The 56900-nt window shown below is 60.7% G+C and carries 49 protein-coding genes and 1 tRNA gene (2 of these 50 only partly in view); 23 read left to right on the forward strand and 27 right to left on the reverse strand.

Annotated features, from left to right (window positions below):
* The 3 genes from queE to guaD form a co-directional block, all read left to right on the forward strand.
* Window positions 1-391 carry the 3' portion of a 7-carboxy-7-deazaguanine synthase gene (gene queE / locus ACXJKE_RS06940; protein ID WP_457279860.1) on the forward strand. The gene continues 245 nt to the left of window position 1, outside the view, so the window shows 391 of its 636 coding nt (coding positions 246-636); its start codon lies off the left edge, out of view; its stop codon occupies window positions 389-391.
* Window positions 392-414: 23 nt separating this feature from the next.
* Entirely contained in the window at window positions 415-777 is a 363-nt protein-coding gene (locus tag ACXJKE_RS06945; RefSeq protein WP_457280955.1) for a 6-pyruvoyl trahydropterin synthase family protein, read from the forward strand.
* 88 nt (window positions 778-865) lie between these two features.
* A complete protein-coding gene (gene guaD / locus ACXJKE_RS06950) occupies window positions 866-2158 on the forward strand; it encodes a guanine deaminase (RefSeq protein WP_457279861.1) in 1293 nt (430 codons plus the stop codon).
* Here guaD and ACXJKE_RS06955 read toward each other — a convergent pair.
* The 8 genes from ACXJKE_RS06955 to urtA form a co-directional block, all read right to left on the reverse strand.
* Window positions 2155-2841, reverse strand: coding sequence for a hypothetical protein (locus ACXJKE_RS06955; RefSeq protein ID WP_457279862.1), 687 nt, complete (start codon window positions 2839-2841; stop codon window positions 2155-2157). The two genes, guaD and ACXJKE_RS06955, sit on opposite strands and share 4 nt — an antisense overlap.
* 254 nt (window positions 2842-3095) lie before the next feature.
* The gene (locus ACXJKE_RS06960) at window positions 3096-3437 is read right to left on the reverse strand and encodes a zinc ribbon domain-containing protein (RefSeq protein ID WP_457279863.1); all 342 of its coding nucleotides are present in this window, start codon (window positions 3435-3437) and stop codon (window positions 3096-3098) included.
* A gap of 18 nt (window positions 3438-3455) precedes the next feature.
* On the reverse strand, window positions 3456-4685 hold the full coding sequence (fmdA, locus tag ACXJKE_RS06965) for a formamidase (protein ID WP_457279864.1): 1230 nt from the start codon (window positions 4683-4685) through the stop codon (window positions 3456-3458).
* Window positions 4686-4728: 43 nt separating this feature from the next.
* A complete protein-coding gene (gene urtE, locus ACXJKE_RS06970; RefSeq protein ID WP_457279865.1) occupies window positions 4729-5418 on the reverse strand; it encodes an urea ABC transporter ATP-binding subunit UrtE in 690 nt (229 codons plus the stop codon).
* Window positions 5419-5443: 25 nt separating this feature from the next.
* A complete protein-coding gene (gene urtD, locus ACXJKE_RS06975) occupies window positions 5444-6187 on the reverse strand; it encodes an urea ABC transporter ATP-binding protein UrtD (RefSeq protein WP_457280956.1) in 744 nt (247 codons plus the stop codon).
* A gap of 33 nt (window positions 6188-6220) precedes the next feature.
* Entirely contained in the window at window positions 6221-7408 is a 1188-nt protein-coding gene (gene urtC / locus ACXJKE_RS06980; protein ID WP_457279866.1) for an urea ABC transporter permease subunit UrtC, read from the reverse strand.
* A gap of 45 nt (window positions 7409-7453) precedes the next feature.
* Window positions 7454-8368, reverse strand: coding sequence for an urea ABC transporter permease subunit UrtB (gene urtB, locus ACXJKE_RS06985; RefSeq protein ID WP_457279867.1), 915 nt, complete (start codon window positions 8366-8368; stop codon window positions 7454-7456).
* A gap of 130 nt (window positions 8369-8498) precedes the next feature.
* Complete coding sequence (gene urtA, locus ACXJKE_RS06990; protein WP_457279868.1) at window positions 8499-9761, reverse strand: urea ABC transporter substrate-binding protein; 1263 nt, start codon at window positions 9759-9761, stop codon at window positions 8499-8501.
* A gap of 232 nt (window positions 9762-9993) precedes the next feature.
* On the opposite strand from urtA, the gene ACXJKE_RS06995 reads away from it, so the two are divergent.
* Both ACXJKE_RS06995 and ACXJKE_RS07000 read left to right on the forward strand, forming a co-directional pair.
* The gene (locus ACXJKE_RS06995; RefSeq protein WP_457279869.1) at window positions 9994-13368 is read left to right on the forward strand and encodes a hybrid sensor histidine kinase/response regulator; all 3375 of its coding nucleotides are present in this window, start codon (window positions 9994-9996) and stop codon (window positions 13366-13368) included.
* The gene (locus tag ACXJKE_RS07000; protein ID WP_457279870.1) at window positions 13361-14254 is read left to right on the forward strand and encodes a response regulator; all 894 of its coding nucleotides are present in this window, start codon (window positions 13361-13363) and stop codon (window positions 14252-14254) included. Before ACXJKE_RS06995 ends, ACXJKE_RS07000 begins: the two co-directional genes overlap by 8 nt.
* A 47-nt stretch (window positions 14255-14301) precedes the next feature.
* On the opposite strand, the gene ACXJKE_RS07005 is transcribed toward ACXJKE_RS07000, so the two are convergent.
* Window positions 14302-16518 (reverse strand): PAS domain-containing protein, encoded by a 2217-nt coding sequence (locus tag ACXJKE_RS07005; protein ID WP_457279871.1) that lies wholly within the window; start codon window positions 16516-16518, stop codon window positions 14302-14304.
* A 297-nt stretch (window positions 16519-16815) separates the two neighbouring features.
* Here ACXJKE_RS07005 and dcd point away from each other — a divergent pair, with 297 nt between their 5' ends.
* Window positions 16816-17388, forward strand: a complete 573-nt coding sequence (gene dcd, locus ACXJKE_RS07010; protein ID WP_457279872.1) for a dCTP deaminase — start codon at window positions 16816-16818, stop codon at window positions 17386-17388.
* 72 nt (window positions 17389-17460) lie between these two features.
* On the opposite strand, the gene ACXJKE_RS07015 is transcribed toward dcd, so the two are convergent.
* The 3 genes from ACXJKE_RS07015 to ACXJKE_RS07025 form a co-directional block, all read right to left on the reverse strand.
* Window positions 17461-18345, reverse strand: coding sequence for an alpha/beta hydrolase (locus ACXJKE_RS07015; RefSeq protein ID WP_457279873.1), 885 nt, complete (start codon window positions 18343-18345; stop codon window positions 17461-17463).
* A gap of 129 nt (window positions 18346-18474) precedes the next feature.
* Window positions 18475-18897 carry a universal stress protein gene (locus ACXJKE_RS07020; protein WP_457279874.1) on the reverse strand — a complete coding sequence of 141 codons (423 nt, stop codon included), beginning with the start codon at window positions 18895-18897 and terminating at the stop codon, window positions 18475-18477.
* 125 nt (window positions 18898-19022) lie between these two features.
* Window positions 19023-19928 carry a delta(1)-pyrroline-2-carboxylate reductase family protein gene (locus ACXJKE_RS07025; protein ID WP_457279875.1) on the reverse strand — a complete coding sequence of 302 codons (906 nt, stop codon included), beginning with the start codon at window positions 19926-19928 and terminating at the stop codon, window positions 19023-19025.
* A 177-nt stretch (window positions 19929-20105) separates the two neighbouring features.
* Here ACXJKE_RS07025 and ACXJKE_RS07030 point away from each other — a divergent pair, with 177 nt between their 5' ends.
* Both ACXJKE_RS07030 and ACXJKE_RS07035 read left to right on the forward strand, forming a co-directional pair.
* Entirely contained in the window at window positions 20106-20522 is a 417-nt protein-coding gene (locus ACXJKE_RS07030; RefSeq protein WP_457279876.1) for a hypothetical protein, read from the forward strand.
* 52 nt (window positions 20523-20574) lie between these two features.
* The gene (locus ACXJKE_RS07035) at window positions 20575-20838 is read left to right on the forward strand and encodes a hypothetical protein (protein ID WP_457279877.1); all 264 of its coding nucleotides are present in this window, start codon (window positions 20575-20577) and stop codon (window positions 20836-20838) included.
* Here ACXJKE_RS07035 and pcp read toward each other — a convergent pair.
* Window positions 20831-21511 (reverse strand): pyroglutamyl-peptidase I, encoded by a 681-nt coding sequence (gene pcp, locus ACXJKE_RS07040; RefSeq protein ID WP_457279878.1) that lies wholly within the window; start codon window positions 21509-21511, stop codon window positions 20831-20833. The genes ACXJKE_RS07035 and pcp overlap by 8 nt on opposite strands.
* A 151-nt stretch (window positions 21512-21662) precedes the next feature.
* On the reverse strand, window positions 21663-22385 hold the full coding sequence (locus ACXJKE_RS07045) for a DUF4136 domain-containing protein (RefSeq protein WP_457279879.1): 723 nt from the start codon (window positions 22383-22385) through the stop codon (window positions 21663-21665).
* A gap of 154 nt (window positions 22386-22539) precedes the next feature.
* Between ACXJKE_RS07045 and ypfJ the strand changes: the two genes are divergently transcribed.
* The 3 genes from ypfJ to ACXJKE_RS07060 all read left to right on the forward strand — a co-directional run bounded on the left by ypfJ (window position 22540) and on the right by ACXJKE_RS07060 (window position 26308).
* Window positions 22540-23415, forward strand: coding sequence for a KPN_02809 family neutral zinc metallopeptidase (gene ypfJ, locus ACXJKE_RS07050; RefSeq protein ID WP_457279880.1), 876 nt, complete (start codon window positions 22540-22542; stop codon window positions 23413-23415).
* 345 nt (window positions 23416-23760) lie between these two features.
* Entirely contained in the window at window positions 23761-25206 is a 1446-nt protein-coding gene (locus ACXJKE_RS07055) for a DEAD/DEAH box helicase (RefSeq protein WP_457279881.1), read from the forward strand.
* 181 nt (window positions 25207-25387) lie between these two features.
* On the forward strand, window positions 25388-26308 hold the full coding sequence (locus tag ACXJKE_RS07060; RefSeq protein WP_457279882.1) for a YihY/virulence factor BrkB family protein: 921 nt from the start codon (window positions 25388-25390) through the stop codon (window positions 26306-26308).
* Here ACXJKE_RS07060 and ACXJKE_RS07065 read toward each other — a convergent pair.
* A complete protein-coding gene (locus tag ACXJKE_RS07065; protein ID WP_457279883.1) occupies window positions 26305-27171 on the reverse strand; it encodes a symmetrical bis(5'-nucleosyl)-tetraphosphatase in 867 nt (288 codons plus the stop codon). The two genes, ACXJKE_RS07060 and ACXJKE_RS07065, sit on opposite strands and share 4 nt — an antisense overlap.
* Before the next feature lie 23 nt (window positions 27172-27194).
* Here ACXJKE_RS07065 and ACXJKE_RS07070 point away from each other — a divergent pair, with 23 nt between their 5' ends.
* Complete coding sequence (locus ACXJKE_RS07070) at window positions 27195-28532, forward strand: hemolysin family protein (protein ID WP_457279884.1); 1338 nt, start codon at window positions 27195-27197, stop codon at window positions 28530-28532.
* A 173-nt stretch (window positions 28533-28705) separates the two neighbouring features.
* Window positions 28706-29548: a DUF2726 domain-containing protein gene (locus ACXJKE_RS07075; RefSeq protein ID WP_457279885.1), complete on the forward strand. Its 843-nt coding sequence runs from the start codon at window positions 28706-28708 to the stop codon at window positions 29546-29548.
* A 42-nt stretch (window positions 29549-29590) separates the two neighbouring features.
* On the opposite strand, the gene ACXJKE_RS07080 is transcribed toward ACXJKE_RS07075, so the two are convergent.
* From ACXJKE_RS07080 to ACXJKE_RS07110, 7 genes are all read right to left on the reverse strand, one after another.
* Window positions 29591-30496: an amino acid ABC transporter substrate-binding protein gene (locus tag ACXJKE_RS07080; protein ID WP_457279886.1), complete on the reverse strand. Its 906-nt coding sequence runs from the start codon at window positions 30494-30496 to the stop codon at window positions 29591-29593.
* 164 nt (window positions 30497-30660) lie between these two features.
* Window positions 30661-30736, reverse strand: a tRNA-Thr gene (locus tag ACXJKE_RS07085).
* Between the two features lie 23 nt (window positions 30737-30759).
* Complete coding sequence (locus ACXJKE_RS07090) at window positions 30760-31767, reverse strand: class 1 fructose-bisphosphatase (protein ID WP_457279887.1); 1008 nt, start codon at window positions 31765-31767, stop codon at window positions 30760-30762.
* Between the two features lie 55 nt (window positions 31768-31822).
* Window positions 31823-32680 carry a tetratricopeptide repeat protein gene (locus tag ACXJKE_RS07095; protein WP_457279888.1) on the reverse strand — a complete coding sequence of 286 codons (858 nt, stop codon included), beginning with the start codon at window positions 32678-32680 and terminating at the stop codon, window positions 31823-31825.
* 18 nt (window positions 32681-32698) lie between these two features.
* Window positions 32699-35422 carry an aminopeptidase N gene (gene pepN / locus ACXJKE_RS07100; protein WP_457279889.1) on the reverse strand — a complete coding sequence of 908 codons (2724 nt, stop codon included), beginning with the start codon at window positions 35420-35422 and terminating at the stop codon, window positions 32699-32701.
* Between the two features lie 68 nt (window positions 35423-35490).
* Window positions 35491-36595, reverse strand: a protein-coding gene (prfB, locus tag ACXJKE_RS07105; RefSeq protein ID WP_457279890.1) for a peptide chain release factor 2 whose coding sequence is annotated in 2 segments (ribosomal slippage) — window positions 35491-36513 and window positions 36515-36595 — 1104 coding nt in all. Because the reading frame shifts where the segments join, the coding sequence is not laid out codon by codon here.
* 73 nt (window positions 36596-36668) lie between these two features.
* Window positions 36669-37604: an alpha/beta fold hydrolase gene (locus ACXJKE_RS07110; RefSeq protein ID WP_457279891.1), complete on the reverse strand. Its 936-nt coding sequence runs from the start codon at window positions 37602-37604 to the stop codon at window positions 36669-36671.
* 8 nt (window positions 37605-37612) lie between these two features.
* On the opposite strand from ACXJKE_RS07110, the gene ACXJKE_RS07115 reads away from it, so the two are divergent.
* Window positions 37613-39418 carry an acyl-CoA synthetase gene (locus ACXJKE_RS07115; protein WP_457279892.1) on the forward strand — a complete coding sequence of 602 codons (1806 nt, stop codon included), beginning with the start codon at window positions 37613-37615 and terminating at the stop codon, window positions 39416-39418.
* A 147-nt stretch (window positions 39419-39565) separates the two neighbouring features.
* Here the strand turns inward: ACXJKE_RS07115 and ACXJKE_RS07120 are convergent, their stop codons facing one another.
* Window positions 39566-40231, reverse strand: a complete 666-nt coding sequence (locus tag ACXJKE_RS07120) for an OmpA family protein (protein ID WP_457279893.1) — start codon at window positions 40229-40231, stop codon at window positions 39566-39568.
* Window positions 40232-40503: 272 nt separating this feature from the next.
* Between ACXJKE_RS07120 and ACXJKE_RS07125 the strand changes: the two genes are divergently transcribed.
* The 3 genes from ACXJKE_RS07125 to plsY all read left to right on the forward strand — a co-directional run bounded on the left by ACXJKE_RS07125 (window position 40504) and on the right by plsY (window position 43050).
* Window positions 40504-41565 carry an aldo/keto reductase gene (locus ACXJKE_RS07125; RefSeq protein WP_457279894.1) on the forward strand — a complete coding sequence of 354 codons (1062 nt, stop codon included), beginning with the start codon at window positions 40504-40506 and terminating at the stop codon, window positions 41563-41565.
* Between the two features lie 27 nt (window positions 41566-41592).
* Complete coding sequence (locus ACXJKE_RS07130) at window positions 41593-42087, forward strand: aminoacyl-tRNA deacylase (protein ID WP_457279895.1); 495 nt, start codon at window positions 41593-41595, stop codon at window positions 42085-42087.
* Window positions 42088-42411: 324 nt separating this feature from the next.
* Window positions 42412-43050 carry a glycerol-3-phosphate 1-O-acyltransferase PlsY gene (plsY, locus tag ACXJKE_RS07135; protein ID WP_457280957.1) on the forward strand — a complete coding sequence of 213 codons (639 nt, stop codon included), beginning with the start codon at window positions 42412-42414 and terminating at the stop codon, window positions 43048-43050.
* 26 nt (window positions 43051-43076) lie between these two features.
* On the opposite strand, the gene ACXJKE_RS07140 is transcribed toward plsY, so the two are convergent.
* Together ACXJKE_RS07140 and ACXJKE_RS07145 are read right to left on the reverse strand one after the other, a co-directional pair.
* Window positions 43077-43754: a retropepsin-like aspartic protease family protein gene (locus ACXJKE_RS07140; RefSeq protein WP_457279896.1), complete on the reverse strand. Its 678-nt coding sequence runs from the start codon at window positions 43752-43754 to the stop codon at window positions 43077-43079.
* Between the two features lie 7 nt (window positions 43755-43761).
* The gene (locus tag ACXJKE_RS07145) at window positions 43762-44247 is read right to left on the reverse strand and encodes a YajQ family cyclic di-GMP-binding protein (RefSeq protein ID WP_348050062.1); all 486 of its coding nucleotides are present in this window, start codon (window positions 44245-44247) and stop codon (window positions 43762-43764) included.
* Between the two features lie 45 nt (window positions 44248-44292).
* On the opposite strand from ACXJKE_RS07145, the gene murB reads away from it, so the two are divergent.
* The 6 genes from murB to ACXJKE_RS07175 all read left to right on the forward strand — a co-directional run bounded on the left by murB (window position 44293) and on the right by ACXJKE_RS07175 (window position 55211).
* The gene (murB, locus tag ACXJKE_RS07150) at window positions 44293-45357 is read left to right on the forward strand and encodes a UDP-N-acetylmuramate dehydrogenase (RefSeq protein WP_457279897.1); all 1065 of its coding nucleotides are present in this window, start codon (window positions 44293-44295) and stop codon (window positions 45355-45357) included.
* Entirely contained in the window at window positions 45357-46214 is an 858-nt protein-coding gene (locus ACXJKE_RS07155; protein WP_457279898.1) for a glycine-rich domain-containing protein, read from the forward strand. Before murB ends, ACXJKE_RS07155 begins: the two co-directional genes overlap by 1 nt.
* A gap of 525 nt (window positions 46215-46739) precedes the next feature.
* The gene (locus ACXJKE_RS07160; protein ID WP_457279899.1) at window positions 46740-49115 is read left to right on the forward strand and encodes a type I restriction-modification system subunit M; all 2376 of its coding nucleotides are present in this window, start codon (window positions 46740-46742) and stop codon (window positions 49113-49115) included.
* Entirely contained in the window at window positions 49115-50977 is a 1863-nt protein-coding gene (locus ACXJKE_RS07165; RefSeq protein WP_457279900.1) for a DUF262 domain-containing protein, read from the forward strand. Before ACXJKE_RS07160 ends, ACXJKE_RS07165 begins: the two co-directional genes overlap by 1 nt.
* Window positions 50964-52229: a restriction endonuclease subunit S gene (locus tag ACXJKE_RS07170; RefSeq protein WP_457279901.1), complete on the forward strand. Its 1266-nt coding sequence runs from the start codon at window positions 50964-50966 to the stop codon at window positions 52227-52229. Before ACXJKE_RS07165 ends, ACXJKE_RS07170 begins: the two co-directional genes overlap by 14 nt.
* Window positions 52230-52238: 9 nt before the next feature.
* On the forward strand, window positions 52239-55211 hold the full coding sequence (locus ACXJKE_RS07175) for a type I restriction endonuclease subunit R (protein WP_457279902.1): 2973 nt from the start codon (window positions 52239-52241) through the stop codon (window positions 55209-55211).
* A 75-nt stretch (window positions 55212-55286) separates the two neighbouring features.
* On the opposite strand, the gene argG is transcribed toward ACXJKE_RS07175, so the two are convergent.
* Both argG and ppnP read right to left on the reverse strand, forming a co-directional pair.
* Window positions 55287-56618 carry an argininosuccinate synthase gene (gene argG, locus ACXJKE_RS07180; protein ID WP_457279903.1) on the reverse strand — a complete coding sequence of 444 codons (1332 nt, stop codon included), beginning with the start codon at window positions 56616-56618 and terminating at the stop codon, window positions 55287-55289.
* 99 nt (window positions 56619-56717) lie between these two features.
* On the reverse strand, window positions 56718-56900 hold the 3' portion of the coding sequence (gene ppnP, locus ACXJKE_RS07185) for a pyrimidine/purine nucleoside phosphorylase (RefSeq protein WP_457279904.1). 144 nt of this gene lie beyond the right edge of the window; 183 of the gene's 327 nt are visible here — the last part of the coding sequence; its start codon lies off the right edge, out of view; the stop codon is at window positions 56718-56720.

A 56900-nucleotide genomic window follows, 5' to 3' on the forward strand; every position in this document is an offset into this window, starting at 1 on the left:
CAGTGCCCACCGCTTTGTGGTGATGACGGGCGGCGAGCCCTTGCTGCAGGTCGATGCCGAACTGATCGCCGCGTTGCATGCGCGCGGCTTCCAGATTGCGGTGGAAACCAACGGCACCATTGCCGCGCCCCAGGGCATTGACTGGATCTGCGTGAGTCCCAAGGCCGGCGCACCCTGGGTGCAACGCGCGGGTCAGGAGCTCAAGGTCGTCTGGCCACAGCCAAGTTTCGACCTGGCCGAACTTGAGGCTGCCGACTTCACCCACCGCTACCTGCAGCCCATGGACAACCCCCAGCGCCAGCAGAACACCGAAACCTGCATCCAGCTGTGCATGGCACGCCCGGCCTGGCGCCTGAGCCTGCAGACCCACAAAATCACGGGCATCCGATGAAAAAGCTCCCCACGCCAGAACCCATGCGCTGCGAGATCAGCCAGACTTTCTACTTTGACGCGGCGCACACCCTGAAGCGTGTCATCGAGGCCGACAGCAGCAAGCGCGTGCATGGCCATACCTACAACGCCGAGGTTTTTGTCGCTGGCGAGCCCGATGCGGCCACCGGCATGGTGATGGACCTGGGCCTGGTGCGGCGCGAGATCGAGGTGCTGCGCGAGGAACTGGACCACCACCTGCTCGACGACGTGAAAGATCTGGGCCCGCCCACGCTGGAAAACCTGTGCCAGTTCATCTTCCGCAAGCTGGACGCACGCCTGCCGGGCTTGACTTCGGTACGGGTCTGGCGCGCCTCGCTGGGCGACGGCTGCCGTGTGAGCCGCTGAACCAGACTGTCCGGCTGGCAACAAGCCCAATAGGCCTTATCGGGTTTTGAATATTCAGCCCGCCGGTGACTGGGTTAATCTTGCAGCCATGAAAGCCTATCGCGCCGCCCTCCTGTACTTTGCCGCGCCTGCGCAGGCCGTTTATGAGGCTGATGGCCTGCTGGTGACCGGACCCGATGCCGAAGGCCGCCAGGTGGTGCAAGCCGTCGGCAGCTACCACGCGCTGGTTTCCGGGTTTGCCGAGGTGCCCACCGAACACCTGCCGGGCCGCCTCATCGCGCCGGGTTTTGTCGACATGCACGTTCACTATCCGCAGCTGGACGTGATCGGCTCGCCTGCCGAAGGGCTGCTGCCCTGGCTTGAAAACTATACTTTTCCAGAAGAAAAACGCTTCGCAAGCAAGGACCACTGTGCGCAAGCAGCTACGTTTTTCATAGCAGAACTGCTTCGCAACGGGGTCACCACGGCACTGGCCTTCGCGACCTCGCATGTGGAATCCGTCAACGCGCTGTTCGCCGAGGCACAGAAAAACCAGTTGCGCCTCATGACCGGAAAATGCCTGATGGACCAGAATGCCCCGGACGGCGTGCGCGACGAAGCGGTGCAAAGCTTGCAGGACACCGAAGCGCTGATCCAGCGCTGGCATGGCGTAGACCGGCTGGGCTACGCCATCACGCCGCGTTTTGTGCCCAGCTGCAGCGAAGCACAGCTGCGCGGTGCCGGCGAGCTGGCCGCGAAATACCCGGACGTGTGGATCCAGTCGCACGTGGCCGAGAACAAGGACGAGATCGCCTGGGTGCGGCAACTCTATCCGGAGGCGCGCAGCTACCTCAGCGTCTATGAACAGTTCGGACTGCTGCGCCCGCGCGCCGTATATGCGCATTGCATCCACATCGACGACGAAGACCGCGCCCTGATGCGCGGCACCGGCACGGCGGCAGCCGTGAGCCCGACCAGCAACCTGTTTCTGGGCAGCGGTTTTTTTGACTACGAGGGTGCAGACCGCATCGGTTTCCCCTATGGCCTGGCCAGCGACGTGGGTGGCGGCACCTCGTTCAGCCCTTTCCACACCATGCTGGCGGCCTACTACGTGGGAAGAGAGGGGCAGACCAAAACCGGCCTGTCGCTCAAGCCGCAGCACCTGTGGTGGCAGCACACGGCGGGTGCGGCGCGTGCACTGGGCCTGGAAGGCGTTGTCGGTAACCTGCAGCCCGGTTGCGAAGCAGATTTTGTCGTGCTCAACCTCCAGGCCACGCCGCTGCTGGCGCGCAAGACGGCGCAAGCCGCCAGCCTGGACGAGCTGCTGTTCGCACTGATTGTGCTGGGTGACGACCGGGTGATTGAAAAGGCCGTGATTTCCCAGGCGGGCGGCGCAGCCTAGCAGCCGGCCCGGTCGCGTTCGGCTTCCGCGTCGCGCCGGCGCTGGTTCAGGCTTTCCATGGCAGCCACACTGCCGCCGCTGCGCTGGCTCTTCTGGATGCCCTCAATTTTGGTGTTGATGCTGCTGCAACGCCTCTTTTGCGATTCGGCGGATCGCAGCGCGGAGGCATCGCCGCCCTGCGCAGCCTCGACGGCCCTGGATTCCATGGCCTGAGGCCGCGCAGGCGCGACGCCTGGCGCCGGACTGCCGGGCAGTTTTCCCACGGCGGCCAGCGCCGCCGCAACCTCCTGGGCATGTTTCTTGGCCGCGATGCAGTCGGCTTCGATGCTGGCACGAACTTCCGGTGCGGTGCCGCGTTTGCCGTAGACCTCGGTGATCAGGGTTTTCTCTTCTTCCGAATAGGCGGCGGCCCTGAGTTTTTCCGCCTGCGCTCCCGCTTCGCGAGACCAGACAATTTTCTGGGAGTCGATGCCGCGTTGCCGGCACTGTGTGTCCGTGCCCGCGCTGGCGACGGGTCGGGGGGCATTGTCGAAATTGCGCACTTCAGTGCCCGGTTGCACCGTGTCGCAGGGGCGGTCCTGGTAGACGTTGCCGCAGCGATGCATCTTCTGCGCCTGTGCCCCGGCGCCAAGCAGCATCAGCACGGTCCCTGCGGCGATCCCCATCCAAGTTTTGCAGTTCATTGCCGCTCCCCCTGTTGTGTAGTGATGTGCCATTTAAGCACACCGCCAGAGGGTGTCCACGGCCCGCTTTGGCCAGGATTTCGGGTTTTCGGGACTGTGGGCAGGCAGACTTCTATAAGAGGAGCATCACACAGGGTTATGGGAAAAGAACGCAATCAGCATCAAAAGCGACAAATGGATACGCCGCGCCGACGGTGACCTTGCCGCTTGAAATATCGCCGTGAATCATGTCGTGCTCCTTGTGAAGGGTGTCCTCAGTGGCTGATCATCCAGGGGCGTTTGCTCGGAAAAGCTTTATTGCCATTGGGTGCGGTCATCGTGGCTCCGCGCTTGCCGCTGGAGCAGCAGCCGCATCCGGCCGGATGCTTGAGCCGCGCGTAGTCGCCCGAGCGCTTGGGCTCATGGCGGGCCCGCTCGTTGGTGTCCATCGCGCGCCGCGCGTCGTCTTCCATCAGCGCCAGCGAGGGCGCGACGGACAAAATGCGCGCGGCTGGGCCGCCGCACACCGGGCAGGCCGCCGCCTGGTTGCGCATGGAAACCGAGCGCAGCGCGTCGAAGCTGCCGCACTGCGGGCAGTCGTAGTCGTAGGTGGGCATGGTGCTTCCCCTGGGGTTTTAACGCAGGTCGGGCGACAGCGGCATGCTGATCTTGCCGTCGATGTGCTTGACCGGTCCCGATGCGTTCGGGTTGATGTCGAAGTCGAAGATGCCGGTCGGCAGCCACAGCGTGGCGCAGGAATTCGGCACGTCGACCACGCCGCTGATGTGGCCTTGTACCGGCGCCGTGCCCAGGATGGAATACGCCTGCGCGCCCGAGTAGCCGAATTTCTTCAGGTATTCGATGGCGTTAAGGCAGGCCTGGCGGTAGGCGACGTTGACGTCCAGGTAGTACTGCTTGCCGGCCTCGTCGACCGAGATGCCTTCAAAGATCAAATAGTCGTCGTAGCGCGGCGTGATCACGCTGGGCTTGAAGATAGGGTTCTTGATGCCGTACTTGGCCATTCCGCCCTTGATCAGAGTGACCTTCATGTGCACCCAGCCGGCCATCTCGATGGCGCCGCAGAAGGTGATCTCGCCGTCGCCCTGGCTGAAGTGCAGGTCGCCCACAGACAGGCCCGCGCCGTCGACGTAGACCGGGAAGTAGACCTTGGAACCGCGCGACAAATCCTTGATGTCGCAGTTGCCGCCGTGCTCGCGCGGCGGCACGGTGCGCGCGCCCTCGGCCGCGGCCTTGTCGCGCGCCGCGCCCGTCATCTTGCCCATGTGGGCGGTGCCAGCCGAAGGCGGGTTGGCGAGACCCGTGCGCGTCGGCTCGCTGTCGATCAGCGCCTGTTCGCGCGTGTTCCACATCTCCAGCATGGCTTTGTCGGGCAGGCAGCCTATCAGGCCGGGGTGGATCAGCCCGGCAAAGTTCACGCCCGGCACGTGGCGCGAACTCGTGAACATGCCCTTGAAGTCCCAGATCGATTTCTGCGCTTCGGGGAAATGGTCGGTCAGGAAGCCGCCGCCGTTCTTCTTGCTGAAGAAACCATTAAAACCCCAGAGGCTGTCCTGCTTGGCGCCTATGTCCAGCAGGTCGACCACCAGCAGGTCACCGGGTTCCGCGCCCTTGACCCCGACCGGGCCTGACAGGTAATGCACCGTGGAAAGGTCGATGTCGCGCACATCGTCGGCGCTGTCGTTGTTCTTGATGAAGCCGCCGGTCCAGTCGAAGGTCTCCAGGATGAAATCATCGCCCGGGTTGACCCAGCAGGCCATGGGGATGTCCGGGTGCCAGCGGTTGTGGATGTTCTCGTTGAGGGTGGGCGACTTCGTCAGGTCAACCTTGATCAGCGTGTCGGTCATGCCATATCTCCTGGTGGTGATGAATAAAGGAAGGAAAGGAAAATCAGACGGAAAGAAACTGCTTGATGCGCGCCGTGTCGGTGCCGGCGCGTGTGCTCTCGTGCACCAGCTGTCCGCCCTCGATGACGAAGAGCCGGTCGGCCACGTCCATCGCGAAGCTCAGCACCTGCTCCGACACCACAATCGTGATTTCGCGCATCTTGCGGATCTCGTTGAGCGCACGCGCGATGTCCTTGATGATGGAAGGCTGTATGCCCTCGGTCGGCTCATCGAGTAGCAGCACCTTGGGGTTGGTCACCAGCGCGCGGGCAATCGCCAGCTGCTGCTGCTGGCCGCCCGAGAGGTTGCCGCCCTTGCGGCCGCGCATGTCGAAGAGCACCGGGAACAGCGCGTAGATCTCGTCCGGGATCTGCTTGTGTTTGGCGTTCTCCAGGCCCGTCAGAATGTTTTCCTGCACCGTCAGCGTCGGGAAGATCATGCGGCCTTGCGGCACGTAGGCCACGCCCTTTGCGACGCGCTGATAGCTTTCGTCTTTCGAGATGTCCAGGCCGTCGACTTCAATCGTTCCGGACTTGAGCGGCAGGATGCCGATCAGCGACTTGAACAGCGTGGTCTTGCCCATGCCGTTGCGGCCCATGATGGCCACGGTTTCGTTTTTCTTAGCGGAGAAGGTGATGCCGTGCAGCGCCTCGCTCTGGCCGTAGCTGACGTGAAGGTTGTTGACGTTGAGCATGGTGGTTCCCTTGATGCTTTGGTGCTTAGTGGCCCAGGTACACGTCGATCACGCGGGGATCAGCCTGTACTTTTTCCATCGACCCTTCGGCCAGAATCTTTCCCTGGTGCATGACGGTCACCTTGTCGGCGATGCGCTTGACGAACTCCATGTCGTGCTCGATGACGATCATGGCGCGGCCCTTGCAGATGCGCTTGAGCAGCTCGGCCGTGAGCTCGCGCTCACGCACGCTCATGCCGGCGATCGGCTCGTCCAGCATCAACAGCTCAGGGTCCTGCATCAGCAGCATGCCGATCTCCAGCCACTGCTTTTGCCCGTGCGAGAGCAGGCCGGCTTCGGTATCCACCTGTCCGTCCAGTCCGATCTCGGCCGCCACGGCCTGCACGCGGGCCTTGACTTCCTCGCTGCGTTTGAAGAACAGCGCACCGAACACACCGCGCCCGCGCGGGAAAGACACTTCCAGGTTCTGGAACACGCTCAGGTTTTCGTAGATGGACGGTGTCTGGAACTTGCGGCCTATGCCGGAGCGCACGATCTGGTATTCGGGCAGTTTCGTCATCTCGGCGTTCTTGAACTTGATGCGACCGTGGCTGGCGCGGGTCTTGCCGCAGATCAGGTCCAGCAGCGTGGTCTTGCCTGCGCCGTTGGGGCCGATGATCACGCGCAGCTCGTTCTGGTCGACGTAGAGGTTCAGGCTGTCGATGGCCTTGAAGCCGTCGAAAGACACGGTCAGGTCTTCGACCGACAGCACGAAGTCGTTGGGGGTCATGGCAGGAGCGATCATGGTGGCTTCCTTGGGTGTTCAGGTCTGCTGGCCGGTCAAGCCAGCGGGCAGCGGGGGCGTTGCTTGGGCCGCAACCGGCGGGGGCGCCATGGGCGGGGCGGCAGGCGGGGCGACTTTCTCGCGGCGCGTGAAGCGCTTGGTCAGCCAGGGTTTGACGCGCTGCGTGTAGACGCCGGCCAGGCCGTCGGGGAAGGCCAGCACCACGCCCAGGAACATGGCGGCCATCAGGAACAGCCAGAGGTCGGGAAAACTCTCGGAGAAATAGGTTTTGCCGAAGTTCACCAGCAGCGCGCCGTAAACCGCGCCCACCAGCGACATGCGCCCGCCCACGGCGGCGAAGATCACCATCTCGATCGACGGCACGATGCCGACCAGAGAGGGCGACATAAAGCCCACCTGCAGGGTGAACATGGCACCGCCCACCGCCGACAGCATGGCCGCAAAGCAGAAGGCGAAAACCCGGAACATGGCCACGTCGTAGCCCGAAAAGCGCACGCGGTCTTCCTTGTCACGCATGGCCAGCAGCAGTGTGCCCAGTTTGCTCTTCTGGATCCAGGTACACAGCACGATGGCGCCCAGCAGCAGGCCGGCGGTGAGGAAGTAGAGGATGTACTTGGCGCTGTCGGTACGTGTGTCCCAGCCCAGGATGGTCTTGAGGTCGGTCATGCCGTTGACGCCGCCGGTGTAGCCCTGCTGGCCGATGATGAGCACCGTGAGGATCAGCGCCACGGCTTGCGTAATGATGGCGAAGTAGACGCCGCCGACACGCCGCTTGAACATGGCGTAGCCGATGATGAAGGCCAGCAGCGTGGGCACGACCAGGATCAGCAGCAGCGTCAGTGGGAATGACTGGAAAGGCTTCCACCAGATCGGCAGCGCGGTGATCTGGTTCCAGTCCATGAAGTCGGGAATGCCGGGTGTGGACTGGATCTTGGTGGTGATGGGGTCGCTGGCTTCAAGCTTCAAAAACATCGCCATGCCGTAGCCGCCCAGGCCGAAGAACACACCCTGGCCCAGGCTCAGCACGCCGCCGTAGCCCCACAGCATCACCAGGCCCAGCGCGACGAAGGAATAACTGAGGTATTTACCCACGAGGTTGAGGCGGAACAGATCCAGCGCCAGCGGAAAGGCCACCAGCAGCACCAGGGCCAGCAGGGCGACGTTGCCCAGGCCGTTGCGCACTATCCATTGCTTGAGGCTGTTCATGAAAAACTCCGGTTGTCTAGGTTGCCGTGGGAATGGAATGAAAACTCAGCGCCGCACCTTGGAGGCGAACAAGCCCTGCGGGCGCAGCATCAAAATCGTCACGATGGTCATCAGCGTCAGCACCTTGGCCATGGAGCCGGTCATGAAGAACTCGGCGATGGACTGGGTCTGCGCGATGCCGAAGGCCGAGACCACGGTGCCCAGCAGGCTGGCCGCGCCGCCGAAGGTGACGACCAGGAAGGCGTCGACGATGTAAAGCGAGCCGCTGGTCGGGCCGGTGGAGCCAATCGTGGTGAAGGCCGCGCCGGCCACGCCGGCGATGCCGCAGCCGATGGCAAAGGTCAGGCGGTCGGTCTTCTTGGTGTTGATGCCGGTGGCGTTGGCCATCACGCGGTTGGCGACGGTGGCGCGCACACGCAGGCCCCAGCGCGACTTGTGCAGCGCGATCAGCACCCCGCAGGTCACCACCAGCGTGAGCGCCATCACGAACAGGCCGTTGATTGGGATGTCCAGGCCGGGCGCCGGCGCCCAGGAGCCCATGAGCCAGTCGGGCAGGGTGGGGCTGACTTCCTTGGCACCGAAGGTAGTGCGGAAGATCTGCTGCATGCCCAGCGACAGGCCCCAGGTGGCTAGCAGGGTATCGAGCGGGCGTTTGTAGAGGTGGCGTATGAAAGCCCATTCGGCCAGCCAGCCGACGGCGAAGGCGAAGATGAAGGCCGCCGCGATGGCGAAGGGAAAGTAGGCCTGCACGAAACCCGGTGCGTAGGTTTCGGACAGGTGTGAAAACAGGTAGATGGTGTAAGCGCCTATGGTCATGAACTCGCCATGCGCCATGTTGATGACGCCCATCTGGCCGAAGATGATGGCCAGTCCCAGGCCCATGAGCAGCAGCACGGAAAACAGGCTGAGCCCGGCAAAGCCTTGCATCAGGCCGATGTTGAGCATTTCGGAAAGATTCATGGCGGGGCTCCGGTGCGGCGGGTGGGTCGAATGCCAAAAAGGCAGGTGTCTGTGAGGAAGAAAAGAAGAAGCCCCTGCCGGCTCACCCAGCCATAGGGCGGAGTGAACCGGTAGGAGCCAGCGTCAACGCTTACTGGTAGCCCTTGGGGAAGGGATTGGGTTCGATCAGTGCCGTTGATTCGGCCACCACCTTGAACTGGCCGTCCGGTTGCGCCTGGCCGATGCGGGCCTTGCTCCACAGGTGATGGTTTTCGTGCAACTTCACGTAACCTTCGGGTGCGGTCTTGAGCTCGATGCCGGTGGAGGCCGCGGCGATCTTGTCCACGTCGAAGCTGCCGGCTTTTTCAACCGTCGCTTTCCACAGCCAGGGGCCGAGGTAGCCGGCCTGTGTCACGTCGCCGATCACCGCATCCTTGCCGTACTTGGCTTTGAAGGCCGTCACAAAAGCCTTGTTGTTGGGGTTGTCCAGCGACTGGAAGTACTTCATCGAAGCGTAGAAGCCCTTCATGTTCTCGCCGCCTATGCCCAGCACCTCGTCTTCGGTGACCGAGATGGTGAGCAGGAACTGCTTGTCTGCCGTCACGCCCGCGGCCTTGAGCTGCTTGTAGAAAGCCACGTTGGAGCCTCCCACCACCGCGATGAAGATGCAGTCGGGCTTGGCGACCTTGATCTTGTTGATCAGCGAGTTGAAGTTGGTGTGGCCCAGCGGGTAGTATTCTTCGCCGACGACCTTGCTGCCGGTGAGGTGGCTTTCAATGTGCTTGCGGCCTATCTTCATCGAGGTGCGCGGCCAGATGTAATCGGATCCGACCAGGAAGAAGGTCTTGGCCTTCTTTTCTTTGGAAGCCCAGTCCAGGCCGTAGAGAATTTGCTGCGTGGCTTCCTGTCCGGTGTAGATCACGTTCTTGCTCTGCTCCAGGCCTTCGTAAAAGGTCGGGTAGTAGAGCATGCCGTTTTCTTTTTCGAAGATGGGCAGCACGGCCTTGCGTGAGGCCGAGGTCCAGCAGCCGAACACGGCGGCGACCTTGTCGTTGACCAGCAGTTTCTTGGATTTTTCGGCGAAGGTCGGCCAGTCGGAGGCGCCGTCTTCCTTGATGACCTTGATCTTGCGGCCCAGCACGCCGCCCATGGCGTTGATCTGGTCGATGGCGAGCTGCTCGGCCTGGATGGAGCCCGTTTCGGAAATCGCCATGGTGCCGGTGGCCGAGTGCAACTGGCCCACGGTCACTTCGGTGTCGGTGACGGCCAGCTTTGTGGTGTTGACCTTGGCTGTGGGAAATTGCTGGGCTTGCGCCCAGCCTGGCAAGCCGGCCAGCGGCAGGGCCGCGGCGACGCCCTGCATGAGGCGGCGGCGGTTGATGAAGGAAGATGGATCGCGATCGTCGTTGGACATGCTGGGCTCCTGCGGTTGGTGAAAAGTGAAAACGTGAAAAGTTGAAGGGGAGAAAACTGACGCAATAAAAAGAGGAAGGCTTACGTTCTGGTCAGGTGAATCATGTTCACAAGGGCTGCGCATCCCTATACGTCAATCAACGTAGCCACCTGTCTTGGTGCGTTGCACCAGATGCGGGCACACTTCTTGCGGAACCTGTTGCAGCCAACCGGCCGTTCGACGGAGATCTCTCTTGACTATCGCCACCCAGAAAATTTTTCGTATTCGACGCGAGTACAACGCGTGGGTGGCCGACGAATCCATCGAGGACTACGCGCTGCGCTACACGCCGCGCGGCTTTCGCAAGTGGTCGGAATGGCGCGTGGGCAACACGGCTTTTGGTGCGGTGTCGTTTCTGGCACTGGAGGCCATAGGCGCGGCCATTGCGCTGAACTACGGCTTTACCAATGCGTTGTGGGCCATCCTGGTGGTGGGGCTGATCACCTTTTTCACCGGCCTGCCCATCAGCTACTACGCGGCGCGTTACGGCGTGGACATGGACCTGCTCACGCGCGGCGCGGGCTTCGGTTACCTGGGCTCCACCATCACATCGCTGATCTACGCGAGCTTCACTTTCATCTTCTTCGCGCTGGAGGCGGCCATCATGGCGCTGGCGCTGCAGATGTACCTCGATATTCCCATTGCCTGGTGTTACGTCATCAGCGCGGTGGTCATCGTGCCCCTGGTGGTGCGCGGCATCACGCTCATCTCGCGCCTACAGATGTGGACACAGCCGCTGTGGGGCGTGCTGCTGCTGTTGCCTTACCTGGCCGTGCTGTGGAAGAACCCGCAGGCTTTTTTCGACTTCACCGGCTTGGCCGGGCGCACGTCGGGCAGCAGCGAGTTCGATCCGCTCATGTTTGGTGCTGCCGCCACGGTGGCGTTCTCGCTTGTGGTGCAGATCGGCGAGCAGGTGGACTTTTTGCGTTTCCTGCCCGAAAAGACCCACGTCAACCGCGTGCGCTGGTGGGGCGCGGTGCTGATGGCGGGGCCGGGCTGGATCGTGCTGGGCATGCTGAAAATGCTGGGCGGCGCCTTTTTGGCTTTTCTGGTGCTGCAGCATGAGTTGCCGGCGGCCAGGGCCATGGAGCCGACGCAGATGTACCTGGCAGGTTTTGCGTATGTCTTCAGCAACCCGGCCTGGGTGCTGGCGGCCACCGTGTTGTTTGTGGTGGTGTCGCAGCTCAAGATCAACCTGACCAACGCCTATGCGGGCTCGCTCGCATGGTCCAACTTTTTTGCGCGCCTCACGCACAGCCATCCGGGCCGCGTCGTGTGGCTGGTCTTTAACGTGACTATCGCCTTGCTGCTGATGACGCTGGATGTGTTCTCGGCGCTGGAAAAGGTGCTGGGGCTTTACGGCAACGTGGCCATCGCCTGGGTCGGCGCGCTGGTGGCCGACCTGATGATCAACAAACCGCTGGGCCTGAGTCCCAAGGGCATCGAGTTCAAGCGCGCGCACCTCTACGACATCAACCCGGTAGGCCTGGGCTCCATGCTGCTGGCCGCCACGGCCGGTGTGTTTGCCTACACCGGCGCCATGGGCCCGCAGGCCGAGGCCTTCTCGCCCTTTATCGCGCTGGGCCTGGCGCTGGTGCTGTCGCCGCTGCTGGCCTGGCTCACCGGCGGGCGTTATTACATCGCGCGCAAGCCGCAGGCCATGGGCGCGCCGGGCCAGATGGTGCATTGCCATGTGTGCGAGAACGCCTTTGAGGCCGAGGACATGGCCAGCTGCCCCGCCTACGGTGCGCCCATCTGCTCGCTGTGCTGCACGCTGGAGTCGCGCTGCCACGATCGCTGCAAGACGCGCTCACGCGCGGCCGAGCAGGCCGAACAGTTTTTAAGCACGCTGCTGCCCGGCGCGCTGTCGGGCCGGGTCAACTTTCGCGTCGGCCACTACATGGTGGTGATGCTGTCGCTGTGCGCGCTGCTGGCCACCGTAATGGGCATGGTGTACACGCAGGAAACGGCTTTCCCGCTGTCGGGCGATCTCTCCGGCCTGCTGCGCTCGGCCTTCGTGAAGGTGTTCGCCATGTTGCTGTTGATCGTCGCTGTCTGCAGCTGGTGGGTGGTGCTCGGCAGCGAAAGCCGGCGCATGGCGCAGGACGAGTCGAACCGGCAGAACCAGCTGCTGTCGCGCGAGATCGAGGCGCACCAGCGCACCGACGCGGCGCTGCAGACCGCCAAGGAAGTGGCCGAGTCGGCCAACCAGGCCAAGACGCGCTATGTGGCCGGCATGACGCACGAGCTGCGCACACCGCTCAACAGCATCCTGGGTTATTCGCAGATTTTGCTCAAAAGCGAGGCGCTGGCCAGCACGCCGCGCGAAGCCGTGCAGACCATACAGCGCAGTGGCGAGCACCTGCTGCAACTGGTCGACGGTTTGCTCGACCTGGCGCGCATCGAGGCCGGCCGGTTGCGGCTGGAGCCGATCCCCGTGCCACTGCCCGACTTCCTCGAAGGCCTGGTCAGCATGGTGCGGCCGCAGGCCGAAGCCAAGGGCGTGGATTTTTTCTATACCCACAGCGGCCGTATGCCGGCCTGGGTGCAAGCCGACGCCAAGCGGCTGCGCCAGATCATCATCAACCTGCTGAGCAATGCGGTGATGTTCACCGACACGGGGAGCGTGAAGCTGCATGTGGACTGTCGGCGCGAGGTGATCCGATTCGACGTGGTGGACACCGGTATAGGCATCGCGCCGCAGGACCAGCAGCGCATCTTCCTGCCTTTTGAACGCGGCGCCGCGGGCCGCCGCCGCGGCGAGCCGGGCACAGGCCTGGGCTTGACCATCACCGGGCTGCTGACCGCGCTGATGGGTGGCGACCTGAGCCTGAAGAGCGAGCCTGACAAGGGCAGCACCTTCAGCGTGCGCCTGTACCTGCGCGAGATCGACGATCCCGGCCCACTGGCCGACCCGCCGCACCAGATCGCCGGCTTCTTCGGCAAGCGCAGGACGCTACTGGTGGTGGACGACCAGCCAGTGCAGCGTCAGATGCTGGCCGGCATGCTCACGCCGCTGGGCTTTGATGTGAAAGAGGCGGCCAGCGGGCTGGAATGCATAGACAGCCTCAAGGACGGCGTGCCCGACGCCATCCTGCTGGACATCAGTATGGACGACCTGGATGGCTGGGAAACCGCGCTGCAGATACGCGGCCGGGGTTATGCCGGGGTGCCCATCATCGTGGTGTCGGCCAATGTGTTCGAGAACCAGGCCTCGCGCCTGAAGGCATCGGGTTGCCAGGCCTTTGTCGGCAAGCCGGTGCTCGAATCCGAGTTGATGGACGCGCTGCAGCGCCACCTGGGGCTGGAGTGGGTGACCTCCGTGGTCTCCCCGGCGCCGCTGGCGAGCCCGGCTGGGGAGAGTTCGCTGGGCCTGCCCGAGGAGGCCCGCGCGGGGTTAATACGGCTGGTGAAGCTGGGCCACGTGCACGGCCTGCACCGCCTGCTGGACCGCGTCGCGACCGAAGACCCCACGCTGGCCGCCAGTTGCGCGCGGCTGCGCGGCTTTGTGAGCCGCTGCGAGCTTGAGTTGCTGCTCGATCATTTGACGGAGGGCGTCGATGCTTGAAGCCGCTGAAGAACAACGCCCTGTCGTGCTGGTGGTGGACGACGCTCCCAGCAGCCTGGGCATGCTCTGCGACACGCTGGAAGGCGAGGGCTACACCGTGCTGGTGGCGCGCGACGGCGATTCGGCGCTGCAGCGCCTGGAGCTGGTCGCGCCTGACGCCATCCTGCTGGACGCCGTCATGCCCGGCCTCTCGGGCTTTGACACCTGCCGGCAGATCAAGGCCAACCCCGCCATGGCGCACATCCCGGTGATCTTCATGACAGGCTTGTCGGAGACGCCGCACGTGCTGGAAGGTTTTGCCTGCGGCGGTGTCGACTACGTCGTCAAGCCGCTGCGCGCGCAGGAAGTGGTGGCGCGCCTGCACACCCATACGCGCAATGCGCGCATTACGCGGCTGGCGCGTGAGGCCGTGGACGTGGCCGGCTTCGGCGTGGTGCTGGTCGATGCGCGCGGGCGCATCGCTTGGCGATCGCCCCAGGCGGCCCTGTGGCTGCAAGGCGCCGGAGGCGGTGTGCAGCCGGGGCGGTTGCCCGATGCGGTCCATGCGGCGCTGGAAGGCGACACCGATGAGGTGCTGCTGGCCCTGGCCGGCGTGCAGCTGTCGGTGCGCAACATGGGCCGGGTCGGCATAGGCGAAACCATGCTGTTGCTGGAGCAGCGCGGTGCGAATGTCGCCTCGCCCTCGCGCCTGGCCAATGCCGCGTTGACGCCGCGGGAAACCGAGGTCCTCTCATGGCTGGCCAAGGGCAAGACCAACCGCGACATCGGCGACATCCTGGGCATGAGCCATCGCACGGTGAACAAGCACCTGGAGCACATTTTTGAAAAGCTGGGCGTGGAAACACGGGCAGCAGCCGCGGCACTGGCGACCGGGCATGTCTTTTAAGCCGGCCCAAGCCCTGCCTGGGCGAAAAAAACTTTTTTTTGGCGCGTTCAATGAACCTGCGCGGTTGCGACGGGAATCTCCAGGATGAACGATGCGCCCTGCCCGGGGCCGTCGCTGTGGACTTGCAAGCTACCGCCCATTTCCTGCGCGGCCAGAACGCAGCTGTGCAGACCAAAGCCATGCCCGTTTTTGCGAGTGGTAAAGCCGTGGGAGAAAACGCGCGTCAGGTTCTCCGGTGCAATGCCTTCCCCGTTGTCCGTCACCGTGATGCGCAGAACGGGCCCTTCCAGCAAAACAGCATTGAGCGTAATGAACGGGCGCCTGTCTGTAATCGTGCCAAAAGCCTGCTTGGCGTTGCTGATCAGGTTCACCAGAACCTGCAAAACGCGTTGCCGATCCAGCAAAAGGGTGGGCAACGTTGCGTATTTTTTTTCAACATCCACTTTGTGGCGCGTCAGTGCATCCGCATTCATGCGCAGCGCGTCGTCCAGCAACTCATCCACCTTGGCGGATTCGACGACACGCGGGGTGCCTGCGTATGATTGCTGGGTCGCGATGACCTGTTTGATGTGGTCCACACTGCTGCAAAGTGCGTCGAGTTCTTTCGCGATGGATTCATGCTCTGCCTCCAGTGTCCGCGCCAACTCGCGCAGATAGGCGGGTAACAGCTTGCCCTTGCTGTCCCGCGTCAAAAACTCCCCCAAATCCCCGATGTGGGCGTCCATCAAACCCACAGAGCGGGCGAGCCCCTTGAGCTTGGACGTCCGCAACTGGCTGCCAATCAATTCGGCCGACACGTTGACGCTGTTGAGAACGTTCCCCACGTTGTGCAACACGTTGGTTGCGATCTCTGCCATGCCCGCCAGGCGCGCCGTGGTGAGCAGCTGGGCTTGAACCTCTTCAATTTTTCGTTCCGCTTCCTTCAATTCGGATATGTTTTTCGAAGTCCCGAAGGTCCCGATCAGTGTGCCGTTCCTGTCTCTCCAGGGGCCTTTGGTGGTGAGGTACCAGACGACACGCCCATCAGGATGAACGGTTTTTTCGCTCTTTTCGAGGATGGGCTTCCCCGTCCGGATAATCTCTTCCTCGTCGTGGCTAAATTCACTCGCCCTGTCCTGGCCGTAAATGTCTGCATCGGTTTTACCAATCACATACTTTTCAAACTCCTCCACACTGGCCAAATGCGGTGGAAGTGTCTCCTCACCCATGTCCGGATGTGCTGCGCGATAGCGGCTGATCGATAGCCGCAGGAGGTTGTGAACCTCCGAGCGGCTGACTTTTACCAAACGTGATTTCAGATCTTTGAAGAAGATGGAATCTGGTGAGCTCTCCATCAGCGTAGCCAGCAAATCACGGTGATGCGCCAGCGCTGCTTCAGTCTGCTTCAGGGCAGTAATGTCCTTGGAAATACCGAAGGTACCAATGATGGCTCCGGCTTTGTTGCGCAGCGGCATCTTTGTACTCAGCTTCCAGGATTCATCGCGTCCGTCTTTCCAGGTTTCCTTCTCCACTTTGCCGATGATCGGCTGACCTGTGCGCAGGATTTCCTGTTCATCCTCGTAGGCGGGGCGCGCATGCTCTTCGGAAAAAAAATCGTGATCCGTCTTGCCCACCAGCTCCTCCGGTGATGCCCCAAACTGCAGCGCCTGTGCCTTGCTGCATTTGAGAAAGCGGGACTGCGCATCCTTGAAATAAATGTGATCGGGAGCGTTGTCCAGAAGCGTGCGCAACAAATCCTGCTCGTTGATCTGGGAGGCAGCCGCCGCGCTCCCCTTCTCCGTGGCATCCGCCTCTGGGTGCCCGCCTGGATGAGACCCGGCGAGTTGTTGCAAATGCCACTTCTCTGCCAGGGAGTATGCCGATTGGATGACTTCTACGGGATCATGCGGCGTCTTGAGCACCAGCCACCTGCTATTCATGGCTCCCATGGCTGCGAACAGTGCATCAGAAGAAAAATCCAGTCGCTCCGCGCAAAGCACTATCTGGACTCCCGGATCAAGCGCCCATATTTGAGGTGCTATTTCGAGCGCATTTCCTCCAGCCGTACCAGAAACACCGATAAATGCCACGGTGTAGGGGCGCGAAGCCAGAAGCGACTGTTGTACCAGGGCCAGCGCCTCGCGCGCGTCGCGGGCACCATCCAGTTCGAATTTCCCTTGCACATTCTCATCTTCAACAAGCATGTTGTGGAAGGCATCGTGAATGCCGGGGCTGCTGTCCACGACAAGAATGCGGTCCTTGTTGTGGGTAGATCTTGTTTTCATAGTGGGGCGCCTCGCCTGAACCGGCTTTAGATATGGGACAACGGCACTTCCGCTTGAGCTTGTGCCTGTTATAGGGGCAACGTTACGCGGAATGCGGTGTCTTGACCAGCGGCACTTTCCCCGTCCATGCGTCCGCGGCGCTTTTATCGGATTGTGGGGCAGCGATAGTCCTCAGCCCGTGCCTTTTGCCAACTGGCCCCTTGGTGAGGAAGGGCTGACTGCTTCCGGACTGGCGGTCAATGGGGATGGCACTCCAACCCCAACTTACAATCACAGCCACAACAGGAGCCCCATCCCATGAGCATCAAGAGCGATAAATGGATACGCCGCATGTCCGAACAGCACGGCATGATCGAGCCTTTTGAACCCGGCCAGATCCGCCAGCGGGACGGCCAGAAGATCATCAGCTACGGCACCAGCAGCTACGGCTATGACATCCGCTGCGCGCCTGAATTCAAGGTTTTCACCAACATCCATAGCACGGTGGTGGATCCGAAAAACTTCGACGAAAAAAGTTTTGTCGACTTCCACGGTGACAGCTGCATCATCCCGCCCAACAGCTTTGCGTTGGCCCGCACCATGGAGTACTTCCGCATCCCGCGCAATGTGCTGACCATCTGCCTGGGAAAAAGCACCTATGCGCGCTGCGGCATCATTGTCAACGTCACGCCGTTTGAGCCCGAATGGGAAGGTTATGTAACGCTGGAGTTCTCCAACACCACGCCGCTGCCCGCCAAGATTTACGCGGGTGAGGGCTGCGCGCAGGTGCTGTTCTTCGAGAGCGACAAGGACGACGTCTGCGAGGTCAGCTACAAGGACCGCGGCGGCAAGTACCAGGGGCAGGTTGGGGTGACCTTGCCGAAGGCGTAACGGACATCTACACGACTGATTTGGACGGACGCCTGCAAAGGGCGTCCGTTTTCGTTTCTGCCCTCTACAGCCTCAGGGTTTGGCGACCTGGGGGCGGCTGGCAAAGCCGCTCATGTATTTTATGGCGTCGCCAATGGTGTCGCGCCACACCGGCCATTCATGGTCGCCGTCGACGACGCGGTACTCCACCAGCTTGGGCTGGTATTCAAACAATTTCTGGAACAGGCCGGCCGAGTGGTAGGCAATGGAAAAGGTGTCGTGGTCGCCGCTGTTGATGTACAGGGGTACCACGATTTTTTTGCTTTTGTAGGCTTCCCAGCTGGCGGTGTAGTTCAGGCGGTCCCACGAGGCCTGGTCAAATTTGCCGCCTGCCTGAAACGGCGCCACCTGCATGGCCGAAGAGTGGCCCGGGGGTGTCGGTGAATAGATCGCCGGGCTCAACGCCGCGGCGGAAACAAACAGCTCGGGGTACTTGAAAACGGCGTTCACCGTGCCGAAACCGCCGGCGGACAGCCCTGCGATCATGCGGCCTTCACGCGCGGTGATGGTCCTGAAGTTGGTGTCGATGTGCGGGATGAGCTCCTTGATGAGCGCGGTCTCGGCCTTGTCCTTGTTGCCGTCCACCCACCAGGTGGAGCCGCCGCCCGGCATCACGATGATGGCCGGCTGGACGCGGCCTTCCCTGACCAGCGTGTCCATGGTCGCCTGCACCTGGCCTTTGACCGGCCAGTCATTGTGGTCGCCGCCGTTGCCGTGCAGCAGAAACAGCACCGGGTAGCGCAGCCGGCCGTTCTCATAGCCGTCCGGCAGGTAAATGGTGTAGCGGTAGTCTGTGTTCAAGGCCTTTGAGTTGAAGGACCTGACGGTGACCTCGCTGGCAAACGACAGCGGTGCGCCAGCCGCAACAAGCGCCAGTAAAAACCAGCCCAGCAGTTTGCGAATCGACTTGAACCCCATGCCTGTCTCCATCTTGAGCTCCTTGTTGTGTGAGGGCAAGTATCCGGTAAATCCCGGACGCATGAAAGCGCTCTCACGCAGCGGCTCAACGGATGCCCCGGGGGCGGGACTGGGCCTCGGTGAACCTTGCTACTTGACCAGCAACACCGGAATCTCGCACTCGGCGACCACGCGCTGGGCCACGCTGCCGATCAGCGCGCGGCTGAGCAGGCCCTGGCCGTGTGTGCCCATCACGATAAGGTGCACTTTTTCGCGCTTGGCGGCACGCAGTATTTCAGCGGTGGGCGAGCCAACCACGGCGAGAGTTCTAAACGCCATCTTGTGGCGCTGGAGGAAACGCTCGATCGGCGCCAGCACCTTTTGCGATTCTTCGGCGTGGTAGGCGGTGACGTTGGCCGAACCCAGCATGGTCTTGACGCGCCCCGGCACGGGAGCCTGCACATTGATCACCACCACTTCGCCTTCGGTACCGGCGAGTTCATCGTGGTTGACCAGAAAGGCCAGGGCCTTTTTGGTGTATTTGCTGCCATCGGCGGCGAACAGAATCTTCATGGTTTTTCTCCGGTGTGATCGGATCAGCGTAACACCAGCGCCCTCGTACCGCTGTAGGTGAGCGCCTGTTTTCGTCTTGCAGTCCGGGGAAAATGGCTTGGCTCCAGGTGCCGACTTGGCGCCGTTCAAGCCAGCGCTGTCCGTGCCGCGGCCAAGTCCCAGCCTGCCCAGCCGCAGCTTTTAAACAGCACCGGCCCGGCGGGCTTTTTGGTGTCCTGGCGTATCACATCGCCCAGGCTGGCGAAGCGGGCCACGTCCAGTCCGGCCTGCAGCAGGTCCCCTGCCTCGTGGATGGCATCAGCCGTGTCGACAAACACCGAACCCTTCGCCGCGAAGTATTGGCATAACGCGGCGCTCAGTTCCATCATGGCAGGGGTGAAAGCCCCAACGGCGCTGATGAAGCCGTCAGGCCGGGGTAGCGCGCTGAGGACTACGGCGGCAGCCGGCGTGCAGGTAACGGCCAGCGGGCAGTCGGCCAGCGCAGCATCGGCGTCGTGCACCACGCGGGCGTTCACGCCCAGCGCCTCTGCATGCTGCACCAGGGCCTGGGCGCTGGCGTAGCTGCGCGAAGCGATGCGAAATTCGTGCACGCCCAGGCCTTCGGCATAAGCCTCCAGATGCGCAAGTCCCTGGACACCGGCACCGACGATGAGCATGGGGCCGTGCGTGTTGGGCGCCAGCCGCTGCGCGGCCAGCAGTGAGACGGCTGCCGTGCGCCGGGCGGTGACGGTGGGCCCGTCGAGCATCAGCCGGCGACTGCCGGTGGCCACGTCAAACACCACAACGTCGCCCTGGATAGTGGGTCGGCCGGTGCCGGCATTGCCAGGCGTGAAGGTGATCAGTTTGGTGATCGCGGTGCGGTCGTCCAGCGCCGGCATCACAAACAGGCTGCCGCCCCCAGGCAGGGGCTGCACCACGCGCGGCGGCACCTGGACGGAACTGTCCTTGAGCAGGTGCGTCAGCTCGCTGACCAGCAATGGGTAAGGCAGGCGGGCGGCGGTCTGGGCGGGGTTAAGCAGGGTGGGCGTCATGGGGCGATGGTAAAGCGAGCAGGGAAGTGGAAGGGCGGGACGAGAGGGTGTCAGTGCCCCGCGTTACGTCGCGTAAAAAAATGAAAGGTTTTTATCCTACATATTCCCGGGAAAAGTGCTGGATGGAAACCGCAAACGCTTCCCTAGGATGAAAACAGGTTCACAGGGAGGCCTGCCATGTTTTCTGACCACTTGCAAAAATTCGACAAAATGCCTTACAAGACGCTGCTCTGGGTAGCGGCTGGGCTGGTGTTTGTTTGCCAGCTGGCAGCCTTCGCGTTTGTGGCGGACGGGCAAGTCACCAAAGCCAGGATCCGCGACTATCAGCGCCAGGCTGAAGTGCAGGCGATTGCGCAGTGCATCGAAAACACCGCCGGTGCCGCCCGCCAGGGCTGTATCCAGCAGGCCCGCGTCGCGGCCGCCTCAGCCTTGCCGCCCGTCATCACCAGCGCGCAAAAGGGTCAGGCTGTGGCCGATTCATCGGGGGAATCCAGCGGTGTGATGGCCAGCAACGCAGCAGGCGCCACTGTCAGCAGCATGCTGCCAATGCAGCCTGCACAGGGCTTTATGCCGGCGTCCTTCGCCATCCGCTGATTCAGCAATCATCGGAAGGTTTTCCGGCCGGTGCGGTTAGCATGTGGCTACGATGGATCTGTCACGCCTGTTGCGTCTTTACCAGCCGCGAAACCCCCTGTTCTGGCTGATGCTCACGCTCAATGCCCTGTCGCCCGCGCTGGCCTGGGTGGTGCATACCCGTCCCTTGAATGCCTGGGCCACGGTGCTGGTCACCTGTTTTGCGTTGGGTAACGCCGTGATTGGCACGGTCCTGCTGTGGCGCCTGCTGCGCGATGAGCCTGCCGTGCCCACGCAGAATGCCGGCGCGCAAGACGCTAACCCTGACGTTAATTGACGGCCCCGGCGCCTTTGACGATGTCGTGCGGTGTGGCCAGCGCCGCCGCTATGGCCAGCCGCAATCCGCGCACGATCTCACCGAGCGGCAAGCTGGGCGCGCCCTGTTCGGGCACATAGGGCACATGGATAAAGCCGCCGCGCGTGCGCCTGAAACCGCGCTTTGAGGCCAGGGCATGCATGAGTGCATAAAACACGTGGTTGCAGACAAAGGTGCCCGCGGTTTGCGATACCTCGGCAGCCACGCCCGCCTCCTGCAGCGCCTGCAGCATGGCCTTGATGGGCAGGCTGCTGAAATAGGCCGCAGGCCCGCCCGCCACTACCGGCGTGTCGACGGGCTGGCCGCCGATATTGTCGGGAATACGGGCATCGTTGACGTTGATGGCAATGCGCTCCAGCGAAATCGCGCTGCGCCCGCCCGCCTGGCCGACGCAGATCACCAGTACCGGCTTATGCAGCGCGAGCAGCCGGATGAGTTCTGCGATGGAGGCCTGAAACACGGTGGGCAATTGCGCCGCCACCAGGAGGTGGCCGCCTATGCGCTTGCCACCCAGTGCCTGCACCGCCAGCCAGCTGGGGTTGAGGGGCAGGCTGCTGTGTCCGGTGTCGCCGAAGGGGTCGAAGCCGGTGAGCAGGACACGGGGGAGCGAAGAAGCGGAAGGGGCTGTGCGCATGCCGCCATTGTGAAGGACGGCAGTGTTTTGGCTACCCCAACCATCCGGACATTTCCGCGCTGGTTGCCGCCCCCCCCCGGAAAAGGTACCAGCCTTCCGGGGTGGGGTGAAACGGGAGACCGGGCCCCACTCGATTGCTCGGCGGTTGAGCTTACTTTTTGATCACCGCGCCGGTTTCGCTGTCGAACTTCACGACGCGCACCTGGCCGTTCTGACCGGGGAAGTTGTCAAACACCGCGCGAACCAGGTAAGGCACGACCAGCGGAAGGTCGCCGCTGCCGCCTTCGTACACGGCGCGCGATTCAAACACCGTGCGCGGCGGCTTGCCGGGGGGCGTGCCCTGGGTGTCAAGTAACCGCACGCGCAGGCTGTTGGTGTAAATCGTCATGTTGAGCGGCCTGTCGCCGACATAGCGCGGCCCGAAAGGGTCGGGCACCCAGCCTCCCGCGTATACGCGGCCCGCGGCGTCGCGGTAAGGCGGCAGGAAGACAAAGTTGTCCTGATAAATCGGCTGCAGAAAGGTTTTCTCCTCGCTGCGGCTGCTGGCCGCCACGTCGACGTGCAGGCGCCCGGTCTGTCCTTCAGGTGCGCGTTTGAGGCCGCGCTTTTCCAGTTCGGCCTGCACATAGCCCTCATAGGTGGCTTGTTCCAGCTGCCGTGTCGAGTCCACCGGCGTGATGTAGCTGAAGGTCGCGCCTGCCGTATCGGCCGGCCACTGGTTGAAGCTGGTCACGCGGGTGGTGATGGGGCTGGCGCAGGCCGTCAGCAGCGCAGCCAGCAGCACCGCAAGCGCCAGGCGTAGCGGGAAAAACACGGAAATGGCGCTGCGTGGCATGCCGGCGCCTTCAGGCGCAGGATGGGCAAAAGTATTCATGAGGAATGGATACATGAGGGTGCAATTTTGTTCCACGGCAGGGGTGCTGCTCAAGTAAAGTCGGCGCATGCGCTGACAGCGGACCGGGCTTTGGGGCAGGTGCCGCAGCGGGCCGGAAAGGCCAGTATGCACGGATGACAGACAGGGAGACACCATGAAGTGGGAAGGCAATCGCGAATCCGACAACGTTGAAGACCGGCGCGACGGCGGTGGCGGGGGAGGCGGCTTCGGCTTTGGGGGCCGCAGCGTCGGCATCGGCACCATCGTGGTGGCGCTGGTAGGCGGCTGGATCTTCGGCATCAACCCGATGACCATTCTGAGCCTGCTCAGCGGCGGCGGACCGCCGGCACAGGTACAACAGGGCCCGGCTCCCAAGCCACCGGCCGATGACCGCATGGCGAAATTCGTCTCCACCGTGCTGGCGGACACCGAAGATGTCTGGACCGATGTGTTTGCCAAGGGCGGCGGCACTTACCAGAAACCGCGGCTGGTGCTCTTTCGTGGCGCCACGCAAACGGCCTGCGGCCAGGGCCAGGCCGCCATGGGGCCGTTTTACTGTCCGGGCGACCAGAAGGTCTACATCGACCTGGGTTTTTACGAAACCCTCCGTAGCCGGTTGGGAGCACCCGGCGACTTCGCCCAGGCTTATGTGATCGCGCATGAGGTGGGCCACCATGTGCAGAACCTGCTCGGCATCAGCGGCAAGATGGACCAGATGCGCGGGCGGGTCAGCAAGGCCGAATACAACGCGTTGAGCGTTCGCCTGGAGTTGCAGGCCGATTGTTTTGCCGGCGTGTGGGCACATAACGCGCAGAGTGCGCGCCAGATCCTGGAGCAGGGTGATGTGGAGGAAGCCATGAACGCGGCCGCCAAAATCGGCGACGACGCCCTGCAGCGGGCCGGTGGCGGCGCGGTGGTGCCTGAAAGCTTCACCCACGGCACCAGCGCCCAGCGGCAGCGGTGGTTCGACACGGGCCTGAAAACCGGCAGCGTGAAGGCCTGCGACACCTTTAGTGCCCGCAGTATTTAGCCGGCAGTCAACAATTAAGAGTGAAATCGGGCCGTAGCCCTTTACTGACGTGCGAAAGTAGCTATAAAATAGATAGCAATAAAGGGGCATTGCCCCAGTGGCTGCCCTGGCCCAAATGGCCCTGAAGGCGCAGTGGGCCGGCAAAACCGGCATCGGGGCCTAAAGTGCGACAATAGAACGCTGAGGAAGCGCTGCAACAGCCCCATCATGGTCGCTGACCGTGCCACGCCGGGCGGCCTGCCGCGCTCCCTTTCTTGCCAATGGTGCAGCGGTGCCGTTGGCTGCCAGCGCGCCGGTCCGCGCGCCCTTCGCAAGACAACCCGCAGAGTACCGCCAAGCCTTTTTATGACATCCTCTTTTTCCAATCTTTCGCTGGCAGAACCGCTGGCCCGCGCCGTGGCCGAAATGGGCTACGAAACCATGACGCCCATCCAGGAACAGGCCATCCCGGTCGTCCTGCAGGGTAAAGACGTCATGGGCGCCGCGCAAACCGGCACCGGCAAGACCGCGGCTTTCGCGCTGCCCCTGCTGCAGCGCATGATGAAGCACGAGAACGCCTCGACGTCGCCAGCCCGCCACCCGGTGCGCGCGCTGGTGCTGCTACCCACGCGCGAACTCGCCGTGCAGGTGGCCCAGCAGGTCGAGCTGTACGCCAAATACACCAATCTGCGCAGCACCGTGGTGTTTGGCGGCATGGACATGAAGCCGCAGACGGCCGAGCTCAAAAAAGGCGTTGAAGTGCTGGTGGCTACGCCGGGTCGTCTGCTTGACCACATTGAAGCCAAGAACGCCGTACTCAACCAGGTCGAATACGTGGTGCTCGACGAAGCCGACCGCATGCTGGACATCGGTTTCTTGCCCGACCTGCAGCGCATCCTGAGCTACCTGCCCAAGCAGCGCATCACCTTGCTGTTCTCGGCGACTTTTTCGCCTGAAATCAAGCGCCTGGCTTCCAGTTACCTGCAGGATCCGGTCACGATTGAAGTGGCGCGCTCCAACGCGACGGCTTCTACCGTCGAGCAGCATTTCTACAGCGTGGGCGCTGACGACAAGCGCCGTGCCCTGCACCAGATCCTGAAACAGCGCGGCATGAAGCAGGCTTTTGTGTTCGTCAACAGCAAGCTCGGTTGCGCGCGGCTGGCGCGTTCCCTGGAACGTGAAGGCCTCAAGACCACGGCGCTGCACGGCGACAAGAGCCAGGACGAACGCCTCAAGGCGCTGGAAGCCTTCAAGAAGGGCGAAGTCGACCTGCTGGTGTGCACCGACGTGGCGGCGCGCGGCCTGGACATCAAGGATGTGCCCGCGGTGTTCAACTTCGATGTGCCCTTCAATGCCGAAGATTACGTGCACCGCATCGGCCGTACCGGCCGGGCCGGCGCATCGGGCCTGGCTGTGAGTTTTGTTGCCAGCAGCGACCAGCGCCTTGTGGCTGATATTGAGAAGCTGATCAAGACCAAGATCGAGCTGGAGCCCATCGAGTTCGAGGAAGACCAGCCCCGGATCAGCGAGCAGGGCCGTATCAATGACGGCCGCCGCATGTACCGTGAAGGTGAAGAGGGCGGCCATGCGCGTGAAGCGCGCCAGCCGCGGGAGCGGCGCGAGTACACGCCGCATCGCCAGCCGGCGGCGCCGCGTGACCCGTTCTTCGACCAGCCCTACGAAGCAACCGCTGCGCCCGATGCCACGCCCGCCTGGGAGGCTGCCGCCAAGGCCGCCCCCGCGCGCAGCAGTGTGTCGGCCAATATCAAGCCGAAGAAAAAAGTCGCAGCGCTGTTCAAGACAGCCGGTTAAGACAACCGGTTAAGACAACCGGTTAGGGCGCGCCCGTCCAGCACCGGTTCATTGCGGGGCGCTGAGCAGCGCCTCTACCCGATTTCCTCCACCAGTTTCCATACTCCCGTCGGTTCACGCCTACGGTGCAGGGAGCTGCTGTCCGGTTGGGTCTTTGCTGCGGGTTTCCTAAGCTTTCGGGATGATGGAGAAACCCGATCCGCATGTTCAGGCCCCGCCGGCCTTCGCGCTTTCTTCCCTTCAGAAGATTTTCAGGCCTCTTTACCGGCCCCTGTGGCAGGCCATCGACCACTGGATTGATGCAGGCGGCATGCGCATGAGCGCGGCCATGTCGTTCTACGGCATCCTCAGCCTGGCGCCGCTGCTGGTGCTGCTGGTGGCAGTGCTCGGCTGGTGGCTGGACCGCCGGTATATTGAAACCAGCCTGGTGGATCAGATCCGCAGCGTCATCGGCGCGCAGGGCGCACAGGTGGTACAGCAGGCACTTTCAAGTGCCCAGGCTCCTTCAGAGGGCATCACGGCTTCGCTGTTTGCTTTTGCGCTGCTGTTGTCGGGTGCGACCGGCGTCTTTGCCGAACTGCAGGATGCGTTTGAGCGCCTGTGGCGGCAAGGCAGTGGTGAGCTGCCGCAGCAGAAATGGTGGCACAGCGCTTCTTTGCGGCTGCGAGGTGTGGCCTACATCCTGGCCTTCGGTTTTCTCTTGCTGGTTTCGCTGGCGATCTCGACTTTTCTGAGCCTTCTCTCAGGCTGGGCAGGCGGCTATTTGCCGATTGAGAAGATCGCCTGGGTCCTCAATGAGGTCGTGTCTTTCTGCTTTTGCGTGGTGCTCTTTGTGGCGCTCATGAAAATGAGCGTAGGCCCCAAGCCCGCTTTACGCTATCTGGTGATGGGTTCCGCGGCGGGGGCCATCCTGTTTGCGGTCGGCAAGCACCTGATGGCTTTTTATCTTTCGACCGCTGCGATTGTGTCGGCCTATGGCGCGGCGGGCTCACTGGTGGTGATCCTGATGTGGATTTACTTTTCGTCGGCTGTGCTGTTGCTGGCTGCAAGCATGGCCCGGGCCTGGGCGGATGAGGCAAGTGCCGCGCGGCAACCGGTTTAAGCCGGCTTGCCGGCCTTGCCAGGTTTTTGCGCTTCTTCGCATTGCACACTGACCAGTTCAAACTCGCCGGGCGCCGTCCCCAATCTGGCCGCCGTCAGGCAGCCGCCCCACACGCAGCCGGTGTCGAGTGGCAAGGTGTTGTTGCGCAGGGCGGGTGTGCTGTTCTTGCCGCTGGCCAGCGTAGACCAATGGCCAAACGCCACCGGCGTATCTGCTGTGGCCCGGCCGGGAACATCAAACCAGGGCAGGTGGCCTTCTGGCGCGCTGCCGGGGCCGTCGGTACTGCTGAAGTCCATCACGCCTTCGGGTGTGCAAAACCGCAGGCGCGTGAGTGCGTTCACGATGACCCGCAGCCTGTCGGCGCCCTTGAGGCTGTCGCTCCAGTGATCAGGCGTGTTGCCGTACATGGCCTGCAGGAAGTCCTTGAGATGGCCGCCGCGCAGCACCTGCTCCACCTCTGAGCCCAGCGCCACGGTTTGCGCCGCATTCCATTGCGGCAGCACGCCCGCATGCACCATCAGCCAGCCGTGGCGATGGATGGCCATGGCGCGGTGGCGCAGCCAGTCGAGCAGTTCCTCGCTGTCCTTGGCCTCCAGAATGTCCTGTACGGTGTCGCTGCGGCCCGGCTTGCGCACGCCTTGCCACACAGCCAGCAGGTGCAGGTCGTGGTTACCGAGCAGGCATTGCGCAGCGTCGCCCAATGCCGAGAGGCTGCGCAGCACCTTCAGGGAGCCGGGGCCGCGGTTGACCAGGTCGCCAAGGATGTAGAGAGTGTCGCGGCTTGGCGAGAAATCGATCTTGTCCAGCAAGCGCTGAAAAGGTGCGTGGCAACCCTGCAGGTCGCCGATACAGTAAAGTGACATGTGTTTATTTTGCGCCAGGCCCCATGGACTTTTTCCTGATTGCTTTTCTGACCTTGCTCAACGGTGTGTTTGCCATGTCGGAGATGGCACTGGCTTCGAGCCGCAAAGCCCGGCTCTCGGCCATGGGCGAATCCGGCGACAAGGGCGCGCAGGCGGCGCTGGGGCTGCTGGACAACCCTACGCAGTTTCTTTCGTCGGTGCAGGTCGGCATCACCTCTATCGGCATGCTCAACGGCATTATTGGCGAGGCGGCTTTCAGCAGCGGTTTGGCGGCGTGGATCCAGACCTTCGGCGTGCGGCCGCGCGTCTCCGAGATCACCGCCACCGCGCTGGTGGTGACAGTCATCACCTTCATCACCATCGTCTTTGGCGAGCTGGTGCCCAAACGCATCGGGCAGCTGTACCCGGAAACCGTCGCACGTCTGGTTTCAAGGCCCATGATGTGGGTGGCGACGGGCTTCAAACCCTTTGTCAGGCTGCTGTCCATCAGCACGCAGGCGGTACTCAAGCTGCTGCGTATCGACAACAGCGCCGGCCGGGCCGTCACCGAAGAAGAGATCGCGGCCAGCCTGGAGGAGGGCGTGGACGCCGGCCTGATTGAGGAGCATGAACACCAGATGGTGCAGAACGTGTTTCTGCTGGATGACCGCCTGCTCACTTCACTGATGCTGCCGCGTTCCGACATAGAGTGGCTCGATGCTTCCGACACCATTGCCCAGGCCATCGACAAGGCCGGCGCCACCGGCCATTCGTGGTACCCCGTCTGCCGCGGCAGCCTTGATGACGTGGTGGGCGTGGTCAATGTGGCCAAGCTGCTCGCGCTGCGCGGCCAGATCCAGCCCGCCGCTTCCGGCCAGAGCTCGGGCGCGGTACCCTCGGTGACCGACCGCATCGGTGCTTATGCCGTGCCGGCGGTCTTCGTGCCGGAAACGCTCACGGGCATGGAGTTGCTGGAGCAGTTCCGGGCCCGTTCCACCCGCATTGTGTTTGTGGTCGATGAATACGGGGTAGTGCAGGGTCTCATGACGCCCATGGACATGCTGGAAGCCATCACCGGTGAGTTGCAGCCCGGCGCGCAGATGGACGCGTGGGCGACCGAAAGAGAGGACGGCAGCTGGCTCATTGACGGTGTCATGCCTGTCTCTGAACTCAAAGCCCGTCTGGATATCAGGGAACTGCCCGAGGAAGGTCGGGGCCGCTACAACACGGTGGCCGGCCTGCTTCAAAGCGTTTCGGGGCGGCTGCTGAAAACGGCCGAGCGGGTGGAATGCGCGGGCTGGCGCTTCGAAGTCCTTGACCTTGATGGCAAGCGGATCGACAAAATCCTGGCCAGCCCCATTCCGGTCGATCCCAATATGTAAATATTTGTTTCTGTCAGTAGGCCGCTTGGGTTGTATTGGCGGAACATATATGTGAAAAAAGGCCACTTTTAGGTAGATTGGATTCAATATGAGTCGCGTTCACAACACCTTCATACGTAAATAGTTGTAACTTAACGGGGCTGTGTTTAAACTGAAAAAAAGTTAAGGCACTCATGTTTGATGTTTTTGTGTTGGCGCTCACTGCGACGGCGGTGTCTGCAATGGCGACGGGAGCAGCCTGCCACCATGGCTGGCTGGCGCGTTCCGCGCGCAAAAAAAGGCGCCTTCCCACGCATTGGCACCTGCAGCCAAGGCCACTGCTACTGGAGGCCGAACAGGACGTATGGCATTGGCTTCAGCGGGCCTTTTTTGACCACCATGTCCTGATCAAAGTCCCTGTCATCCGCTTTGTTTCGCCGCGAACCGAAGCCGAAGGGCAGCGTTCCTTTGAATTGCTGAAAACCGTTTACTGCACTTTCACTGTATGCGCCGCGGATGGAACCGTCATTGGTTGCCTGGATGTTCCCGGTCCCCGTGGGCTCAAGGCCAGCAACCGTGACCTCAAGCGCAAGCTGTTTGAAGAATGCGGGATTGCCTACGCCGTCGTGCGTGCGAGCAACCTTCCCTCCCTGGAAGATGTTCGCGCGGCATTCCTCGGAGAAATCGACCTGTCCGACGACGAACCCGATGTGCTCGGCGAGCCCCCCTTGGCCTTGCCGGTTGAGGTGGATGCCGACGTCGATGCCATGGCCACCGTGCCCGATACCATGCGCGCTGCCAACGGAACCCTCCTGGAGGAGGCGCCAAAAGTCGCCAGCATGGACATTGCGGCAGCCCGAAGCAGCCTGCAAGCCAAGCTGGAACGCAACCGCAGGATACGGTTCACCAATTTCGACCCGCTCAGCACAGGGTCCGGCATTGTTCATGACAACGCCGACCACAATTTTGCTGTGCAGTGGGAAGACTCTTTCATCACACCGGAAGAGCCGGATACGCCGAACGGCACCAACGCCTGAGCGTTTAAAGCCGCAGCGGTGTTGCGGGTCTGCGGGCTTTATTCAATTTGCTTTCGCGGTGTCAAACAATGCCTTCGTTTCCGCCGGCATCACGGTTGTCAGCGGTTTGCCGCCCGGTTTCATGGGTTTTAAAAACCATTGTTCATACCAGCCCTGCGCTGCGCCGCTGCGCATGGATTCCTTGATAGAGGCGTTGACCAGGTCACCCATGGCGGCGTCCCCCTTGCGGTAGGCAATGGCAATAGGTTCTACCGACAGGCGTTCCGGCAGGATCAGGTAGTCGCCTGCATTGGGCAGGCTCGCCAATTGCGCGGCGAGCGCCACACCGTCGCGGGCGTACCCTGCCGCCCAGCCCAGTTGCAACTGTCCGAGGGCGGCATCCGCGTTGACTGCCTTGGCGTGTTGCCACTTCAATGAATGCTGCTGCGCGTAGAGATCCAGCGCGGGAACCACGGTGGTGCCGGCAATGCCCACAATGCTTTTGCCTTGCAGTTGGTCGAGCGCGCTGAGTTTGTCCTTGGTGCGCACCGCCACCTGGACGGCTTCGATAAAAATCGGTGTCGAGAAATCCATTCGCGTCCGGCGCTCCGGTGTGTCGGTTACGTTCTCGCACAGCAAATCGACACTGCCTTCAGACAGCAAGCGCGTGCGGGCGTCCACGTACGTTTCGATATACCGTACCGGCAGGTTCGGCTTGCCGGCAGCCTGGCGGAGCCGCTCGATGATGGGCTTGCAGAATTCGATGCTATAGCCCAGAGGATTTTCCGCCGTCTGGTGAAACGAGAAGGGCGCGGAGTTTGCGCGGTAGCCCACATTGATCTGCCCGCGGCTCTTGATTTTCTCCAGTGTGGCCTGCGCTTGAGCCCACTGCGGTACGGCAATCGCCGCTATAGCCAGGACGGCCGGGAAAAGCCGCAGCCAAAAAGAACGAAGCGGAAATGTTCTCATGCGAATCCCCCTGTTACTGGGTTTGATTCTTATGTAAAAGGCATTAATCCGCAAACAATGCGGGGGGATGGCTTTCCCGATACGACCTTGGTACTCACTGTGCCGTGGTGACCTGCAGGAATGAATGAAAAAGCCCCAGTTCCTTGCGAAACAGGGGCTTCAATTGGTGCCGGAGAGATGAATCGAACACCCGACCTTCTCATTACGAATGAGCTGCTCTACCGACTGAGCTACACCGGCTTTGTATGAAATACAGCCCGCGATTATAGCCCGGAGTGGTAGGAGGTCACCCGTTCGACCTCATTTTTGGAGCCGAGGATCACGCTGACGCGCTCATGCAGCTTGGTGGGCTGCAAGTCCAGGATGCGTTCCTTGCCGTTGGTGGCGGCGCCGCCGGCCTGCTCAATCAGCCAGCTCATGGGGTTGGCTTCGTACATCAGGCGCAGTTTTCCGGCTTTTTCGGGCTCGCGTTTGTCCCAGGGGTACATGAAGATGCCGCCGCGGCACAGGATGCGGTGCACGTCGGCCACCATGGCGGCGATCCAGCGCATGTTGAAGTCCTTGCCGCGCGGACCGTCTTTGCCGGCCAGCAGCTCGTCCACGTAGCGTTTGATCGGGGCATCCCAATGCCGCATGTTGCTCATGTTGATGGCGAACTCTTTGGTGTCGGGCGGAATCTGCACGTTTTCCTCGATCAGCACAAAGGAGCCCTGCTCACGGTCCAGCGTGAACATGGCGACGCCGTCGCCGACGGTCAGCACCAGCGTGGTCTGTGGGCCGTAGATGCAGTAGCCCGCCGCCACCTGCTTGTGGCCGGCCTGCAGGAAATCGCCTTCATCCACACCGCGGTCGCCCTCGGGCATTTTCAGTACGCTGAAGATGGTGCCAATGCTGACGTTGATGTCGATGTTGCTGGAGCCGTCGAGCGGGTCGAACAGCAGCAGATATTCACCCTGAGGGTAGCGATTCGGCACCACGTAAATGCCTTCCATTTCCTCGCTGGCCATGCCGGCCAGGTGGCCGCCCCACTCATTGGCCTCAATCAGCACTTCGTTGGCAATGATGTCCAGCTTTTTCTGGATCTCACCCTGCACGTTCTCGCTTTCGGCGCTGCCCATGCCGCTGCCGAGCGCACCCTTGTTGACGGCCTGGCTGATGCTCTTGCAGGCGCGGGCGACCACCTCGAGCAGCAGGCGAAGCTGTGAGGGAATGTGACCGTCGATGCGCTGCTGCTCGATCAGGTAGCGGGTCAGGGAGATTTTTTGGGACATTGTGGGCTCCGTTCGGTTGAGGGATAGTTCGTTCGGGCAGCGTATGGGCGGGCGCCTAGCCGGGCTCGCCTTGCTGTTCGCGTTCTTCAAATTCGGCGAGCGTGGCCAGGGCGTCGTCCAGCAGGTCCTCGTCGTCCTTCGCACGCGCAATGTCCACGCGTTGCTGGAAGAGGGCGCGCGCTTCGGCGGGCTGATCCGCTTCATGCGCCAGCACGCCTAGCTGGAACAAAGTGTCCAGCATGATGTCCGTGTCCTGCAAGGCCTGGCCCAGCGCCAGGCGTTGTTGCAGCCAGGCCTGCGCCTGCGCATGTTCGCCCAGTTCATAGGAATTTTGCGCCAGGTTGTTGATGAGGCCCGAGAGACGCTTGTCCGTGCCGGAGCCGAAGGCGCTTTGTGCATCGGCCAGCAGTTGCTGGTTGTGCGCCAGTGCCTCGGCGAAGCGGCCAGCTTCGTGCAGGGCATAGCCGATCTCCTCGCGAATGCCCAGCTTCTGCTCGGTGCTCAGCGTGGCGCCCTCGTGCGCGGCCCAGTGGGCCGACTGCTGAAGGTGCTCAACGGCGGTGTCGTACGCCTCGGCTTCCAGGGCCGACTCGCCGATGGCGTAATGCTGTTCGTAGCGCTCGGTGGGCGTGAGGCTGCCCTTGGCAGCGCGGATGGCCAGGGCGCGCAGGCCCAGGGGCAGGCCCTCGGCATCCAGCTGGCGTTTGCGGAACACCACGAACTGCAGCCACAGCAAATCAGCCATCTCGGCGGAGTCGGCGCCCAGGGCCTCAGCCAGGGGCTCCAGCGCGGCCAGGTCGGCTGACATGCGCGAACCACTGAACATGCCGCTGGCGTCGTACACCGTGTCGCGCAGCGGGTTGAACTTCTTCGCAAACCGCTGTGCGGGGGTAGTGAATGTGAAGAATGCCATGGCGGGTGCCGTCCGCGTTCAGTCGGCTAGTGCGCGAGAGACGACTTCGTGCGTGTCCTTGCTCAAATCGGTCTTGGCAGCGACTCGGGCAATTGCCTCGCGCGCGGCGCTGCGATAGGGCTCGGCCAGCTTGCTCCAGCGGTCCAGCGCGCGGGCCAGGCGGGCGGCGACCTGCGGGTTGATGGCGTCGAGCTCCATCACGCGGTCGCTCCAGAACACATAACCCGCGGCGTCCGCGCGGTGGAAGGCGGCCGGGTTGCCCTGGCAGTAGGTGCTGATGACGCTGCGCGCGCGGTTGGGGTTGCGCAGGCTGAAGTCGGTGTGCTTCATGAGCTGCTTGACCGCGGGCAGGATGTTGCCGCCGCGGTCAGGCGCGCCGGCCTGCAGGCCGAACCATTTGTCGATGACCAGGGCTTCGTCCTTGAACATGGCGTGGAACAGCGGCAACGCCTCGGCAGCCAGGGCGTGGCCGCTGGAGACCAGTGCTGCCAGCGCGTTGAAGCGGTCGGTCATGTTCCCGGCGTCCTTGAAGCGCTGCAGGGTTTTGCCCGGCCAGACGGTATCGCCGGAAGCCTGGGCCGCCAGGCACAGGTGGGTGAGCGCCATACCAGAGAGTGCGCGGCGACCGCTGGAGGCCGGATCGGGTGTGTAGGCGCCGGTATCGTGGTTGGCCTCGTACACGGCTTGCCAGTCGGCTGCCAGTGCCGTGGCCAGTTGCTGCCGCATGGCTTCGCGCACCGCATGAATGCGCTGCGGGTCCACCACGTCGAGCTGCTCGGCCAGGTAGGTCTCAGACGGCAGCGTCAGCACCAGTTCTTTAAAAGCGGAGTCCAGCGCGGGGTGGCGCAGCACCTGGCGCATCGCATCCAGATATGCATCGTCGAGCACCGCAGCCGGCACGGGGCCTGCGTCACCAGCTATTGATTTGATAGCGCGGTTGACGGCCAGGCGTTGCCCGGCTTCCCAGCGGTTGAAAGGGTCGCTGTCATGCGCCAGCAAATGCAGCAGCTGGGCGTCGGTGTAGTCAAACTCCAGCACCACCGGGGCGGTGAAGCCGCGCAGGATGGAGGGAACCGGCTCGGCATCGATGTTGACGAAGGTCAGCGTTTCGCTGGCCTGCGTCAGCACCACGGTGCGGGTGCGGGCAGGTGCCTGGCTCTCACCGGCCAGCTGCAGCGGCAAGTCCTGGCCATCTGCGCCCAGCAGGCCCAGGCCGACCGGTATGACAAACGGCTCCTTCACGGCTTGCCCTGCCGTGGGCATGCAGCTTTGCGACAAGGTCAGGGTGTAGGTGCGCGCCGCCGCGTCATAAGCACCCTGCGCGTGCACACGCGGCGTGCCGGCCTGGCTGTACCAGCGCTTGAACTGCGGCAAGAGGCGCGCCAGGTCCGACATCGGGTTGGCGTCGGCAATCGCCTGCGCGAAGTCGTCGCAGGTCACGGCGTGGCCGTCGTGGCGCTCAAAGTAAAGCGTCATGCCGCGGGCAAAGCCCTCACGGCCCACCAGGGTCTGCATCATGCGGACGACTTCAGCGCCCTTTTCATAAATGGTGACGGTGTAGAAGTTGCTGATCTCGACGTAGCTGTCGGGCCGCACTGGGTGGGCCATGGGGCCGGCGTCTTCGGGGAACTGGGCGGTGCGCAGCACGCGCACGTCTTCAATGCGCTTGACGGCGCGGGCCGAGGCCTCGCCGCACAGATCCTGGCTGAACTCCTGGTCGCGGAACACCGTCAGGCCTTCCTTCAGGCTGAGCTGGAACCAGTCGCGGCAGGTGACGCGGTTGCCCGTCCAGTTGTGGAAGTACTCGTGGCCGACCACGCTTTCAATATTGGAGAAATCAACGTCGGTGGCGGTGGCCTGGTTGGCCAGCACGTACTTGGTGTTGAAGATGTTCAGGCCCTTGTTTTCCATCGCGCCCATGTTGAAGTCGCTGGTGGCGACGATCATGAAGCGCTCCAGGTCCAGCGGCAGGCCGAAGCGGGCTTCGTCCCATGCCACCGAATGCATCAGCGATGTCATCGCGTGCTCGGTCTTGTCCAAGTCACCGGGGCGCACATAAACCTGCAGCACGTGCTCCTTGCCTGCGCGGGAGGTGACGCGCTGCTCGCGGGCCACCAGCTGGCCGGCCACCAGGGCAAAGAGGTAGCTCGGCTTTTTGTGCGGGTCTACCCACTTGGCGAAATGCCGCGCGCCGTTGGGGCCGGGCTCCAGCGGGCCCTGGCTGACCAGGTTTCCGTTGGACAGCAGCACCGGGTACTGCGCCTTGTCGGAGCGCAGGGTCACGGTATAGCTGGCCATCACGTCCGGGCGGTCCAGGAAGTAGGTGATGCGCCTGAAACCTTCGGCCTCGCACTGCGTGAAGAACGAGTTGTTGCTGACGTACAGGCCCATCAGCTTGGTGTTTTTGGCGGGGCAGGTGGTAGTGAAGATTTCCAGCTCAAAGGGCTCGGTGCCTTCTGGCAGGTTTTCCAGCACCAGCTGGTTGCCTTCCATCTTGAAGGAGGTGCCCTGGCCGTTCACCAGCACGCGCGAAAGATTGAGCTCTTCGCCGTCCAGCTTCAGGGCTTGTGCCGGCACGTCCGGGTTGCGGCGCAGGCTCATCTTGTTGAGCACGCGTGTTTTCTGCGGGTCCAGGTCAAAGCACAGGTCGACCGTATCGATCCAGTAGGCGGGCGCGACGTAGTCGGCGCGGTTGATGACCACCGCGGCGCCGGGGCTCGCTCCGTCAAGCATATGCAGCATGGTTAATTCCTGAAAATCAAAATTTCACAACTTCCCGAGCGCGTCGAAAGGCACGCGCTCACACGCCCTCACACACCCTGTTTGAGTGAGGCTTCAATAAACACGTCCAGGTCGCCGTCCAGCACTTTCTGCGTGGCCGAGACTTCCACATTGGTGCGCAGGTCCTTGATGCGGCTGTTGTCCAGCACATAGCTGCGGATCTGGTGGCCCCAACCCACGTCAGTTTTTGTGTCTTCGAGTTTTTGCTGCGCTTCCTGCTGCTTGCGCAATTCGAAGTCATACAGCCGTGAACGCAGGCGCTTCCAGGCCACGTCACGGTTGCTGTGCTGGCTGCGGCCGTCCTGGCACTGCACCACGATGCCGGTCGGAATGTGCGTCAGGCGCACGGCCGAGTCGGTCTTGTTGATGTGCTGGCCGCCGGCGCCGCTGGCGCGGAAGGTGTCGGTGCGCACGTCTGAAGGGTTGATCTCGATTTCAATCGAGTCATCGATCTCGGGGTAGACAAACACCGAAGCGAACGAGGTGTGGCGCCCGCCGGAGGAGTCGAACGGCGACTTGCGCACCAGACGGTGTACGCCGGTTTCGGTGCGCAGCAGGCCGAAAGCGTACTCGCCCTCGATCTTGATGGTCGCACCCTTGATGCCGGCCGTGTCGCCGGGCGATTCGTCTTCAACCGTGGTCTTGAAACCCTTGCGCTCCGCGTATTTGAGGTACTGGCGCAGCAGCATGCTGGCCCAGTCGCAGGCTTCGGTGCCGCCGGCGCCGGCCTGGATGTCGAGGAAGCAGGGCAGGGGGTCAGCCGGGTTGTTGAACATCCGGCGGAATTCCATCTTTTCGACTTCCGTAGCCACCTTGGCGGCTTCGCCTTCAATCGTCTGCATGCCGGCGTCGTCGCCTTCGGCCTTGGACATCTCGAAGAGTTCGGTGTTGTCGGCCAGCTCGGCGCTCAGGCGGTCGATCACATGGACCACGTCTTCCAGCGATTTCTTTTCCCTGCCGAGCTCCTGCGCGCGCTTGGGGTTGTCCCAGACCTTCGGGTCTTCCAGTGCGGCGTTGACTTCGTTCAGCTTACGTTCTTTGGCAGGGTAGTCAAAGATACCCCCGAAGTTCATTGACCCGGTTGCTGAGGTCCACGAGCTGGTTGCTGATGAGGTTGATGCGTTCTGCGTCCATGATTTTTCTGTCCTAAATGGTGGGAGCCGCATTGGGCGGCGTAACCCGACATTTTCTCATGATGCAGGGCCTTTCAGGCCAAGAACCCCTCAATCAGTGTTGCCAGCTGTTCCGGCTGGTCGTGGTGCAGCATGTGGCCGGCATCCTGGATCACCGCGACCTGCGCCTGGCGGACCTGTTTGAGCCGTTCGTGGTACTCGGCCAGGGTGTATTTTTCCTTCCACCACAGGGCCAGGGAGTCGTCGGATGCTTCGACGGCCAGCACCGGAGCACTGATGCAGCGGTAGACCTCGAGGGCCTCGTCGACGCGGTAGAGCTGCGCGCTGGTGATCTTGTGGGCAGCTTCTCCCAGAATCTCCCATTTGCCTTCGGCATTTGGCCGGGACCAATGGCTGGCCAGCCAGGCGGCCTTGTCGGCGGACAGGCGCGGGTTGGTTCTCATCAGGCGGCGTGCCACACCGGCCACGTCGGCATAGGCTTTGAGTTCCAGCTCGCCCCGATGCAGGCTTTTGAGTTCGTCTATCCACTTGGCATAACGCCCCGGCGCCTGCTCGGCTTTGCTGGACGGCAGGCCAAAGCCTTCCAGGTTGACCAGCCTGCGGATGCGCGCCGGCCGCACGCCTGCGTACAGCATGGCGACATTGCCGCCCATGCTGTGGCCTACCAAATCAACGGGTTTGTCGCCCGCGTAATGGTCAAGCAGAAAGTCCAGGTCTGCCAGGTAATCGGGAAACCAATAATTGTCGGCAGGGTTGCCTGCGGGGCCGGAACCAGTCAACCCGAAACCGCGCCAGTCGGGCGCGATGATGGTCCGGCCTTGCACGAAGGCGTCCGACAGTGCGTCAACCATGAACTGGTAAGAGGCTGCCACATCCATCCAGCCGTGCACCAGAACCAGCGGCGGCAATGCCGGGTTCGCGCCTGCCGCGCTTTCCCAGAGCCACACGTGGTAACTCAAGCCACGTATAGGGACAAACTCGCTGCGTGATGATCGTTTTTCTTTGTACATTGGTTCCCATGATAAAGAGACACGAGTTGACGCGCAGTCAAAACAGGGACAAGCCGGCCGGTCCCAAATCCCCCGCCGTCGGGCAAGCCGACCAGTACGCGGCGCTTCATTCCGGCTTCCGCTGGCAGGTCGACGAGCACTTCAACATCGCCGAAGTATGTTGCACCCGCTGGGCCAGGGGTGAAGGTGCAACGGCGGGTGCTACTAAAAGAATAGCTGTTCGCGCTCACCAGCCGGGCGCTGCAGCCGTTTCTTATACCTATTCGGAACTGAAGGGCGCTGCCGATGCCTTGAGCCATGTACTGGCCGGCCTGGGCGTTCAGCGCGGCGACCGCGTCGCCATCGTGATGCCGCAACGTTTTGAAACCGCTGTGGCTTACATGGCGGTCTTCCAGATGGGGGCGGTCGCCATGCCGCTGTCCATGCTGTTCGGCCCTGATGCGCTCGAATACCGCCTGCAAGACAGCGATGCGGTGCTGGCCATTTGCGACGAAAGTTCGATTGACAGCCTGAATGCCATCCGCGGCAACTGCCCGGCGTTGCGCACGGTGGTGGCAGCAGGTACGGCGCAGGGCAAGGGTGACGTGGACTACGAAACTGCGTTGGCGACACATAGGAGCGCCTTCACCGCCGCCAAGACCAAGGCCGACGAAGGCGCGATCCTGATCTACACCAGCGGCACCACCGGCCCGCCCAAGGGTGCGCTGCTGCCGCATCGCGCCTTGATCGGCAACCTGCCCGGCTTCATCTGCAGCCAGAACTGGTTTGGCTTTGACGGCAAAACAAATAAAAAGTCCGATGCGGTTTTCTGGTCACCCGCAGACTGGGCGTGGACTGGCGGGTTGATGGACGCCTTGCTGCCCAGCCTCTACTTCGGCCGGCCCATCGTTGCCTTCAACGGCCGCTTCAGCCCCGAACTGGCCTTCAGCCTGATGGCGGAACAGGGCGTCACGCACACCTTTCTGTTCCCGACGGCCCTCAAGGCCATGATGAAGGCCTACCCACGGCCCAGGCAGCACTTCAAGCTGAAACTGCAGGCCATGATGAGTGCGGGCGAAGCCGTGGGCGATGCGGTGTTTGCGTACTGCAAGGATCAGCTCGGCGTCACCGTCAATGAAATGTTCGGGCAGACCGAAATCAACTACGTCGTTGGCAACTGCAGCCGCTTCTGGTCTGCCCGGCCGGGCAGCATGGGCAAAGGCTACCCGGGCCACCGTGTGGCGGTGATTGACGACGAAGGCAATGAATGCGCGGTGGGCGTGCCGGGCGATGTGTCGGTCAACCGCTACGACATCCACGGCGACCCGGACCCGATTTTCTTTTTGGGCTACTGGAAGAAAGAGGAGTCCACCCGCGGCAAGTTCACCGGCGACTGGTGCCGCACAGGCGACCTGGCAAGGCGCGATGCCGATGGCTACCTCTGGTACGAAGGCCGCGCAGACGACGTCTTCAAGGCCGCCGGCTACCGCATCGGCCCCGGCGAAATCGAGAACTGCCTGGTCAAGCACGCAGCCGTCGCCAACGCCGCCGTGGTGCCCAAGCCCGACCGCGAGCGCGGTGCAGTCGTCAAGGCGTATGTCGTACTTGCTCCTGATTTGATAGCTGCTCGCGCAAGCCACCAGGGCGGTACAGCCCGATTTGATGATGAATTGACGCTGCAGCTGCAAGCCCACGTCAAGACCATGCTCGCGCCTTACGAATATCCGAAGGAGATTGAGTTCATTGATGCGCTGCCCATGACTACGACTGGCAAGGTGCAAAGGCGCGTGCTGCGCCTGCAGGAAGAAGAGCGTTTCAAAGCATCAAAAACGTAGTAGCGAACCGCCATAAAAAAAGCACCCCGCAGGGTGCTTTTTTCCTTCCAGTAGGGGCCGGGATCTGGCTCTGCCAGTCCCAAGGCGCCTGTCCCCTGCAAGGGGAGAGGAGGCTACACGAAGTGAGCCTCAACAGGGGTGTGCCAATCAGCGGGCTGCGACTTGTTCAGCCACGTAGATTTCAACGCGGCGGTTCTTGTCACGGCCCTGCTGTGAGTTGTTGTCTGCCACCGGTTCGCGCGAACCGCGCCCGTCCGTCACGATGCGGGTGCGTGCCACGCCGCGGCTGACCAGGTAGTCGCGGGCCGAATCGGCACGGTCAATGGACAGCGGATTGTTGATGGCGTCAGAACCGGTGTTGTCGGTGTGGCCGATGATGGTCACTGTCGTTACCGGGTTCTGGTTCAGGCTGGTGGCGAACTGGTTCAGGATGGGGGCGAAGTTCGGCTTGATGGCGGAACGGCCCACGTCAAAAGAAACGTCGCTGGGGATGTCGAGCTTCAGGCGGTTGTCAGTGGTCTGGCTGACGGCCACACCGGTGCCGACGGTCGCTTTTTCCATGGCGGCTTTCTGGTCCTGCATTTTCTTGGACCAGATATAACCGCCGCCGGCACCCACGGCACCGCCCAGAACGGCACCGGTGGCTGCGCCCTTGGAGCCGCCAGTTGCCGCACCCAGCACGGCACCTGCAACAGCGCCAATGCCGGCGCCCTTGGCGGTGCCCTGCTGTGTTTCGCTCATGTTGGCGCAGCCGGAGAGGGTCAATGCAGCCAGCGCCGCGCAGGTAATGGATGTGATGGTCAGTTTGTTCATGAAATGTTCCTCGGAAAGTTAATGTCGTTAATCTAGGTATCGGAGTGAAGGAGAACGGTTGTCGGTCTTACTTCAATCAGCAGCGCATTAAAGCGCGGGTGTGTGAATACTAGGCATGCAAAAAGTGAGCAGTTGTAAGACAAGGGCGCGATATAGGCGCGCCTGCACGCCGTTTACGGAGACCTTAAACTAGCCGTTTTGTCAATTCCGTGAATTCCGTCACAGCGTTTTTGCTGTCGTACGGCCTCTTCAATCTCACATGTGACTCCTCCATGAATAAAGTTCAACTCGGCTCCAGCGACCTTCACGTGACCCCCATTTGCCTGGGTACCATGACATTCGGCGAGCAGGTGGATGAGCCCACGTCTCATGCCATCCTGGACCGCTCACTGGAGCGCGGCGTCAACTTTCTCGACACCGCCGAAATGTATTCGGTGCCGGCGCGCGCCGAAACCTGCGGTTCGACCGAAACCATCATCGGCAACTGGTTTGCCAAAAATCCTTCAGCACGCAACAAGCTGGTGCTTGCTACCAAGGTCGCCGGACCTTCGCGCGGCATGCCCTGGGTGCGTGAAGGCAGCGGCATGACGGCCCAGGACATTCTGGCTTCGTGCGATGCCAGCCTGAAGCGGCTGAAGACCGATGTCATCGACCTCTACCAGATTCACTGGCCTGAACGCCACGTGCCGGCGTTTGGCGCGCTGTATTACAACCCTGCGCAAGAGCGCTCTGCCACGTCGATCCATGAGCAGCTCGAGGCACTCGGTGCTTTGGTGAAAGCCGGGAAGGTGCGTTTTATCGGGCTTTCCAACGAAACCCCGTATGGCGTGCACGAGTTTGTGCGCCTGGCCGAGCAGCACGGTTTGCCGCGTGTGGCCACCGTGCAGAACCCATACTGCCTCGTCAACCGCACGGTGGAAAACGGCCTGGACGAAACCATGCACCGCCTGGGTGTCTCGCTGCTGGCTTATTCGCCCTTGGGCTTCGGTTTGCTCACAGGCAAATACGACCAGTCGGGCACTGAAGGCCCGGCCGCGCCCAAGGATGCGCGTATCGCCAAATTCGAGTCGGTGCGCAAACAACGCTGGGGTCGCCCCGAGGCACTGGCCGCCGCCCGGCGCTACAACGCGCTGGCGCGTGACAACAAGCTGACCCCGACCCAGCTGGCGCTGGCGTTCTGCTACACCAAGTGGCATGTGGCCAGCACCATCATCGGCGTGACGACGGTCGCGCAACTGGACGAAGACCTGGATGCCTGGGGCACCAAGTTGACCGCTGAAGTTCTGGCTGAGATCGACAAAATCCGATGGGAAACGCGCGACCCAGCCTTGTAAGCTGCGGTCTGCTGCGCACGTCGCGTCATGGCAAAAAAAGATCACGTCAGCGAGACACCGGCTACTGCCTTGCTAAAGGTCAGCAAGGTACCCTTCACCGAGCACCCCTATGAGTACCTGGAACACGGCGGGGCGCAGCACAGCGCCGAGGTGCTGGGCTTTGACCCATTCACCGTCGTCAAAACGCTGGTCATGCAGGACCAGGACGCCAAGCCGCTTTTGGTATTGATGCATGGCAACCGCAAGGTTTCCACCAAGAACCTGGCACGGCAGATCGGCGCCAAGTCGGTCGAACCGTGCAAGCCCGAAGTCGCCAACCGCCACAGCGGCTACCTGGTCGGCGGCACATCGCCTTTCGGCACGCGCAGGGCGATGCCGGTGTATATCGAGGAAAGCATCCTGGCCCTGCCCAAAATCGCCATCAACGGCGGGCGGCGGGGCTACCTGATTGGTATTGACCCGCAGGTTTGTGTCACCTTGCTGGGTGCAAAATCAGTCAACTGCGCCTTAGAACCTGTTTAATGTCTTTTTGGAGATCGCATTGGCGTGCAATCGGGATGAGTGGATGCTTCGGATGCGCCGCATGGGCTGGAGCCCATGCAAGCTGCCGGGGCGTCCAATCGCCCGATTTCACGCCAACCCTTCGGGCAAGTGCCTTTTCGGGCGATCTGCGGCGTTGCGGCGCTTGCCCATAGCTGGGCTATGGGCTGCACACCGCGCCTTGCATCCCATCCCGAAAAGGTACTTGTGCGACTCCAAAAAGACATTAAACAGGTTCTCAGTATGGACAACGCAACGGGCCACGGCTGAAATGCCGGTGGCCACCACATAACAAGGGAGATGAATTTGGACTACGTGTATTCAGCCGGCGCGACTTTGCTGGCTTACCTGATCGGCTCGCTGTCGTTTGCTGTCATCGTCAGCCGGGTGATGGGTTTGAGTGACCCCCGCAGCTACGGCAGCAAGAACCCCGGCGCCACCAACGTGCTGCGTTCCGGCAGCAAGGCCGCGGCGGCAATCACGTTACTGCTGGACGGCCTCAAGGGTTGGGTGCCGGTGGTGCTTGTCAAATGGTTTGGCGGTGACTATGGCCTCGGCGAAGGCACGATGGCCGCCGTCGGGCTGGCGGCTTTCCTGGGGCACCTGTATCCGGTGTTTTTTCAGTTCAAGGGCGGCAAGGGTGTCGCGACGGCGGCCGGGGTGTTGCTGGGCGTCAGCTGGGTGTTGGGTGTTGCCACGCTGGCAACCTGGGTGATCGTCGCCTTCTTTTCGCGCTATTCCTCACTGGCATCACTGGTGGCGGCCGTTTTTTCGCCGCTGTATTACCTGTTTGGCGACCGGGCCGCCTGGTATGTCGACAAGAACCTGCTGGCCATGATGGTCGTTGTCAGTGCGCTCCTGATCTATCGCCACCGCGAGAACATCAACAAGCTGATCAAGGGAACGGAGTCGAAGCTGGGTGGTTCAAAACAGGCCACCAAATAGCCCGGCCGGCAACGCACCGCGAAGGGCTAATAACGCTTGTCCAGCGTCATGAGGTTGTTGTCGCGCTTCATCTGAAAGCGCGATAAAAAACTGTTGCCCAGCAGCAGAAAAGGCATCGGTTGCGGTATGACGACCGCATCCACGTCAAAGACCTCCACGTCACCCACACGTACCGAATTGAGCTTGACCCGGTAGCCTTGCGTGGTGCCGTTGGCTGTGGACATGCGCACAGGCTGCCCGTCTTTGTAGTTAATGCCAGAGCGCTCCGCATCCGACGCGCTCATGGCAATGCTGGTCGCACCGGTGTCAACCATGAACTGCACGGCTTTTCCGTTGATTTGCCCGGCCGTCATGAAATGACCGCCGCCGCTTTCAGTGATGGTGATACGGGTGCCCCGTCCTGCTGAGGCGGTGCTGCCGCCGGAGTTCACCGGCGCATCGCCCACCCGCAGTGTGTGCCGCTTGCCGGACTGCTCGATGACTGCCTGGTCGCTGGTGGTGGAAATAATCTTTACGCCCTGGTGTGTTTCACCGGGCGCGACGCTCTTGGGTGAACTGCCGTTGACCACCAGCAGGGCTTTGGTGCCCATCATGCCGGCCAGTGCTACCGACTGGCCTTCGTTCTGCGCCCGGGCGGCACCGTGCAGCAGCAAAGTCGCGGACAGCAAAAATGCTGCTTGGGTGAGGGCAGGCAGAAGTTTCATGGCAGGCTTAATCCCGGCGGTTGTCAAAACTAAGCGGAAAGTCCTTCATCTCCGACAGGATCAGCGCCATTGCGGCCTGCAGGTCGTCGCGCTTGGCGCCCGTGACGCGGACTTTTTCTTCCTGGATGGCGGCCTGCACCTTGAGTTTGCTGGCCTTGATGGCGGCCTGGATCTTCTTGGCGGTTTCGGTGTCGATGCCGTTGCGGACCTTGTTGGTCTGCTTGACCTTGTCGCCGCCGATTTTCTCGATCTTGCCGGTGTCCAGAAAGCGCACATCAACGCCTGCCTTGGCGAGCTTGGAGCGCAGGATGTCATTGATCTGGTCGATCTGGAAGTCGCCGTCGCCGACGAGGATGATGTCCTTGTCCTTCAGCTCGATGGACGCCGAGGTGCCCTTGAAGTCAAAGCGATTGCCGACTTCCTTGGAGGTGTTTTCCACGGCGTTTTTGACCTTGACCAGATCGGCTTCAAGAACGGTGTCGAAAGAGGGCATGGTGCAAGTCTTTTTTTCGGGGGTTGGAGTGAGACAATCACCCGGATGTTAGTCGAGAAAAACGTTCCACTCCAGCATTCCAACACCTTTGGCATCGTCGCCAAGGCGCTCAGCCTGGTGCGGGTGACAAAGGAGGCCGATATTGCCGCGTCTTTGCAAGACCCGGCCCTGAAGGCCTCCCCCAAGTTTGTGCTGGGCGGTGGAAGCAATATCGTGCTGACCGGCGACGTAAAACCGCTGGTGCTCAAGGTCGAAATCATGGGCAAACGGCTGCTCAGGGAAGACGCCAAGGCCTGGGTCATCGAGGCGGGCGCCGGTGAAAACTGGCACGACCTCGTCACCTGGACGCTGCAAAACGGCTACCCGGGCCTGGAAAACCTGGCATTAATTCCCGGAACGGTCGGTGCCTCACCGGTGCAGAACATCGGCGCCTATGGCGTGGAGCTGCAAGACCGCTTTGAGTCGCTCGACGCCATCGACTTGACGACAGGCCAGTCATTTACCCTCAATGCCGCGCAATGCGCGTTCGGCTACCGTGATTCGGTGTTCAAGCACAGCAGTTCGGCGCCGGAGTCGGCTACCCATGGTTTTGGGCTGGAAGGCAAGGCGTTCATCACGCGGGTGCGCTTTTCCCTTCCCAAGGCATGGAAGCCGGTGCTGGGCTATGCCGACATCGACAAAAAAATGGCGCAATCCGGCATCCAGACGCCCGACGCGCAGCAAATTTACGACTGGATCTGCGAAATCCGCAAAGCCAAGCTGCCTGATCCGCAGGTGATCGGCAACGCCGGCAGCTTTTTCAAGAACCCGACCGTCTCACCCGAACAGTGTGCCGACATCATCCAGAGGGAGCCCAAAATCGTTCATTACCACCTCGCCGATGGCACGGTCAAGCTGGCCGCCGGATGGCTCATTGACGCCTGCGGCTGGAAGGGCAAGACCATCGGCAATGCCGGTGTCTATGAAAAACAGGCGCTCGTGCTGGTCAACCGCGGCGGCACGGCCGACCCGGTCACGGGCGGCGAGGTCATGACGCTGGCCAAGGCCATCCAGACCAGTGTGTACGAACGCTTTGGCATCCTGCTGGAGCCTGAACCGGTGGTGGTCTGATGGCGACCGCCGCAAAGGTCTACACCGGGCCAGACATTGCGCTCTGGCGCCGCTTGGTGCTGCGCCACGCGCGGCAGCTTTCGGTCGTGCTGACCGTCCTCTGGGTGGTGCTGATGATGGCCGGCGAGGCCGGCTGGCGCAAACCGACGGGGCTGGCAACCGGATTATTCGGGCTGGTCGCCGCCATGGTGGTGCTGGCCGTGTGGGCCACGCGTGAACGCGAACGCCTGGTGCGCGAGGCGCCGCTGCCGCAGTTCCTCAAGCGCAAGCTGCGCGATACCTATCCGCACCTGAGCGCCAAAGACACCGAACTGGTCGAGCGCGGGCTGCGGCAATTCTTCCTGGCCTGCGTGCGCAGCAAGGGCAAGTTTGTGGCCATGCCGTCACGCGTGGTCGACAGCATGTGGCACGAATTCATTCTGCACACGCGCGCCTACCGTGAGTGGTGTGACTTGGTGCTGGGCCGTTTCATGGACCATGTGCCAGCCGAAGCGCTGGGCCGCCGCGCTTCCAGCAACGACGGCCTGCGGCGCGCCTGGTACTGGGCCTGCCGCGACGAGGCCATCAAGCCGCGCTCGCCCAGCCGCCTGCCGCTGCTCTTTGCCCTGGACGCGAAGCTGGCGATTCCCAATGGCTTTCATTACCTGCCCGACTGCAGCCAGCCTCAGCGTGACGACGGAGCAGGCGGCTCGGGAGACGCTTATTGCGGCGAAAGCTTTTCCGACGGCAGCTACAGCGGCGATGCGGATGGGTTTGGCGGCTCCGAAGGCACTAGCTCCGGTGACGGCGACGGAGGCAGTGATGGCGGTAGCGACGGTGGTGGATGCGGCGGAGGTTGCGGCGGAGGTGGCGACTAGCGCGTGGCCGAGGAACGAAAGGCCAATGAAAAAAAGCCGCCCGAAGGCGGTTTTTTGACGTTTGCTATGTTTTTAATAGCTGCTCGCGCTTGTTAGACGGTGGCTTCGAGCACTTTTGATACCAAAAATGAGGGTTTTGGAGCCTTCAGAGCAGCTTTTAAAGCTTGCGAGTGCCCTTTGCCCCTGTAGCGGTTGTCCAAGGGCCAAAAAAGAGAGATTTATTTAACACAAGGTTTTTCCGCGTTAAAAATTATTCAAATATTTAACATGAAGAGACGGTTGTGTTGACACACCTACCAAATCCAGAGCTAGGCAAGGCGGTGTACTTCATCAACAAGCCCTTGGTGAAGCTGCTCATGGAGGCGGAGGCCCCACAGGCGTAAGCCTGAGGCCGCGGGATATAGTCACTGCCGATAAGCGTGGACCCACGCCTAGCAATGTTTCCAATAACAAACTCATCATATTTGGCAAGGTAGGCTGCGTCTCAATAGACGCTCCACACGCTGCTACAGGACCCAGGGACACATGGACCACACAACACATAACAAGATTGTTTCTTTCATTTGGTCAATTGCTGACGACTGCCTGCGTGACGTGTTTGTGCGCGGCAAGTATCGAGATGTCATTTTGCCGATGTTCGTACTGCGACGATTGGACTGCCTCCTGGAGTCCACAAAAGAGTTTGTTCTGGCAGAAGTCAAATTTCAGCGGGATGACGCCAAAATGGCTGATCTCGACCCACACGGCTTGCGTGATGCTTCTGGCTACGTTTTCTACAACACGTCCAAGTTCACGCTGAAAAGCCTGTTGGGCAACCCGTCCCAGCTGGAAGCTAACCTCAAGAATTACCTTGATGGCTTTTCGGACAATGTCAAAGAGATCATCGATAAGTTTGACCTGCGTAACCAGATTCGCAAGATGGCGCAGTCGGACGTGCTGCATGACGTGATCGAGAAGTTCGTGTCTGAGGAAATCAACCTCAGCCCAGATGACCGCAAAGGGCCAGATGGTCGAACGCAGCCGGGGCTGTCCAACCTTGGCATGGGCTATGTATTTGAAGAACTGATCCGCAAGTTCAACGAAGAAAACAACGAAGAGGCCGGGGAGCACTTCACGCCGCGTGAGGTTATTAACCTCATGACCAATCTGGTGTTCATCCCCGTAAAGGATCAACTGCCCAATCCGCTCACGATCTATGACCCAGCCTGCGGTAGCGGCGGCATGTTGACCGAATCTCAGGACTTCGTGACCGATGTGGAAGGCGAGATCAAAGCCAAGGTGGGTGTGTTCTTGTACGGCAAAGAGATCAACCCCGAAACTTACGCCATCTGCAAATCCGACATGATGATTAAGGGCAACGATCCCGAGAACATCAAGTTTGGTTCGACGTTGGCGACCAACGACTTTTCAGGCATACGTTTCGACTTCATGTTGAGCAATCCGCCTTATGGCAAATCCTGGAAGGGCGATCAGAAAGGCATCATCGAAGGCAAAGAGGTACTTGACCATCGCTTCGAGGTGCAACTGACGGACTACACCGGCGAGTCACATGATTTTTATGCTGCCATTCCGCGCTCATCAGACGGCCAGTTGCTGTTTCTGATGGAAATGGTGGACAAGATGAAGCGGCGCTCAGATTTGAGCGACAAGAACGCCACGCGGTTTTCTGGCTCACGCATTGCTTCCGTTCACAACGGTTCTGCCTTGTTTACTGGCGATGCAGGCAGCGGCGAAAGCAACGTCCGCCGCCATATTCTTGAGTGCGACTACCTCGAAGCCATCATCCAGTTGCCGAACAACCTGTTCTACAACACCGGCATCACCACCTATGTATGGCTGCTGTCAAACCACAAAGCGAAAAAAAGGCAAGGCAAGGTGCAGCTGATCGACGCGTCCAACCTGTACCAGAAGCTGCGCAAAAACCTTGGCGAAAAGAATTGCGAATTCACGGCCGAACACATCCAGCAAATCACCCAGCTCTATCTGAGCCTCGCCGATGAAGGCGTATCGAAAGTGTTCGACAACCGGGACTTTGGCTATTACAAGGTCACGGTAGAGCGACCCTTGCGTCTGGCCGCGCAATTCAGCGCTGAGCGCATTGCCACACTGCGCTTCACACCGGGCATGCAGGAGATCATGGAATGGGTCTATGGCAAGTACGGCGACGAGGTTTATACCGACCTCAAATCTCACGCCGAAGCTATCGAGAACCATATTGAGCGCGAAGAAATCACCTTGTCGCCCAAGAACCGCAAAGAGCTACTGGCGCAGACCACGTGGCAGGCCCAAGGTGACATCATGCTGGCTGCACAGCAGATCGCTGCCAAGGTTGGACAGAACGAACATCTGGATTTCAACGTGTTTGAAACCATGGTGGACGAAACTTGCACTGCCTTGAAGTTGAAGCTCTCCACCTCTGAGCGCAAGCAGGTTTTGAACGCAGTGAGCTGGCGCGACCCGCGGGCTGCCAAAGTTATCAAGGAGCATCACAAGCTGAGCGGTCCCAAACTCAAGGACCTGCTCTCTGAATTGCAGACCACAGCAGAACGGCTCGGCGACTACGGCTATTGGCCCGGTGCCAAAACTGGTGAATACATCGAATACGAGCCTGACAGCGAGTTGCGTGACACCGAAAACGTACCCCTGGCCAAAAGCAAGACTCCTTCGGCCTCCAGCGTCATCCATGAATACTTCATCCGAGAGGTGCGCCCGCACGTCGACGAGGCTTGGATTGCACTCGATAAGACGGTGATCGGCTACGAGATCAGCTTCAACAAATACTTCTATCAGCACAAGCCATTGCGCAGCCTCCAAGAAGTGACGGCGGAAATCCTGGCTCTGGAAGCTGAAACTGATGGTTTGTTGAAACAACTGGTTAGCTTTGTATCGGGAGCCAGGTGATGCAAGAGATTCAAGCTAAGACCCGTAGCGTTCGGGAACTGCTCAGCGATATCAAATACGGCATCGACTACTACCAGCGCGAATACAAATGGCAGAAGAAGCAGATGGAGGAACTGGTCACGGATCTGACGAGCGCTTTCCTGGAGGAATACCAGCCAACGCATGAACGCAAAGACGTTGCCGGTTATGGCCACTATTTTTTGGGCTCTATTGTCATAAGCCAGTCTGAGGACAAGAAGCAGATTGTTGACGGCCAACAGCGTCTCACTAGCTTAACGCTTTTACTTATCTATCTGCACAACATTCAAAAGGGAAAGACAAGCATCGTCGCTGTTGAGAAGATGATTTTCTCGGATGAGTATGGCGAAAAATCTTTCAATCTCGATATCCCTGAACGCAACGAGTGCATGAACGCGCTCTTTGACTCAGAGGGTGTTGGGTATGACACATCAGGCCAAGCTGAGTCAATGCAAAACCTAATGGATCGGTATGGCGATATTGGTGAGGCCTTTCCGGCCGAGATCGTAGACACGCCTGCCCTGCCGTACTTTGTGGATTGGCTGCGCAACAAAACACAGCTTGTCGAGATCAGCGCCTACGCGGATGCCGATGCGTACACCATCTTCGAGACCATGAATGACCGTGGCCTCTCCTTGAGCAATACTGACATGCTCAAGGGCTACCTGCTTGCCAGCATCACCGATGCGATAAAGCGGGCCGAGGCCAACAAGGAAATCAAGCAATGGCTTCTGACCTTTGCCAAGCGGGATAACGACCGCGACACGAAGGAAACCGAGGCTGATTTCTTTAAGGCATGGCTGCGCGCCAAGTACGCTGGCGACATCCGCGAGCGGAAGAAAGGTGCCAAACCCGAAGACTTTGACTTGATCGGAACGGAATACCACCGCTGGGTGCGTACCAATCACGAGTTAGTTGGACTAAATGTTAGCGAAGACTTCAACCGCTGGGTGCGACAAGACCTGCGCTTCTTTGCCCGTGTGTACCTGGACTTACTGGAAGCCAGCGAGAGTTTGAAGCCGGGGCTTGAATCCGTTCGCTTCAATGCCGACCACGGTTTCACTCAACAGTTTCAGGTGCTGCTGGCAACGCTGCTCCCCACTGATGACGAAGCCACGGTCAAGGCCAAGCTGCGCCTTACAGCTGACTATCTGGACTGCTGGTTGAATCGCCGCCTTTGGAATTTCAAGTCCATCGACTATTCCACCTTGCAGTACGCTACCTTTCTGCTGACCAAAGAACTGCGCAACCTGTCGCTGGAGGCATTGCGTGAGAAGCTTATTGCACGGCTCACCAGTGATGAAAAGGAATTTCCGCTTGGGGATCAGCCGTCGCTGATTAACTGGAATGCCAAGAGCCTGCACCGCCAGTTGGCCCGGTTCACTCACTGGATTGAAGAACAAAGTGGTCAGCCGGGGCGCTACCTTGAATACATCGTGCGCTCAGGTAAAAACGCTTACGAAATTGAACACCTTTGGGCCAACCATTTTGAGCGCCATGCAGATGAATTCGCCCATGCGCAAGAATTCGCCAGCTACCGCAACCGCATCGCCGGCCTTGTCCTGCTGCCCAAAAAGATCAATGCCAGCCTGAACGACAAGACCTTTGCGGACAAGGTGGCGCACTACCAGAAGGAAAACCTGTTGGCTCGTTCGCTGCATAGCGCCTGCTATCAGCACAACCCAGGCTTCTTGCAGCTGATGGCACGCACCGGTTTGCCCTTCAAATCCTTTGAAGAATTCAAGAAAGCAAGCTTTGAAGAACGCTATGCCGCTTACCAAGGCATCGCCAAGCGGTTGTGGTCATTGAGCCGCTTGCAGGAGGCCGCTGATGCAACGGCATGAAAAATACAAGCCCAGCGGAGCAAAATGGATTGGGGATGTGCCAGCCCATTGGGATGTGCGCCCTGGATTTACGTGCTTTGAAGAAAACAAAGACCGGAACAAAAAACTCACTGAAAAGACGGTCCTATCTTTGAGTTACGGGAGAATCGTTGTCAAGCCGGAAGAGAAGATGACGGGGCTGGTCCCTGAATCATTTGATACTTACCAGCTCATCAAACCCGGCGATATTGTCATTCGCACGACCGACTTGCAGAATGACCAAACAAGCCTGCGCGTAGGCTTGGCGCATGATGGGGGGATGATTACCTCAGCTTACCTTGGTCTCCGATGCAAGCCTGCAGTTAGCCCAGCTTACATGTTCCGCGTACTGGAGAGCTACGACGCTCTCAAGGTCTTTTATGGCATGGGATCGGGCTTGCGTCAGAACATGGATTTTGGGGATTTCAAACGCTTACTGATACCTATTCCTCCCAAAGAGGAGCAGGGTCGCATCGTCACTTTTCTCGACCAAAAAACTGCCGAAATCAACAATGCTATCGGGAAGAAGGCGGCATTAATTGGTCTTATTCAAGAGCAAAAGACTATATTGATTAACCAAGCAGTTACGCAAGGAATTAATGCATCCGCTCCTAGACGTGACAGCGGTGTGCCTTGGCTTGACCCCATACCAGCCCATTGGAAGGTCATACCGAATCGCTACGTTTTCCGAGAACAGAATCAGCGATCCTTGAAAGGTGAGGAAATTCACTTATCAATGAGCCAACGATATGGTTTAGTACCTGCCAAGGAATTGGATATTCAAACCCTCCAGTCAGAGTCTTATGACGGCGCAAAACTTTGCCGCGAGGGCGACTTGGTACAAAACCGACTGAAAGCTCATTTGGCAGTATTTGGGGTGGCACCTTGCGATGGATTAGTCAGTCCTGACTATTCTGTGTTCAGGCTCCGAGATCAAACGAATCAACCCATCTTCTTTGAACGCCTCTTCAAGGCACCCGGTTATCTTGCTGAGTTCAATCGCAGGGTTCGTGGCATCGTCGTTGGATTCTTGCGTCTCTACTCTGAAGACTTCAACGCAATACCAGCAATTGTTCCGCCTGCAGACGAGCAGGCGGACATTGTGAAATTCATCAATCGAGTTAACGAAGATTTCGCGACGATGCAAGGCAAAATAGAAACGGAAATTTCTGCCTTGAAGGAAATGAGGAGTGCACTGATCGCAGAATCAGTTACCGGGAAGATAAAAATCTAAGGGAGTTCCATGGTCAGTCAAACCAACGAAGCCGCGCTCGAATCGCATATCGAAAACGCTCTTTCGAAGGACGGCTATCGCGTTGGCGATCCGGCTGACTTTGACCAGGAATTCGCTGTTGACGGCAAGCTCTTTTGGGAATTTCTTGAAGCCACCCAACCCAAGGAGTTGGCGAAGCTGAAGGACCGGCCCAACTGGCGGCGGCTGGTACTGGAGAGGCTGAACAAGAAGATCAAGAAAGACAGCGTGCTGGCCGTGCTGAAGAAAGGGCTGGATATTGACGATGCCCACTTCGATTTGCTCTACCGCCTGCCATATAACGACCTCAATCCGGAGGTGGCGGCCAACTTTGAGGCCAACCGCTTCAGCGTGACCCGGCAGATGCATTACAGCCAGACGGATACTTTCAAATCGGTGGACATGGCCCTGTTCGTCAACGGCTTGGCAGTGGCGACGCTGGAACTCAAAAATCCGTGGACAGGCCAGAACGTGCAGAACGCCGTTCGCCAGTACCGCACCGACCGTGACCCCAAGGAGCCGCTGTTCGAGTTTGGCCGCTGCCTGGTGCATTTCGCGGTGGACCCGGACGAGGCTTTCATGTGCGCGCAACTGGCGGGTAACGACAGTAACTTTCTGCCGTTCAACAAGGGCAACAACCACGGCAAGGGCAACCCGGTCAATCAAAACGGGCACAAGACGGCGTACCTGTGGCAAGACGTTTTGCCGCGCCGTAGCCTGACCAACATCATCGAGCAATTCGCCAAATTCACAGTCGAGAAGGACAAGAAGACTGGCAAGGAGCGTAGGGCGCTGTTCTTTCCCCGCTATCACCAACTCGACGTGGTACGCGGCATTCTGGTGGATGCCCAGCAGAAGGGCGTGGGCCAGACCTACCTGATTCAGCACTCGGCTGGCTCGGGCAAGTCCAACTCCATCACGTGGCTGGCGTATCAACTGGTGGAGCAGTACGATCCCACCGGTACCGCAAACCTGTTTGATTCCGTAGTGGTGGTGACAGACCGACGCGTGCTGGACACTCAGCTCAAGGACAACATCAAGCTGTTCTCTGAAACCAAGAATATCGTCGCCCACTGCGAAAGCGCGCAGGACCTGAAGTACAACCTTGAACTTGGCAAGAAGATCATCATCACCACGGTGCAGAAGTTCCCCTTCATCGTGGATGGCATCGGGCAACTGTCTGACCGCAAGTTCGCCGTCATCATTGACGAGGCGCATTCGTCACAATCCGGTGTAGCAGCGGACAAGGTCAACGAGACATTGGCGGGCCAGGATGGTGACGAGCCTGTGGATGTGCAAGACCAAATTCTGGCGGCGATGAATGAGCGAAAGATGAGCAAGAACGCCAGCTACTTTGCGTTCACTGCCACGCCCAAGCCTGCCACGCTGGAGAAGTTTGGCCGCCAAGCCGCTGACGGCAAGTTCTACCCCTTCCACCTGTATTCCATGAAGCAAGCCATCGAGGAGAAATTCATTCTCGACGTGCTGGAGAAGTACACCACGTACAAAAGCTACTACGAGGTTCAGAAGTCGGTTGAGGACAACCCGCTGTTCGATACCGCCAAGGCACAGAAGAAGCTGAAAGCCTTTGTCGAAGCCAGCCCAAAGACCATTGAGGTAAAGGCCAGGATCATGGTCGACCACTTCACGGCCAGCGTTTGGCAGGCCAAGAAGCTGAAAGGCAAGGCCAAGGCCATGGTAGTGACGCGCAATATCGAATGCGCCATCCGATACTTCTTTGCCATCCGCTCCGCATTAAAAGAGGCCAATGCCCCGTTCAAGGCGTTGGTGGCGTTCTCCGGCGAAAAGATGGTGGACGGCATCAAGCACACCGAAGAGTCCCTGAACGGCTTTTCTGCGCGTGACTTGCCCGACGAATTCGAGAAAGACGACGCCAAGATTCTGGTGGTTGCCAACAAGTACCTGACCGGCTTCGATGAGCCCATGCTGCACACCATGTATGTGGACAAGAAACTGCAAGGTGTTCTGGCCGTGCAAGCGCTGTCCCGGCTCAATCGCTGCAACTGGAAGCTGGGCAAGGCTGATACCTTCGTGCTCGACTTCTACAACTCCGTGGACGACATCAAGGCGGCGTTTGATCCCTTCTATACGTCCACCAGCCTGAGCGAGCCAACGGACGTGAATGTTTTGCATGACCTGAAAGACGTGCTCGACAACTTTGGCATCTACGACTGGACTGAAGTGATGACCTTCAATGAGAAGTTCTTTGCCAGCGCCGAAGCCGAAGAACTCGCTCCCATCATCGACACGGTGGTGGTCCGTTTTGATGCCGACTTGAACGACGAGCAACGTATCGACTTCAAGATCAAGGCCAAGCAGTTCGTCAAGATTTACGCGCAAATAGCAGCCATCATTTCGTTCAACAACGTGAACTGGGAAATGCTGCATTGGTTTCTGAAGTTCCTGATCCCCAAGCTGAAAGTGAAAGACCCCGACCAGGACAAGTTGGATGAATTGCTGAACAGCGTTGACCTCTCTACCTATGGGCTGGAACGCTCACGGCTCGAAGCCAAGATTGGCCTTGATGCCGCTGAAACCGAACTAGAGCCGCAAAACCCGAACTTACGGGGCCCACACATGGGACCGGGAGACAAAGACCCGCTGGAAGAGATCGTCCGCGCCTTCAACGACCGCCACTTTGCCGGGTGGGAGGCCACGCCCGAAGAGCAACGGGTAAAGTTCATCAATATCGCCCAGCACGTGGCAAACCACGCAGACTACAAGGCACAGGTCGAAGACAACCCTGATGCCCAGAACCGGCAGTTGGCACTGGAGAAGCTAATCCAACACGCCGTCAGTATCGAGCGCCGCCGGGAGCTGGACTTGTACAAACGCTACGCGGGTGACCCCGATTTCAAGCGAGCCTTTGATGCGAGTATTTCAAGGTTGCTGAGCATGCAAGGCGGCGGTATCAATGGCATTCTTGGGTCTAAGCCGACTTGATGTAGTGCCCAATTTGCAATCGCGCCGTAAAAAAGCCCGCATATGCGGGCTTTTTTATGTCAACTCGAAGGCGCCTTACTTGCCCAGCTTCAAAAAGTCATCCCCCTTGCCCAGCTCCAGCATCCCAGCATTGGAGTAAATCCCCAACTTGGCCCGCGTATCCGTAATGTCCAGATTGCGCATGGTCAGCTGGCCAATGCGGTCCAGCGGCGAGAACGGCGCGTCTTCCACTTTTTCCATGCTCAAACGCTCAGGCGCGTAGGTCAGGTTCGGTGATTCGGTGTTCAGCAGCGAGTAGTCATTGCCGCGGCGCAGTTCCAGCGTCACGGTGCCGGTGATGGCGCTGGCGATCCAGCGTTGGGCGGTTTCGCGCAGCATGATGGCCTGGCTGTCGAACCAGCGGCCCTGGTACAGCAGGCGGCCGAGTTTGCGGCCGTTGTCGCGGTATTGCTCGATGGTGTCTTCGTTGTGGATGCCGGTGACCAGGCGCTCGTAGGCGATGAACAGCAGCGCCAGGCCGGGGGCCTCGTAAATGCCGCGGCTCTTGGCTTCGATGATGCGGTTTTCGATCTGGTCGCTCATGCCCAGGCCGTGGCGGCCGCCGATTTCGTTGGCCTTGAGGATCAGGCTCACCAGGTCGGGGTATGCGACGCCATTCAGCGCAACGGGGCGGCCTTCTTCAAAGGTCACGCTGACTTCTTCAGCCTTGACGACGCAGTCGTCCTTCCAGAAGGGCACGCCCATGATGGGGTTGACGATCTTGATGCCGCTGTTGAGGTTTTCCAGGTCTTTGGCTTCGTGCGTGGCACCCAGCATGTTGCTGTCGGTGCTGTAGGCTTTTTCGGCGCTCATCTTGTAGCCAAAGCCGTTGGCTGTCATGAACGCGCTCATCTCGGCGCGGCCGCCCAGCTCGTCGATGAACTGCTGGTCCAGCCAGGGTTTGTAGATCTTCAGCGCGGGGTTGGTCAGCAGGCCATAGCGGTAGAAACGCTCGATGTCGTTGCCCTTGAACGTGGAGCCATCGCCCCAGATGTTCACGTCGTCCTGCTTCATCGCGCTCACCAGCATGGTGCCGGTCACGGCGCGGCCCAGCGGCGTGGTGTTGAAGTAGGTGACGCCTGCGGTGGTGATGTGGAAGGCGCCGCTTTGCAGCGCGGCAATGCCTTCAGCAGCGAGCTGTGGGCGGCAGTCGACCAGGCGGGCCTTGATGGCGCCGTATTCCATGGCCTTGCGCGGGATCTCGTCGTAGTCGGCTTCGTCGGGCTGGCCCAGGTTGGCGGTATAGGCGTAGGGCAGGGCGCCCTTCTGTTTCATCCACAACAGCGCGGCGCTGGTGTCCAGGCCGCCAGAGAACGCGATGCCGACCTTTTGGTTGGCGGGGATGTTTTGCAGAATGGTGTTGGACATGTTTTAGGCCTGAATATCGCTGTAAGCCGCGCAAAACCTGCGCAAGCAGCTATGAAAAAAGGAGCGAATGATCGGTTTGGGGTGGACTTGGACGCTTTTTTAACCGAAGTGGCAGATGTAGTGGTAAGCCGCTTCGCCCGCTGCAACGCGGATCTCGAATTTCGCGTTGCCGGGCACGCTGAACTTTTCGCCGGTCGAAGACTTCACCCAGCTGTCGCTGCCGGCCAGCTTGTATTCGCAGGCGCCGGCCACGCATTCCATGATCTCGGGCGCGCCGGTGTT

This window comes from Polaromonas sp. P5_D5 (assembly GCF_054049435.1).

Bases quoted from the DNA above. Each gene is read 5' to 3' on its own strand.
- ACXJKE_RS07035 (WP_457279877.1), top strand. From the start codon at position 20,575: ATGGATCTGTCACGCCTGTTGCGTCTTTACCAGCCGCGAAACCCCCTG.
- ACXJKE_RS07175 (WP_457279902.1), top strand. From the start codon at position 52,239: ATGGTCAGTCAAACCAACGAAGCCGCGCTCGAATCGCATATCGAAAAC.
- ACXJKE_RS07095 (WP_457279888.1), bottom strand. From the start codon at position 32,680: ATGGCATTCTTCACATTCACTACCCCCGCACAGCGGTTTGCGAAGAAG.
- ACXJKE_RS07025 (WP_457279875.1), bottom strand. From the start codon at position 19,928: ATGACGCCCACCCTGCTTAACCCCGCCCAGACCGCCGCCCGCCTGCCT.
- ACXJKE_RS07115 (WP_457279892.1), top strand. From the start codon at position 37,613: ATGATAAAGAGACACGAGTTGACGCGCAGTCAAAACAGGGACAAGCCG.
- urtA (WP_457279868.1), bottom strand. From the start codon at position 9,761: ATGTCCAACGACGATCGCGATCCATCTTCCTTCATCAACCGCCGCCGC.
- dcd (WP_457279872.1), top strand. From the start codon at position 16,816: ATGAGCATCAAGAGCGATAAATGGATACGCCGCATGTCCGAACAGCAC.
- urtD (WP_457280956.1), bottom strand. From the start codon at position 6,187: ATGACCCCCAACGACTTCGTGCTGTCGGTCGAAGACCTGACCGTGTCT.
- urtB (WP_457279867.1), bottom strand. From the start codon at position 8,368: ATGAATCTTTCCGAAATGCTCAACATCGGCCTGATGCAAGGCTTTGCC.
- ACXJKE_RS07090 (WP_457279887.1), bottom strand. From the start codon at position 31,767: ATGTCCCAAAAAATCTCCCTGACCCGCTACCTGATCGAGCAGCAGCGC.
- ypfJ (WP_457279880.1), top strand. From the start codon at position 22,540: ATGAAGTGGGAAGGCAATCGCGAATCCGACAACGTTGAAGACCGGCGC.
- guaD (WP_457279861.1), top strand. From the start codon at position 866: ATGAAAGCCTATCGCGCCGCCCTCCTGTACTTTGCCGCGCCTGCGCAG.
- ACXJKE_RS06945 (WP_457280955.1), top strand. From the start codon at position 415: ATGCGCTGCGAGATCAGCCAGACTTTCTACTTTGACGCGGCGCACACC.
- ACXJKE_RS07020 (WP_457279874.1), bottom strand. From the start codon at position 18,897: ATGAAGATTCTGTTCGCCGCCGATGGCAGCAAATACACCAAAAAGGCC.
- ACXJKE_RS07170 (WP_457279901.1), top strand. From the start codon at position 50,964: ATGCAACGGCATGAAAAATACAAGCCCAGCGGAGCAAAATGGATTGGG.
- ACXJKE_RS07155 (WP_457279898.1), top strand. From the start codon at position 45,357: ATGGCGACCGCCGCAAAGGTCTACACCGGGCCAGACATTGCGCTCTGG.
- ACXJKE_RS07055 (WP_457279881.1), top strand. From the start codon at position 23,761: ATGACATCCTCTTTTTCCAATCTTTCGCTGGCAGAACCGCTGGCCCGC.
- ACXJKE_RS07075 (WP_457279885.1), top strand. From the start codon at position 28,706: ATGTTTGATGTTTTTGTGTTGGCGCTCACTGCGACGGCGGTGTCTGCA.
- ACXJKE_RS07045 (WP_457279879.1), bottom strand. From the start codon at position 22,385: ATGAATACTTTTGCCCATCCTGCGCCTGAAGGCGCCGGCATGCCACGC.
- ACXJKE_RS07070 (WP_457279884.1), top strand. From the start codon at position 27,195: ATGGACTTTTTCCTGATTGCTTTTCTGACCTTGCTCAACGGTGTGTTT.
- ACXJKE_RS07000 (WP_457279870.1), top strand. From the start codon at position 13,361: ATGCTTGAAGCCGCTGAAGAACAACGCCCTGTCGTGCTGGTGGTGGAC.
- pcp (WP_457279878.1), bottom strand. From the start codon at position 21,511: ATGCGCACAGCCCCTTCCGCTTCTTCGCTCCCCCGTGTCCTGCTCACC.
- argG (WP_457279903.1), bottom strand. From the start codon at position 56,618: ATGTCCAACACCATTCTGCAAAACATCCCCGCCAACCAAAAGGTCGGC.
- ACXJKE_RS07140 (WP_457279896.1), bottom strand. From the start codon at position 43,754: ATGAAACTTCTGCCTGCCCTCACCCAAGCAGCATTTTTGCTGTCCGCG.
- ACXJKE_RS07165 (WP_457279900.1), top strand. From the start codon at position 49,115: ATGCAAGAGATTCAAGCTAAGACCCGTAGCGTTCGGGAACTGCTCAGC.
- ACXJKE_RS07060 (WP_457279882.1), top strand. From the start codon at position 25,388: ATGATGGAGAAACCCGATCCGCATGTTCAGGCCCCGCCGGCCTTCGCG.
- ACXJKE_RS07015 (WP_457279873.1), bottom strand. From the start codon at position 18,345: ATGGGGTTCAAGTCGATTCGCAAACTGCTGGGCTGGTTTTTACTGGCG.
- ACXJKE_RS07160 (WP_457279899.1), top strand. From the start codon at position 46,740: ATGGACCACACAACACATAACAAGATTGTTTCTTTCATTTGGTCAATT.
- ACXJKE_RS07130 (WP_457279895.1), top strand. From the start codon at position 41,593: ATGGCAAAAAAAGATCACGTCAGCGAGACACCGGCTACTGCCTTGCTA.
- ACXJKE_RS06960 (WP_457279863.1), bottom strand. From the start codon at position 3,437: ATGCCCACCTACGACTACGACTGCCCGCAGTGCGGCAGCTTCGACGCG.
- ACXJKE_RS06955 (WP_457279862.1), bottom strand. From the start codon at position 2,841: ATGAACTGCAAAACTTGGATGGGGATCGCCGCAGGGACCGTGCTGATG.
- ACXJKE_RS07005 (WP_457279871.1), bottom strand. From the start codon at position 16,518: ATGAAAACAAGATCTACCCACAACAAGGACCGCATTCTTGTCGTGGAC.
- ACXJKE_RS07145 (WP_348050062.1), bottom strand. From the start codon at position 44,247: ATGCCCTCTTTCGACACCGTTCTTGAAGCCGATCTGGTCAAGGTCAAA.
- murB (WP_457279897.1), top strand. From the start codon at position 44,293: ATGTTAGTCGAGAAAAACGTTCCACTCCAGCATTCCAACACCTTTGGC.
- urtC (WP_457279866.1), bottom strand. From the start codon at position 7,408: ATGAACAGCCTCAAGCAATGGATAGTGCGCAACGGCCTGGGCAACGTC.
- ACXJKE_RS07125 (WP_457279894.1), top strand. From the start codon at position 40,504: ATGAATAAAGTTCAACTCGGCTCCAGCGACCTTCACGTGACCCCCATT.
- ACXJKE_RS07110 (WP_457279891.1), bottom strand. From the start codon at position 37,604: ATGTACAAAGAAAAACGATCATCACGCAGCGAGTTTGTCCCTATACGT.
- ACXJKE_RS07030 (WP_457279876.1), top strand. From the start codon at position 20,106: ATGTTTTCTGACCACTTGCAAAAATTCGACAAAATGCCTTACAAGACG.
- ACXJKE_RS07080 (WP_457279886.1), bottom strand. From the start codon at position 30,496: ATGAGAACATTTCCGCTTCGTTCTTTTTGGCTGCGGCTTTTCCCGGCC.
- ACXJKE_RS07065 (WP_457279883.1), bottom strand. From the start codon at position 27,171: ATGTCACTTTACTGTATCGGCGACCTGCAGGGTTGCCACGCACCTTTT.
- pepN (WP_457279889.1), bottom strand. From the start codon at position 35,422: ATGCTGCATATGCTTGACGGAGCGAGCCCCGGCGCCGCGGTGGTCATC.
- fmdA (WP_457279864.1), bottom strand. From the start codon at position 4,685: ATGACCGACACGCTGATCAAGGTTGACCTGACGAAGTCGCCCACCCTC.
- urtE (WP_457279865.1), bottom strand. From the start codon at position 5,418: ATGCTCAACGTCAACAACCTTCACGTCAGCTACGGCCAGAGCGAGGCG.
- ACXJKE_RS07120 (WP_457279893.1), bottom strand. From the start codon at position 40,231: ATGAACAAACTGACCATCACATCCATTACCTGCGCGGCGCTGGCTGCA.